The sequence below is a fragment of the Kaistia defluvii genome (assembly GCF_040548815.1).
In the GTDB taxonomy this organism is placed as follows: domain Bacteria; phylum Pseudomonadota; class Alphaproteobacteria; order Rhizobiales; family Kaistiaceae; genus Kaistia; species Kaistia defluvii_A.
Genome location: NZ_JBEPSM010000002.1, coordinates 567478 through 625148, shown reverse-complemented (window position 1 = coordinate 625148; position 57671 = coordinate 567478). Strand labels below are relative to the sequence as shown.

Annotated in this window: 52 protein-coding genes (2 of these 52 only partly in view); 29 read left to right on the top strand and 23 right to left on the bottom strand. The window is 64.8% G+C overall.

The genetic code is table 11. From position 1 onward, the window contains the following. From ABIE08_RS15930 to ABIE08_RS15870, 13 genes are all read left to right on the top strand, one after another. On the top strand, nt 1-692 hold the 3' portion of the coding sequence (locus ABIE08_RS15930; protein WP_354552514.1) for an amidohydrolase family protein. Its footprint begins 169 nt before the window's first position; 692 of the gene's 861 nt are visible here — the last part of the coding sequence; its start codon lies off the left edge, out of view; the stop codon is at nt 690-692. A gap of 49 nt (nt 693-741) precedes the next feature. Then, entirely contained in the window at nt 742-2475 is a 1734-nt protein-coding gene (locus tag ABIE08_RS15925; RefSeq protein ID WP_354552513.1) for an IlvD/Edd family dehydratase, read from the top strand. 280 nt (nt 2476-2755) lie between these two features. Further along, nucleotides 2756-4477 carry an IlvD/Edd family dehydratase gene (locus ABIE08_RS15920; RefSeq protein WP_354552512.1) on the top strand — a complete coding sequence of 574 codons (1722 nt, stop codon included), beginning with the start codon at nt 2756-2758 and terminating at the stop codon, nt 4475-4477. 23 nt (nt 4478-4500) lie between these two features. After that, complete coding sequence (locus ABIE08_RS15915) at nt 4501-5163, top strand: RraA family protein (RefSeq protein ID WP_354552511.1); 663 nt, start codon at nt 4501-4503, stop codon at nt 5161-5163. Between the two features lie 75 nt (nt 5164-5238). After that, on the top strand, nt 5239-6279 hold the full coding sequence (locus ABIE08_RS15910) for an ABC transporter permease (RefSeq protein ID WP_354552510.1): 1041 nt from the start codon (nt 5239-5241) through the stop codon (nt 6277-6279). Between the two features lie 64 nt (nt 6280-6343). Beyond that, nucleotides 6344-7324, top strand: coding sequence for a substrate-binding domain-containing protein (locus tag ABIE08_RS15905; RefSeq protein WP_354552509.1), 981 nt, complete (start codon nt 6344-6346; stop codon nt 7322-7324). A gap of 39 nt (nt 7325-7363) precedes the next feature. Continuing rightward, entirely contained in the window at nt 7364-8137 is a 774-nt protein-coding gene (locus ABIE08_RS15900) for an ATP-binding cassette domain-containing protein (RefSeq protein ID WP_354552507.1), read from the top strand. Between the two features lie 192 nt (nt 8138-8329). After that, complete coding sequence (locus ABIE08_RS15895) at nt 8330-9598, top strand: ABC transporter substrate-binding protein (RefSeq protein ID WP_354552506.1); 1269 nt, start codon at nt 8330-8332, stop codon at nt 9596-9598. A gap of 73 nt (nt 9599-9671) precedes the next feature. Then, on the top strand, nt 9672-10604 hold the full coding sequence (locus ABIE08_RS15890; RefSeq protein WP_354552505.1) for a carbohydrate ABC transporter permease: 933 nt from the start codon (nt 9672-9674) through the stop codon (nt 10602-10604). Beyond that, a complete protein-coding gene (locus ABIE08_RS15885) occupies nt 10597-11475 on the top strand; it encodes a carbohydrate ABC transporter permease (RefSeq protein WP_354552503.1) in 879 nt (292 codons plus the stop codon). The genes ABIE08_RS15890 and ABIE08_RS15885 overlap by 8 nt, the downstream gene beginning before the upstream one ends. Before the next feature lie 12 nt (nt 11476-11487). Beyond that, on the top strand, nt 11488-12591 hold the full coding sequence (locus ABIE08_RS15880; protein WP_354552502.1) for an ABC transporter ATP-binding protein: 1104 nt from the start codon (nt 11488-11490) through the stop codon (nt 12589-12591). Nucleotides 12592-12627: 36 nt separating this feature from the next. Beyond that, on the top strand, nt 12628-13608 hold the full coding sequence (locus ABIE08_RS15875) for an NAD-dependent epimerase/dehydratase family protein (RefSeq protein ID WP_354552501.1): 981 nt from the start codon (nt 12628-12630) through the stop codon (nt 13606-13608). A 66-nt stretch (nt 13609-13674) separates the two neighbouring features. Next, nucleotides 13675-14463, top strand: coding sequence for an SDR family NAD(P)-dependent oxidoreductase (locus ABIE08_RS15870; protein ID WP_354552499.1), 789 nt, complete (start codon nt 13675-13677; stop codon nt 14461-14463). Nucleotides 14464-14562: 99 nt separating this feature from the next. Here ABIE08_RS15870 and ABIE08_RS15865 read toward each other — a convergent pair whose 3' ends face one another. From ABIE08_RS15865 to ABIE08_RS15850, 4 genes are all read right to left on the bottom strand, one after another. Further along, nucleotides 14563-15600 (bottom strand): aldo/keto reductase, encoded by a 1038-nt coding sequence (locus ABIE08_RS15865; RefSeq protein ID WP_354552825.1) that lies wholly within the window; start codon nt 15598-15600, stop codon nt 14563-14565. Nucleotides 15601-15885: 285 nt separating this feature from the next. Further along, on the bottom strand, nt 15886-16530 hold the full coding sequence (locus ABIE08_RS15860; RefSeq protein ID WP_354552498.1) for a ThuA domain-containing protein: 645 nt from the start codon (nt 16528-16530) through the stop codon (nt 15886-15888). Between the two features lie 29 nt (nt 16531-16559). Next, the gene (locus ABIE08_RS15855) at nt 16560-17660 is read right to left on the bottom strand and encodes a Gfo/Idh/MocA family protein (RefSeq protein WP_354552497.1); all 1101 of its coding nucleotides are present in this window, start codon (nt 17658-17660) and stop codon (nt 16560-16562) included. A gap of 41 nt (nt 17661-17701) precedes the next feature. Further along, nucleotides 17702-18919 carry an ROK family transcriptional regulator gene (locus ABIE08_RS15850; protein WP_354552495.1) on the bottom strand — a complete coding sequence of 406 codons (1218 nt, stop codon included), beginning with the start codon at nt 18917-18919 and terminating at the stop codon, nt 17702-17704. 201 nt (nt 18920-19120) lie between these two features. On the opposite strand from ABIE08_RS15850, the gene ABIE08_RS15845 reads away from it, so the two are divergent. The 3 genes from ABIE08_RS15845 (at nt 19121) to ABIE08_RS15835 (ending at nt 22287) form a co-directional block, all read left to right on the top strand. Then, nucleotides 19121-20389 carry an extracellular solute-binding protein gene (locus ABIE08_RS15845; protein ID WP_436409561.1) on the top strand — a complete coding sequence of 423 codons (1269 nt, stop codon included), beginning with the start codon at nt 19121-19123 and terminating at the stop codon, nt 20387-20389. A gap of 76 nt (nt 20390-20465) precedes the next feature. Beyond that, nucleotides 20466-21380 carry a carbohydrate ABC transporter permease gene (locus ABIE08_RS15840; RefSeq protein ID WP_436409560.1) on the top strand — a complete coding sequence of 305 codons (915 nt, stop codon included), beginning with the start codon at nt 20466-20468 and terminating at the stop codon, nt 21378-21380. Between the two features lie 85 nt (nt 21381-21465). Further along, on the top strand, nt 21466-22287 hold the full coding sequence (locus tag ABIE08_RS15835; RefSeq protein WP_354552819.1) for a carbohydrate ABC transporter permease: 822 nt from the start codon (nt 21466-21468) through the stop codon (nt 22285-22287). A 57-nt stretch (nt 22288-22344) separates the two neighbouring features. Here the strand turns inward: ABIE08_RS15835 and ABIE08_RS15830 are convergent, their stop codons facing one another. Both ABIE08_RS15830 and ABIE08_RS15825 read right to left on the bottom strand, forming a co-directional pair. After that, nucleotides 22345-23427, bottom strand: a complete 1083-nt coding sequence (locus tag ABIE08_RS15830; RefSeq protein WP_354552494.1) for a glycoside hydrolase family 130 protein — start codon at nt 23425-23427, stop codon at nt 22345-22347. Further along, entirely contained in the window at nt 23424-24182 is a 759-nt protein-coding gene (locus ABIE08_RS15825; protein WP_354552493.1) for an HAD-IIB family hydrolase, read from the bottom strand. Before ABIE08_RS15825 ends, ABIE08_RS15830 begins: the two co-directional genes overlap by 4 nt. A 368-nt stretch (nt 24183-24550) precedes the next feature. Between ABIE08_RS15825 and gnd the strand changes: the two genes are divergently transcribed. Next, the gene (gene gnd / locus ABIE08_RS15820) at nt 24551-25582 is read left to right on the top strand and encodes a phosphogluconate dehydrogenase (NAD(+)-dependent, decarboxylating) (RefSeq protein ID WP_354552491.1); all 1032 of its coding nucleotides are present in this window, start codon (nt 24551-24553) and stop codon (nt 25580-25582) included. Between the two features lie 3 nt (nt 25583-25585). Continuing rightward, complete coding sequence (locus ABIE08_RS15815) at nt 25586-26209, top strand: HAD family hydrolase (RefSeq protein ID WP_354552490.1); 624 nt, start codon at nt 25586-25588, stop codon at nt 26207-26209. Between the two features lie 101 nt (nt 26210-26310). Here the strand turns inward: ABIE08_RS15815 and ABIE08_RS15810 are convergent, their stop codons facing one another. The 6 genes from ABIE08_RS15810 to ABIE08_RS15785 all read right to left on the bottom strand — a co-directional run bounded on the left by ABIE08_RS15810 (nt 26311) and on the right by ABIE08_RS15785 (nt 33346). Beyond that, entirely contained in the window at nt 26311-27075 is a 765-nt protein-coding gene (locus tag ABIE08_RS15810; RefSeq protein WP_354552489.1) for an SDR family NAD(P)-dependent oxidoreductase, read from the bottom strand. Between the two features lie 165 nt (nt 27076-27240). Then, entirely contained in the window at nt 27241-28494 is a 1254-nt protein-coding gene (locus tag ABIE08_RS15805; RefSeq protein WP_354552488.1) for a sugar ABC transporter permease, read from the bottom strand. Further along, nucleotides 28491-29333, bottom strand: a complete 843-nt coding sequence (locus ABIE08_RS15800; protein ID WP_354552486.1) for an ATP-binding cassette domain-containing protein — start codon at nt 29331-29333, stop codon at nt 28491-28493. The genes ABIE08_RS15805 and ABIE08_RS15800 overlap by 4 nt, the downstream gene beginning before the upstream one ends. Before the next feature lie 73 nt (nt 29334-29406). Beyond that, complete coding sequence (locus ABIE08_RS15795; RefSeq protein WP_354552485.1) at nt 29407-30477, bottom strand: ABC transporter substrate-binding protein; 1071 nt, start codon at nt 30475-30477, stop codon at nt 29407-29409. Nucleotides 30478-30719: 242 nt separating this feature from the next. Continuing rightward, nucleotides 30720-31604 carry an AraC family transcriptional regulator gene (locus ABIE08_RS15790; protein WP_354552484.1) on the bottom strand — a complete coding sequence of 295 codons (885 nt, stop codon included), beginning with the start codon at nt 31602-31604 and terminating at the stop codon, nt 30720-30722. Between the two features lie 221 nt (nt 31605-31825). After that, nucleotides 31826-33346 carry an MFS transporter gene (locus ABIE08_RS15785; protein ID WP_354552482.1) on the bottom strand — a complete coding sequence of 507 codons (1521 nt, stop codon included), beginning with the start codon at nt 33344-33346 and terminating at the stop codon, nt 31826-31828. Nucleotides 33347-33434: 88 nt separating this feature from the next. On the opposite strand from ABIE08_RS15785, the gene ABIE08_RS15780 reads away from it, so the two are divergent. Further along, nucleotides 33435-34037, top strand: coding sequence for a TetR/AcrR family transcriptional regulator (locus ABIE08_RS15780; RefSeq protein ID WP_354552481.1), 603 nt, complete (start codon nt 33435-33437; stop codon nt 34035-34037). Between the two features lie 16 nt (nt 34038-34053). On the opposite strand, the gene ABIE08_RS15775 is transcribed toward ABIE08_RS15780, so the two are convergent. The 5 genes from ABIE08_RS15775 to ABIE08_RS15755 form a co-directional block, all read right to left on the bottom strand. After that, nucleotides 34054-35733 (bottom strand): GH32 C-terminal domain-containing protein, encoded by a 1680-nt coding sequence (locus tag ABIE08_RS15775; RefSeq protein ID WP_354552480.1) that lies wholly within the window; start codon nt 35731-35733, stop codon nt 34054-34056. A gap of 40 nt (nt 35734-35773) precedes the next feature. Beyond that, the gene (locus ABIE08_RS15770) at nt 35774-36667 is read right to left on the bottom strand and encodes a carbohydrate ABC transporter permease (RefSeq protein ID WP_354552478.1); all 894 of its coding nucleotides are present in this window, start codon (nt 36665-36667) and stop codon (nt 35774-35776) included. Beyond that, entirely contained in the window at nt 36664-37560 is an 897-nt protein-coding gene (locus ABIE08_RS15765; protein ID WP_354552817.1) for a carbohydrate ABC transporter permease, read from the bottom strand. The genes ABIE08_RS15770 and ABIE08_RS15765 overlap by 4 nt, the downstream gene beginning before the upstream one ends. 168 nt (nt 37561-37728) lie before the next feature. Further along, nucleotides 37729-39042 carry an extracellular solute-binding protein gene (locus tag ABIE08_RS15760; RefSeq protein ID WP_354552477.1) on the bottom strand — a complete coding sequence of 438 codons (1314 nt, stop codon included), beginning with the start codon at nt 39040-39042 and terminating at the stop codon, nt 37729-37731. Between the two features lie 52 nt (nt 39043-39094). Next, nucleotides 39095-40105 carry a LacI family DNA-binding transcriptional regulator gene (locus ABIE08_RS15755; RefSeq protein ID WP_354552476.1) on the bottom strand — a complete coding sequence of 337 codons (1011 nt, stop codon included), beginning with the start codon at nt 40103-40105 and terminating at the stop codon, nt 39095-39097. 235 nt (nt 40106-40340) lie between these two features. Between ABIE08_RS15755 and ABIE08_RS15750 the strand changes: the two genes are divergently transcribed. Further along, nucleotides 40341-41489, top strand: coding sequence for an alpha-D-ribose 1-methylphosphonate 5-triphosphate diphosphatase (locus tag ABIE08_RS15750; protein WP_436409571.1), 1149 nt, complete (start codon nt 40341-40343; stop codon nt 41487-41489). Further along, nucleotides 41486-42151, top strand: coding sequence for a DapH/DapD/GlmU-related protein (locus tag ABIE08_RS15745; protein ID WP_354552473.1), 666 nt, complete (start codon nt 41486-41488; stop codon nt 42149-42151). The genes ABIE08_RS15750 and ABIE08_RS15745 overlap by 4 nt, the downstream gene beginning before the upstream one ends. Before the next feature lie 83 nt (nt 42152-42234). Here ABIE08_RS15745 and ABIE08_RS15740 read toward each other — a convergent pair whose 3' ends face one another. The 6 genes from ABIE08_RS15740 to ABIE08_RS15715 all read right to left on the bottom strand — a co-directional run bounded on the left by ABIE08_RS15740 (nt 42235) and on the right by ABIE08_RS15715 (nt 47939). Continuing rightward, entirely contained in the window at nt 42235-43221 is a 987-nt protein-coding gene (locus ABIE08_RS15740) for an aldo/keto reductase (RefSeq protein ID WP_354552472.1), read from the bottom strand. Nucleotides 43222-43504: 283 nt separating this feature from the next. Then, entirely contained in the window at nt 43505-44359 is an 855-nt protein-coding gene (locus ABIE08_RS15735) for a substrate-binding periplasmic protein (RefSeq protein ID WP_266331067.1), read from the bottom strand. 39 nt (nt 44360-44398) lie between these two features. Beyond that, a complete protein-coding gene (locus ABIE08_RS15730) occupies nt 44399-45187 on the bottom strand; it encodes an amino acid ABC transporter ATP-binding protein (protein ID WP_354552470.1) in 789 nt (262 codons plus the stop codon). Further along, a complete protein-coding gene (locus tag ABIE08_RS15725) occupies nt 45184-45930 on the bottom strand; it encodes an amino acid ABC transporter permease (protein WP_354552469.1) in 747 nt (248 codons plus the stop codon). The genes ABIE08_RS15730 and ABIE08_RS15725 overlap by 4 nt, the downstream gene beginning before the upstream one ends. Nucleotides 45931-46230: 300 nt before the next feature. Further along, nucleotides 46231-47118 carry an aldose 1-epimerase gene (locus ABIE08_RS15720; protein WP_354552468.1) on the bottom strand — a complete coding sequence of 296 codons (888 nt, stop codon included), beginning with the start codon at nt 47116-47118 and terminating at the stop codon, nt 46231-46233. Further along, on the bottom strand, nt 47115-47939 hold the full coding sequence (locus tag ABIE08_RS15715; RefSeq protein ID WP_354552467.1) for an IclR family transcriptional regulator: 825 nt from the start codon (nt 47937-47939) through the stop codon (nt 47115-47117). Before ABIE08_RS15715 ends, ABIE08_RS15720 begins: the two co-directional genes overlap by 4 nt. Before the next feature lie 328 nt (nt 47940-48267). Here ABIE08_RS15715 and ABIE08_RS15710 point away from each other — a divergent pair, with 328 nt between their 5' ends. The 8 genes from ABIE08_RS15710 to ABIE08_RS15675 all read left to right on the top strand — a co-directional run. Further along, nucleotides 48268-49998 carry an IlvD/Edd family dehydratase gene (locus ABIE08_RS15710; protein WP_354552465.1) on the top strand — a complete coding sequence of 577 codons (1731 nt, stop codon included), beginning with the start codon at nt 48268-48270 and terminating at the stop codon, nt 49996-49998. A gap of 7 nt (nt 49999-50005) precedes the next feature. Further along, the gene (locus tag ABIE08_RS15705; protein WP_354552464.1) at nt 50006-50782 is read left to right on the top strand and encodes an SDR family NAD(P)-dependent oxidoreductase; all 777 of its coding nucleotides are present in this window, start codon (nt 50006-50008) and stop codon (nt 50780-50782) included. Then, nucleotides 50782-51804, top strand: a complete 1023-nt coding sequence (araD1, locus tag ABIE08_RS15700) for an AraD1 family protein (protein ID WP_354552463.1) — start codon at nt 50782-50784, stop codon at nt 51802-51804. Before ABIE08_RS15705 ends, araD1 begins: the two co-directional genes overlap by 1 nt. 104 nt (nt 51805-51908) lie before the next feature. After that, a complete protein-coding gene (locus ABIE08_RS15695) occupies nt 51909-52928 on the top strand; it encodes an ABC transporter substrate-binding protein (protein ID WP_354552461.1) in 1020 nt (339 codons plus the stop codon). A gap of 101 nt (nt 52929-53029) precedes the next feature. After that, on the top strand, nt 53030-54130 hold the full coding sequence (locus ABIE08_RS15690; RefSeq protein ID WP_354552460.1) for an ABC transporter ATP-binding protein: 1101 nt from the start codon (nt 53030-53032) through the stop codon (nt 54128-54130). Further along, nucleotides 54127-54999 carry an ABC transporter permease gene (locus ABIE08_RS15685; protein ID WP_354552459.1) on the top strand — a complete coding sequence of 291 codons (873 nt, stop codon included), beginning with the start codon at nt 54127-54129 and terminating at the stop codon, nt 54997-54999. Before ABIE08_RS15690 ends, ABIE08_RS15685 begins: the two co-directional genes overlap by 4 nt. After that, nucleotides 54999-55808 (top strand): ABC transporter permease, encoded by an 810-nt coding sequence (locus ABIE08_RS15680; RefSeq protein WP_354552815.1) that lies wholly within the window; start codon nt 54999-55001, stop codon nt 55806-55808. Before ABIE08_RS15685 ends, ABIE08_RS15680 begins: the two co-directional genes overlap by 1 nt. Before the next feature lie 815 nt (nt 55809-56623). Beyond that, on the top strand, nt 56624-57671 hold the 5' portion of the coding sequence (locus tag ABIE08_RS15675; protein WP_354552457.1) for an ABC transporter substrate-binding protein. Its footprint extends 494 nt past the window's final position; the window shows 1048 of its 1542 coding nt (coding positions 1-1048); it begins with the start codon at nt 56624-56626; its stop codon lies off the right edge, out of view.

The window sequence follows — 57671 nt, the reverse complement described above, 5'->3', positions numbered from 1 at the left end:
ACAAGGACTCGATCGGCGTCGACGGCAATGACGAGGTCACTGCTGCCGCTGTCGCCAAATATCCCGACAAGTTCGTCGGCTTCGCCGCCGTCGATCCCCGTATGCCCAACTGCATGGATCTCCTGGTTCACGCGATCGAGGATCTGAAGCTCAAGGGCGTCAAGTTCGGCCCGATCTACAATGGCGTGTCGCTGCTCGATCCCCGCCTTGAGCCGGTCTACGAGTATCTGCAGAAGAACAACCTGCCGCTCACCATGCATATGGGCACGACCTATGGCCGCAACGCGCCGGTCAACTATGGTCGCCCGCTCGACGTCGACACGATCGCGCTGCGCTATCCGGATTTGAAGATGATCATGGCCCATATGGGCCACCCCTGGTACGAGGAGTGCATCATCGTCGCGCGCAAGCAGCCGAACGTCTATTGCGAGGTGTCGGCGCTGCACTATCGCCCCTGGCAGTTCTACAACATCCTGGTCTGCGCCCAGGAATACACCATCACCGACCGCAACAAGATCTTCTGGGGCACGGACTTTCCGTTCGCCCGCGTCGCGGAATCGGTCGAGGGGCTGAAGAACATCAACAGCCAGGTCGAGGGCACGCCGCTGCCGCGCGTCGCCGATACGACGATCGATTACATCCTGAATTCGAACCCGTTCGAGCATTGGTGGCACGGCGGCCTCGCCGTCTGAGCGAGCCTCCCCTCGCCTGAACTGACCTCCAGCAGCCGATGGATTCGAGATGGCAGACGACAGCAGGGACAAGAAGGGTTTCCGCAGCCGGGAGTGGTTCGGCCGGCAGGATTCCTACGGCTTCATCTATCGAAGCTGGCTGCGCAACCAGGGCCATACGGCCGAGATGTTCGATGGCCGCCCGGTCATCGGCATCTGCAATAGCTGGTCCGACCTCAATCCCTGCAACGGCCATCTGCGCGAACTGGCCGAGCATGTGAAGCGCGGCGTCTATGCCGCCGGCGGCTTTCCGCTGGAGTTTCCGGTCACATCGCTCGGCGAAGCGCTGATGCGCCCGACCGCCATGCTGTTCCGCAATCTCGCCAGCATGGATGTCGAGGCCTCGATCCGCGCCAACCCGATCGACGGCGTCGTGCTGCTGGTCGGCTGCGACAAGACCACGCCGGCCGCGCTGATGGGCGCGGCCAGCGTCGACATCCCGACGATCGTCGTCTCCGGTGGGCCGATGCTTTCGGGCTCCTGGGAGGGCCGCCGCATCGGCTCGGGCACCGACGTCATTCGCTTCAAGGAAGCTGTGCGTGCCGGCACCATGTCGCTGCAGGAATTCATGGCGGCGGAAACCGCGATGTCGCCCAGCACCGGCTCCTGCATGACGATGGGCACCGCCTCGACCATGGCGAGCCTCTGCGAAGGGCTGGGCGTCGCCCTCCCCGGCAATGGCGCCATTCCGGCCGTCGACGCGCGTCGCCATGCGATTTCCTTCGAGGCCGGCAAGCGCATCGTCGCCATGACGCATGAAGGCCTGCGCCTCTCCAAGATACTGACGCGCGAAGCCTTCGAGAACGCCGTCGTCCTCAACGCGGCGCTCGGCGGCTCGACCAATGCCGTGGTGCATCTGCTCGCGATCGCCGGCCGCCTCGGCGTCCCCTTCTCGCTCGACGATTGGGACAGGCTTGGCAGCCACGTCCCCTGCCTGCTCAACCTGATGCCATCCGGCGAATATCTGATGGAAGACTTCTTCCGCGCCGGCGGCGTGCCGGCCGTGCTGAACGAGATCGCGTCGCTGCTGAACGGCAACGCGCTGACCGTCACCGGCCGGACCCAGGCGGAGAACAATGCCGGCGCCGTGCGCCATGACGAGCGGGTCATCCTGCCCCTCGACAAGCCGTTCCGGGCCAAGGCCGGCATCGCCGTGCTGCGCGGCAACCTCGCCCCGTCCGGCGCGGTGATCAAACCATCGGCGGCGACGCCGGAACTCCTGGTTCATCGCGGTCGCGCCGTCGTGTTCACCTCGGCGGACGATCTGAAGGCGCGCATCGACGATCCCGACCTGCCGGTCGACAAGGACAGCATGCTGGTGCTGCAGAACTGCGGCCCGCGCGGCTATCCCGGCATGGCGGAGATCGGCAACATGCCGATCCCGGCCAAGCTGCTGCGCGAGGGCATCACCGACATGGTGCGCATCTCGGATGCGCGCATGAGCGGTACCGCCTTCGGCACGGTCGTGCTGCATGTGGCGCCCGAAGCAGCAGCCGGCGGCCCCCTCGCCCTGGTCCGCGACGGCGACATGATCGCGCTCGATGTGCCGGGCCGCTCGATCCATCTGGAAGTCGACGACGCCGAACTGGAGCGTCGTCGCGCCGAGCTCAAGCCATTCGTATCGCCCTATGGGCGCGGCTATGAGCGGCTCTACGTCGATCACGTTATGCAGGCCGATTCCGGCGTCGATTTCGACTTCCTGGTTGGCGGCAGCGGCGACTACGTTCCGCGGGAGTCGCATTAACGCCCGCGGGACGACAGGTGTTCCGAGCCTGCCGACCCGCCCGCCTCACGCGGGCAGGAACCGCTATGGCATGACCTTTATCGTCATATGAAACGCCAAGCCAACCTCTTCGGAAGCGCCGTCAGAAAAGCGGAATTTGCATCATTTTCTAAATTGACTCTCAGGCTCTCCGCCGCTTAGCATTCACTTTAACGATACATATAAATGTGTCGACATGGTTCAAAAATTGAACCAACCAGGGAAACCGGGCCGCAGGGTTCGGGCAGAGGAGAATGATCCGATGAGCGAGCGCAAGCCGCTTCGGAGCGCGCGGTGGTTTGGCCGCCCCGACAAATACGGCTTCTATGCCCGCAGCTGGATGCGCAACCAGGGCATCCCGTCGGAGATGTTCGACGGCCGCCCGGTCATCGGTATCTGCAACACCTGGTCGGAACTCACCCCCTGCAACGCGCATCTGCGGCAGCTGGCCGAGCATGTGAAGCGCGGCATCCTGGTTGCCGGCGGCCTGCCGCTCGAATTCCCCGTCATGAGCCTCGGCGAGACGCTCGTCCGCCCGACGGCGATGCTCTACCGCAATCAGGTCAGCATCGACGTCGAGGAGACGCTGCGTGCCAATCCGATCGACGGCGTCGTGCTCCTCGCGGGCTGCGACAAGACCACGCCGGCGCTGCTGATGGGCGCGGCCAGCGTCGACCTGCCGACCATCCTCGTCTCCGGCGGCCCGATGCTGAATGGCCGCGTGCGCGGCAAGCCGGTCGGTTCCGGCACGGACGTCATCCGCTTCGCCGAAGCCGTGCAGATCGGCACGATGAGCCAGGAAGAATTCTACGAGGCCGAGGCCAGCATGAGCCGCTCGCCGGGCTCCTGCATGACCATGGGCACGGCCTCGACCATGGCGAGCCTCGCCGAAGCGATGGGCATCGCCCTCCCCTATAATGCGACCTGGCCGGCAGTCGACAGCCGCCGCGCGGTGCTAGCCGAAAAATCCGGCCACCACATCGTCGACCTCGTCCGCAATGACGTGCCGATGTCGAAGATCGTGACGCGCGAGGCGCTGGAAAACGCCATCGTCGTCAATGGCGGCATTGGCGGCTCGACCAATGCGGTCGTGCATCTGATCGCGCTCGCAGGACGCCTCGGCCTCGAGCTGACCCTCGACGACTGGGATCGCCTCGGCCGCATCGTCCCCTGCCTGCTCGACCTGATGCCGTCCGGGCAATTCCTGATGGAAGAATTCTGCTACGCGGGCGGCTTGCCGGCCTTGATGAAGGAATTGAAGCCGCTGCTGCATGGCGGCTGCATCACGGTCGAAGGCGCCACCATCGCCGACCGGCTGGAGGAAGCCGAGTGCTTCGACCGCACCGTCATCCGGACGCTGGAAGAACCCTTCAAGCCGCTGGGCGGCATCGCGGTGTTGCGCGGCAACCTCGCGCCCTCCGGCGCCGTGATCAAGCCGTCGGCGGCCTCGCCCGAACTGATGAAGCATCGCGGCCGCGCCGTCGTGTTCGAGAACATGCCGGACTTCAAGAAGCGGGTCGATGATCCCGATCTCGACGTCGATGCCGACAGCATCCTCGTGCTGAAGCATGGCGGCCCGATCGGCTATCCCGGCATGCCCGAGATCGGCAACATGCCGCTGCCGAAGAAGCTCCGCGCCGCCGGCGTGCTCGACATGGTGCGCATCTCCGATGCGCGCATGAGCGGTACCGCCTTCGGCACCGTCGTGCTGCATGTCGCGCCGGAAGCCGCGATCGGCGGTCCGCTCGCCTTGGTGCGAAACGGCGACTTCATCGAACTCGATGTCGAGGCGCGCAGCCTGCATCTCGACGTTTCCGAGGCCGAACTCGCCCAGCGCCGGGCCGAGTGGACGCCTCCCCCTCCCCATTATGACCGCGGCTACGGCCGGATGTTCCTCGACAACGTCCAGCAGGCCGACCGCGGCGTCGACTTTGGTTTTCTCGTTGGCGGCAGCGGCCATCCCGTGCCGGCCGAATCCGCCTGATCGCTCTAGTTACAGGATCTTTCATGACGTCCACTGCCCCCCTGCCCGAAGGCTGGAACAAGCTCTACGCCGCCGTTCTGTCGGATGCGCTCGATGCCGTCGGCGTCACGACGCAGGCGATGCCGTCCACGATCCGGCCGCTCGACGAGGACCTCATCCTCTGCGGCCGCGCCCGCACTGGCATCTACATGGAAACCGCCCATGTCGACCCCGACGTCAATCCGTATGAGCTGGAGATCAAGCTCATCGACGACCTGAAGCCGGACGAAGTGGCCATCCTCGCCTGCGGCGGCTCCGGACGCATCGCGCCCTGGGGCAGCCTGCTTTCGACCGCCGCCGTCGGCCGCAAGGCGGCCGGCTGCATCACGGACGGCTTCGTGCGCGACATCAAGACGATCCGCGAGCTGAAGCTGCCCGTCTTCCATGCCGGCATCGCGCCGCTCGATTCCAAGGGACGCGGCCAGATCGCGGCAATCGACGTTCCCGTCATCTGCGCCGGCGTGCGCGTCTGCACCGGCGATCTGGTGTTCGGCGATGCCGACGGCGTCGTGGTGATCCCGCAGGCGGTCGAGGCCGAAGTGCTGAAGATCGCCTTCGACAAGATCGCCAGCGAGGACAGCTCGATGGACGACCTTCGCAACGGCGCATACCTGCGCGACGTCTACGAACGCCACGGCGTCCTCTAGCTCGTCGAGGGTCGCGTTTTCTTCACGCGAGCCGGTAACCACGTCGCTCGAAAACGCTCCAAGCGGAAAAAGACCATGGCCATGCAAGCTTCGCACGATCCATCCGCCGCCAGCCTGCGGCTTTCCCTCAGCCGGCGTATCTTTGCCGTCGAGGGCATGGCCATCCTCGCGGTCTTCGCGCTGCTGATCGCGATCTTCATGGTCACGGCGCCGCAGACCTTCCTCGGCTACCGCATCTACATGACGTTCCTCGCGAACGTGCCGCCGCCGATGATCCTGGCGCTCGGCCTCACCTTCGTCGTCGTGGCGGGAGAGATGGATCTCTCCTTCCCCTCGATCGTCGCCTTCTCGAGCTATGTCTTCGCCATCCTGTTCAAGAATTATGAATTGACCTGGCTGGCCTTCGCGGCGGCGCTGATGGTCGGCGTCATCCTCGGCTTCGTGAACGGGCTGATCGTCACGCAGCTTGGTATCCCGTCGATGATCACCACGCTCGCCACGCTGTTCCTCTATGGCGGCCTCGTCGTGATCGTCTCGAACGGCCTGACCGTCGCCGTGCCGTCCGTGACCGACACCGTCATCCATTCGGTGTTCGCCGGCCGGATCGGGGTGCTGCCAGTGCAGGCGCTCTGGGCGCTCGCCGTCGCGGTGGCCCTCTGGTTCATCCTGAACCGCCACCGCTTCGGCGAGAACGTGCTGTTCATCGGCGACAATGCCCGCGTCGCGCATGTCGTCGGCATCCGGGTCGACCGCGAGAAGCTCAAGATCTTCACGCTGATGGGCCTGCTCTCCGCCTTTGCCGGCATCCTGCTGACGCTGGAAACGACCACCTACTTCTCCTCGCAGGGCATGGGCTACCTGCTGATCGTCGTGGCCAGCGTGTTCATCGGCGGCACGTCGATCTTCGGCGGCGCCGGCACCATTGTCGGCACCGTCGTCGGCGCGCTGATCGTCGCCATCATCGAGGCCGGCTTGGTCGCCAGCGGCGTGCAGGGCTTCTGGACCCGCTTCCTGATCGGCGTCGTCTTCCTGGTTTCCGTCACGCTCAACATGGCGCTCGAAGATCCCGACCGTGTTCCGCTCTTCAAGAAGATCCGGATGCGGCTGCGACGTTGAGGCAAAAGACCTCGACGCGTTTCAATAAAGAAAACAAGCACCTAACAGACAAAGGGACCACAACATGATCACAAGGCGTTTCCTTCTCGGCGCGGCCTGCGCCCTCGGCATGACCGGCATGCTCTCCGGCACGGCGCTCGCCGCCGAGCCCATGCTGACTGGCGAGGGCATGACCATCTATTTCCAGATGGGTGGCAATTCCGGCGACCCGACCACGCTGGCCCGCGAACTCGGCGCCAAGGCGGCAGCCGACATGCTCAAGGTCAAGCTGATCAACCAGTATGCCGGCTGGGACCAGCAGAAGATGCTGGAGCAGGCCAATCAGGCGCTGGCATCCCAGCCCGACGCCATCGTGGTCATGGGCCATTCCGGCACCGACTCGATGAAGCGTTTCCTGAACGATGCCAAAGAAGCCGGGATCGTCGTCGTTACCAACAACACCCGCCTGCCGGGCACCGACCTCAGCTATTTCGGCCTCGACAACTACGAGGCTGGCCGCGTGCTGGGCGAGAAGATGGTCGCCGCCGGCCTGAAGAAGGGCGACAAGGCGGTGATCTACGGCACGTTCGAGCAGACGGCGCATGCCGACATCTCGCGCGGCACGATCGAGGAATTCGACAAGGCCGGCGTGACCTATGACAAGCTGCAGTGGTCGAACGAGGCCGTGCAGGATCCCTCGCTCGCCGTGCCGGTGCTTGCCTCCTACCTCGAGAGCCATCCGGACGTGAAGGCGATCGCGGTTCCCGGCCATGGCGGCATCACTGCCATCCTCGCCAAGGTTCTGGACGCAGCCGGCAAGGCGCCGGGCTCCGTCATCACCGGCGGCTACGACATCTCGCCCGCTTCGATCGATGGCCTGAAGAAGGGCTATGTCACCGTCGTCGTCGACCAGCAGCCCTACCTGCAGGGCTTCATGCCCGTGGTCGCCGCGGTGCTGCAGAAGCGCTATGGCCTCGCCGGCCTGATGCTCAACACCGGCGGCGGCGTCGTCACCAAGGACAATGTCGACGCCATCGCGCCGCTGGTCGAGGAAGGCGTTCGCTGAGTTTCAGCGAACCCCGCCCCTGTTGAGGAGATGACGAGCATGCAGGCCGAAAACAGCGCGACCGATCTGGTGCGGATGGTCAACATCCAGAAGCACTACGGCAAGGTTGAGAGTCTCAAGAACGTTAACCTGACGATCGGGCGCAACGAGATCGTCGGCCTGATCGGCGACAACGGCGCCGGCAAATCGACGCTCATCAAGGTGATGACGGGCGTCGAGGCGCCGACCGCCGGCCAGCTCTTCATCAAGGGCAAGGAAGTCGAAGCCGGCGGCCATTCGGTCCGCAAGGCCCAGGACTTCCGGATCGAGACCGTCTACCAGGACAAGTCGCTCGGCGAGAAGCAGCCGCTCTGGCGCAACTTCTTCGTCGGGCGGCCGATCACCAACCGCTTCGGCTTCATCGACGTGAAGGCGGAAAAGCGGATCGCCGAGCAGATCATGAAATCGACGATCGGCTTCCGCTCGCGCGGCATCAGCGTCGACTCGACCGTCGGCAAGCTGTCCGGCGGCGAGCGGCAGGGCGTCGCCATCGGCCGCGCCATGCATTTCGACAGCGACCTGATCATCCTCGACGAACCGACCGTCGCGCTTGCCATCAAGGAAGTGCGGCGGGTGCTGGACTTCATCCAATCGATCAAGGCCGGCGGACGCTCCTGCATCTATATCGAGCACACGCTCGCCAATGTGCATGAAGTCGCCGACCGGCTGATCGTGCTCGATCGCGGCGAGATCGCGCTCGACACGCCCAAGAGCGCCTTGAGCCTCAGCGAACTGACGGAATTCCTGCTGTCGCTGCATCGCGTCCGCCATTGACGACAGGCGGCGGCCTCGGCCGCCGCTGACGCAAACCCGGCCAACGGACGACCGCCCTGCCCACCGGCAGGGCGACAGACAGTCCATGCCTGAAACGATCGAGGCCACGACCTCCAAAAGCAAGAAGCCAGAGAACTGGTCCCGATTGAACGCGACGTTCCAGAACTGCGATCAGAGGGAAAGGGAAGTTCCATGAAAATCTTGTCCGGTATCCGCAAGGGGATACTCGCCGGGGCGGCCGCCGCCCTGTTGGCATCGGTACCGATGACCGCTTTCGCCGAGCAGATCACGCTGCGCGTGCCGAGCTGGTGGTTCGGAGAACCCGGCAACAAAGTCTGGATGGAGAAGGTCGTAAAGGCCTTCATGGACGAGAATCCGGACATCAAGGTGGAAGGCTACAACGTCGCCTATGGCGCCTATGCCGACCAGATGCTGCTGGAAATGGGCTCCGGATCGCCGCCAGACGTCATCCACCTGTTGAACATGAACATCGGCGATTTTCTGCGCAACGACCTGCTGCTGCCGCTCGACGGCTATGTCGCCAAGAGCGACATCAGCAAGGAAACCTACAGCCCCGCGCAGTTTGAATCGCCGCTGATGGTGGATGGCCATACCTATGGCGTCATCCAGATGGTCGCGAACTACGTGCCCTTCTACAACGAGACGATCCTGAAGGCGGCCGGCTACGACAAGTTCCCGGACAATCCCAAGGATTTCCTCGAACTCGCCAAGAAGACGACCAAGGCGCCGAACCAGTTTGGGTACGCCGCGATGGTCAAGCCTGGCAGCTACATCCAGACCTATATGGACGTGGCGCAGTGGGTGATCGCCAATGGCGGCCATTTCGCCATCGACGGCAAGCCGACGGTCGACGATCCCCGCAACATCGAAGCGATCTCCATGTTCAAGGAGCTGTTCGATGCCGGCGTGATGCCACGCGATGTCGACAAGTCGACCTACCGGCAGATGTGGTGGCAGGGCAAGGTCGGCACGCTGTTCGACGGCTCCTGGATGATGGGCTTCGCAAAGGCCGGCAATCCCGAGATCGTCAAGGACCTGCGCACGGCGCCGATGCCGTGGCCGGGCCATCGCACGGCGGCGGCGTTCCAGCTCTGGGCGATCCCGAAGGATGCGCCGCATCCGGACGAAGCCTTCAAGCTGATCGAATTCATGCAGAGCGCCAAGTGGCAGAAGGAGATGGTCGCCATCACCAATGCCGTGTCGCCGCGCCTGAACAGCATCCCGGACGGCTATCTCGAGGCCAATCCGTGGTTCGCCACCTTCCAGGAAGCTTCCGACAAATATGCCGTCTCGATCATGCCGGCCGGCCTGGAGCTCTATGGCAACGAGGTCCTGAAGATCATCGCCGATAAGGTCGAGGAGATCCTCTACAAGAACCGCCCCGTCGCCGAGGCCATGGCCGAAGCGCAGGCGCAGGTCGTCGCCCTCGTCAAGAACTGACGCAGCGCCATCCGGGCGGCGGCGCGAAAGCCTCGTCGCCCGGTTCCTTCTCCTCTCCAGACGAGCGTGGTCCATGGCCCTCACCCAGACATCCGCCCGCGTCGCGGGCGTGAGGACCGTTCACTATGCCGACAGCCAGGATCGCTGGCTGCCTGCCGTGATGGTTCTTCCGTTTCTCCTCGCCATAACGGCGTTGGTGATCATTCCCCTGCTCTGGGGAATTCGCATCAGCTTCACCAACAGCCGCATCATCGGCCGAGCCTTCACAGAGGCCTTCACGCTCGCCAACTACCAGTCGATCCTGACCGATCCCGACACCTGGCATTCGCTCTATGTCACAGCGGTCTTCTCGCTCGGCACGGTGATCGGAAGCATCGCCCTCGGCCTTGTCACCGCGCTGGTGCTGACCCGCGCCTTTCCCGGCCGTGGCATCGTCCGCACGCTGATCATCCTGCCCTGGGCCGTGCCGCATGTCGTCGCCGCGCTGATCTGGCAGTGGATGTACAATCCAAACTACGGCGTCGTGAACTACGCCATCGGCTGGATCCCGTTCGTGACCAGCCAGCCGAACTGGCTGAGCGATCCGAACCTGGCGCTTCCCGCGATCATCATCCTGAACATCTGGAAGACCTATCCATTCGCGACGCTCGTCCTGCTCGCGGGCCTGCAGTCGATCCCCGACGAACTCTACGAGGCGTCCGAGATCGACGGCGCCGGACCCGTGCGCCGCTTCCTCGACATCACCCTGCCCGGCCTCAAGCATGTGCTCGCCATCGTCGTGCTGCTGTTGACGATCTGGAGCTTCGGCAATTTCGTCTTCATCTTCCTGATGACCCAGGGCGGCCCCGCCGGCGCCACCAACACATTGGTCGTGAAGGTCTATTTCGAGGCGTTCCGCTTCTTCCGCGCCGGCCCTGCCTTCGCAATGGGATCGCTGCTGCTGCTCGTCGCGGTGCTGCTGACGCTGGCCTACGCCTTCATCGTGCGGAGAGGTAATGATGCGTAACGCCCCCAGCGCCCGCCACGGCGAAGCCTTCCTGCCGAACCTCTCGCGGATCGCTGGAAGGCTGGCCCTCGCCGCCCTCATCCTGATCCTCTGCGCGATCGCGGTCTTTCCGTTCTACTGGATGTTCGTGACCTCGATCCGGCCCTCGGGTCAGTTGTTCGCCTATCCGCCGGAGATATTGCCGAGCGCCAATTCGGTGTTCTCGACCTATGTGACGATCTTCCAGGATACGGCGCTCGGAACCTGGCTCTGGAACAGCATCCGCGTCGCGCTCGGCACCGCGATCCTCGCCTCCTTCATTGGCGCGATGATGGCCTATTCCCTGTCGCGCTTCCGCTTCCAGGGGCGCGGCTTCACGGAATATCTGTTGCTCGCAACCCAGATGTTCCCGGGCATCCTGCTCGCCATGCCGATGTATGTGCTGTTCAGCAAGATCGGCCTGCTCAACAGCCTGCCCGGCCTGACCGTCGCTTACCTGGCCCTGCTGGTCCCGGTCGCGACCTCGCTGCTGAAGACCTTCTTCGACGGCATCCCGGTCGCGCTGGAAGAGGCCTCGCTGATCGATGGCGCGTCGCGGATCGGCACCTTCTTCCGCATCACGCTGCCGCTGTCGCTGCCGGGCCTCGCCTCGACCTTCCTGTTCTGCTTCATCATCGCCTGGGACGAATATCTCTTCGCCCAGATGTTCGTGCGCCAGCCGGGAAACTGGACGGTTTCCGTCGGCCTCGCCTCGTTCAGCGGCGAATACGTCACCCCCTGGGATCAGGTCATGACCGCGGCGACCATCGTCACGCTGCCGGCGGCCATCGTGTTCCTTTTCCTGCAGCGATACCTCGTCCACGGCCTCACGGCCGGCGGCGTAAAAGGTTGATCGGAGACCCTCATGAGCACCGCCCGCCTGGAACAACTCTCCAAGCAATATGACGGCCACCTCGCTGTCGACCGCATCAATCTCGACATCGCCGATGGCGAGTTCGTCGTCTTCGTCGGCCCGTCCGGCTGCGGCAAGTCCACGACGCTGCGCATGATCGCCGGGCTGGAACGCGCCACCGGCGGCGAGATCTGGATCGACGGCAAGCCCGCCAACCATGTTTCGCCGCGAGATCGCGACATCGCCATGGTGTTCCAGAACTACGCGCTCTATCCGCACATGACCGTGGCGCAAAACCTTTCCTACGCGCTGCGCCTGCGCAATTGGGCCCGCGCCGACATCGACCGCCGTGTCGGCGAGGTCGCGCAGTCGCTGGATCTGACTCCCCTGCTCCACCGCAAGCCGTCGCAGCTTTCCGGCGGCCAGCGCCAGCGCGTCGCGCTGGGCCGCGCCATCATCCGCGAGCCAAAGCTCTTCCTGATGGACGAGCCGCTCTCCAATCTCGACGCCAAGCTGCGCGTGCAGACCCGCGCCGAGATCACACGCCTGCAGCGCTCGCTCGGCATCACCACGATCTACGTCACGCACGACCAGACCGAAGCGATGACGATGGGCAACAAGATTGTCGTCATGAATGGCGGCCGCATCCAGCAGGCCGACACGCCGCAGCAACTCTACCAACACCCGGCCAATACCTTCGTGGCGCAGTTCATCGGCACGCCGCCGATGAACCTGCTGCGCTGCCGGCTCGAGCCGGAGGGTGGCGCGATCGTCGCGCGCGGCGCGGGCGTTAACATCCCGATCCGCCTGGAGAGCCTGACCGCGCTGCGTCCGAAAGTGCGGGACGGCGAATTCCTGATCGGCTTCCGCCCCGAGGACATCGTCATGGATCCGGGCACCGCGGGCAATGGCGTCACGGGCTCAGCCGACGTCATCGAGGGGCTCGGCCATGAGTCCCTTGTGAGCGTGAAGGAAGGCGAGAACGCCTTCATCGCCCGCATGTCGCCGGAGAACGCCGCGCCGATCCGGCTCGGCGACCGGCTGTCCTTCTCCGTCAATCCGGACCGGCTCCGCTACTTCTCCGCCGAAAGCGGCGAGGCGATCCGCGTCCCGTAGTCCCTGCAGTTTGACCGCTCAAAGAGGAATGAGACCATGAAGACGTTGATCACGGGGGCCTCCGGACGGGTGGGCCGACAGATGGTGGCGAGCCGCCAAGCGCTGGGCGACAGCGTGCGCGCGCTGGTGCTGCCGGGCGATCCGGGCCTCGAGGGCCTGAAGGATGCCGGCGTCGAGGTGATTGTCGGATCGCTGACCGACAAGGAAGCCGTCGAGCAGGCGGTCGCCGGCGTCGATATCATCGTGCATCTCGCCGCCGCCATGCTCTGGGAACAGGGCGCCGACCGCGAATTGTTCCAGCAGAACATCGCTGGCACCTTCAACCTGTTCGACGCGGTCGTGTCGCAGAAGGTCAAGCTACAGCGCTTCTTCATCGCGTCCAGCGACGAGGTCTACCCGTCGCTGAAGGCGCTCTATTCGCCGATCGACGAGCGTCATCCGCAGCAGCCCTACAGCTTCTACGGCCTGACCAAGGAGATCGACGAGCGACTGGCGCTCTATTACCATCGCTCGCATGGCGTTCCGGTCACCATCGCCCGCTTCGCGCTGATCGCGCGTTCCGAGGAAATCCGGCGGCCGAGCGGCTGGTCGGGTCGCTTCCTGTTCGTCGAGCCGATGCGCAACCTGTTCACCGCGCTCGGACGGCCGGATGCGGTCGCAGCACTCGACGCGGCCAAGACCGGCCCGGAAGACACGCTGCTGCTGGCGCTCGACGAGGACGGCATCCCCTACGAGTTCCACTTCTGCGACGTGATCGACCTGGTTGGCGGCATCAATCTGATGCTGAGCGATGTCTCGGCGGTTGGCGAGATCTTCAATCTGAGCGGCCCCAGCCCCTTCTCCTACAAGGTCGCGGTCGAGGCGCTGCACAAGACCTTCGGCTTCCCCTATGTCGAGGTCCGCATTCCGGGACCGGCCATCCGCGCCAGCCACGAGATCGCCAAGGCGAAATCGATCCTCGGCTACAAGCCGGTCTACGACATCCAGAAGATCATCGAGGAAGCCGCCAAGGCCTGATCCCATGCGACAAGCCGGTCGCCTCCGGCGGCCGGCCCAACGCCTGATCCCCATCGAGACGATGCCATGACAGATGACCACGCGCCCCGGCCTTCCGGCATCGCCACCTATCCGAGCCTGAAAGGCCGCGTCGCGCTGATCACGGGCGGCGGCAGCGGCATCGGCGCGACCATCGTCCGCCGCTTTGCCGAACAGGGCTGCCGCGTCGCCTTCTTCGACATCGCCGAGGAGACCTCGCGGGCGCTCGTCGCCGCGCTGGCAAAGGACGACCTCACCGGGCATTTCGAGAAGGTCGACATCACCAAGGTTGACGAGATCCAGGCGGCGATCGCCCGGGTGCGCGCGGCGCTGGGACCGATCACCATCCTCGTCAACAACGCCGCCAATGATGACCGCCACAAGCTCGACGACGTGACCTCGGAATATTGGGACTGGGCCCTCAGCGTGAATTTGAAGCACCAGTTCTTCTGCGCCCAGGCGGTCCACAAGGACATGGCGGCAGCCGGCGGCGGCGCCATCATCAATATGAGCTCGATTTCCTACCTCATGGGCGCCACGGACAACGACGCCTATCTGAGCGCCAAATCCGCCGTGATCGGCCTGACGCGCGGGCTGGCTCGCGAGCTTGGTCCGGACAATATACGTGTCAATTCCGTGCTGCCCGGCTGGATCATCACCGAACGGCAGCGCCGCCTGTGGCTCAACGCCGATGGCGAGAAGCGCATCCTGGAGCGGCAGTGTCTACGGCGGCAGCTCGACGCCGACGACATCGCGCGGCCTGTGCTGTTCCTCGCCTCCGACGAGGCCGGCGCCTGCACCAACCAGAGCTTCATCGTCGACGGCGGCTGGGTCTGACGCGCACACGCCCTTCTCGAAACAAAAAACGGACCCGATCGGGTCCGTTCTTCTTTTGAGTATCGCTCCCGGAACGGAGGGATCCGAGCCGGCTCCGGCCTATGGCAGCGCCGGGATGAGGCCTTCGGACTCGAGTGTCGTCCAGAGTTCCGCGGGAATGTCGCGCTCGAACCATTCGACATTGCCCTTCACCTGCGCCGCCGTCTTGGCGCCGATGGCGACGACCGTCGCGGCCGGATGGCGCAGCGGATACTGGATCGCGGCCGCGGGCAGCGGCACGTCGAAGCGGCTGCACACCGCCTCCAGCTTCTCCACCCTGGCCAGAACCTCGGCCGGGGCGTCGACATAGTTGAACTTCTTGCGACCCGAGGTCGATGCCAGAATGCCGGAGTTGAACACGCCGCCGATGACAAGATCGACCTCGTGCTTCAGCGCCAGCGGCAGGAAGGTCTCGGCCGCATCGTCGTCGAGCAGCGTGTAGCGGCCGGCGAGCAGGCAGACGTCGAGATCGGCCTCCTGCATGGCATCGCGGATCACCTGCCATTCGTTGACGCCGAGGCCAAAGCCCGCGATCAGGCCGGCGGCCTTCAGCTCGGCCAGCGCCTTGAAGCCGCCGCCCTTGGTCAGCGCGCCCCAATGATGATCGTGCAACTCGCCATGCGTGACTCGGCCGATATCGTGCACGAACAGGATGTCGAGACGGCCAAGACCGGTGCGCTGACGGCTGTCGTCATAGGAGCGCAGGATGGCATCATAGGAATAATCGAACACTTCGCGGAACGGCAGGCCGTTGTTCCAGCCGGAATCGAACTCGTTCTTTGGCGGTTCGGGCGGCAGCACACGGCCAGGGCGGTCGAAGCTCATCAGCCGGCCGACCTTGGTGCTGACGCGGAACGACTCCGGATCCTGCTCGCGCAGGAAGTGGCCCGCCAGATGCTCGGCGCGGCCGAGCCCATACATGGGCGCGGTGTCGAAGTAGCGAAGGCCCGCGTCCCACGCCGCCTGCATCGCGCCTTCGGCATCGGCAAGCGGGACGGCGGCGTAGAGGCCGCCGAACGGCGCCGTGCCAAGTCCGAGCAGGGTCAGGTCGATATTGGAGCGCTTGAGGTGCTTCTTGTCGGAGGCTTTCATCGGTATCGTCCTAGGTCAGAGATGGGCACGAATGTTGGCGCAATTCGTGCCGCCGCTTCTTCGGCAGCCTCGGGTCCACATGGATGTCTGGGAGATCCCGGCGACCGTCCTGAAATCCGGCGCGTGCGAATCAGCAGGCTGGCGCAGCGTCACCCGTCATGGGACGCGAGAATGGACATGCCGACAAGAGCCACAAAGCGACCTCGCCTGATATTTTAGATATCTATCAATGTAAGCCCATGGAGATCTCTCCCGCCGCGACCAGCCCGGTCGCGGCGGGAGAGGGTGTCGTCAGCGCGCCGCCCAGAGCAGGCCGCGACGCATGATCGTGTTCATTTCCGGCACGTCGAACTCGCTGGCGACATGGCCGAGCGAGGAATAGAACACCCGCCCCTTGCCATGCTTGCGCTTCCAGACGACCGGCATGACGACGCCATCGATCCAATAGGCATGGTCGCCGGTGAAGGTCGTCGTCGCCAGAACCTCGTTCGAGGGGTCGACATGCATGTAGTAGTGCTCGGAGCGATAGGGGAAGCGGGTCGGAATGCCTTCCATGATCGGGTCGTCCGGCTTGGTCACATCGACATGGTAGTCGATGATATTGCCCGGATGGGCGACCCACTGGCCGCCGACCATGAACTGGTATTCGACCGCCTCGCGGAACGCATCGCCCATGCCGCCATGATAGCCGGCAAGGCCGACGCCGCCCTCGACCGCCTTGGTCAGGTTGAGAAGCTCCTCCTTCTCGATCTTCGACATGGTGTAGATCGGCACGATCAGGCTCATGTCGGCGATGGCCGGATCGGCGAACGCCTCGGTCGAATTCTCGAGATAGACCTTGAAGCCTTCCTCCTCGAGCATCCCCGCGATGATGTTGGCGCCCTGCTCCGGCTCGTGGCCGCTCCAGCCGCCCCAGACAATCAATGCCTCGCGCATGGTCTCACTCCCTCTTGAATTGGTTTGTTTCAGCCGATCGCGCCGATGGCGACGCCAACCGGCAGCGCGGCCGGGCGTTCCGGGCGGCTCTCGATCGTGATGTGCTCGCCCGTGTCGGACGAGCGCTGGAATGCCTCCATCACCTCCAGCGCATGGAAGGCGAGATCGCCATTGGCGCGGTGCGGCCGGCCGGTGCGGATCGCCTCCGCCATGTCGGCGACGCCGATGACGCGGAAATTGCCGTCGGCATAGCCATGCTGGGTCGGGACGGTGTGCCAGTCCTCCGAGGCCGTCGCGAGCTTGATGTCGCCGCCAAAATGGTTGGGATCCGGCACGAGGATGGAGCCTGCCGAGCCATAGAGCTCGATCGGGCTGTGCTGGTGGCGCGGCACGTCGAAACTCATGGCGATGGTGACGACCGCGCCGGAGACGAACTGCATCGTGCCGGCGACATGGGTCGCGACCTCGACCGGGATCTTTGTACCGTTCAGCGGCTCGCTGGTGACGAGGCGCTCGTCGCGCAGCTTGGTGGCGACGCCGGCCACGCGGGCGACGGGACCGAGCAAATTGACCAGGTCGGTGACGTAGTACGGCCCCATGTCGAGCATCGGTCCGCCGCCATCGAGGTAATAGAAGCCGGGATTGGGGTGCCAGCGCTCATGGCCGGGGCACATGAAGAAAGCGGTGCCGGCGATCGGCGTGCCGATGGCGCCCTCGTCGATCAGCTTGCGGCTGGTCTGATGGGCGCCGCCGAAGAAGGTGTCCGGCGCGCTGCCGAGGCGGACGCCCCTTGCCTTGGCCGCCTCGACGAGCTTTCGCGCCTCGCCCGTGGAAATGCCGAGCGGCTTTTCCGAGTGCACATGCTTGCCGGCCGCCACGACCTGCAGGCCGACATCGACATGCGCCTTCGGGATCGTCAGATTGACGATGATCTCGATCGACGGATCAGCCAGCATGGCGTCGATCGACATGGCCGTGAGGCCGAATTCCGTCGCCCGCGCCTGCGCCGCGTCGGCATTCAGATCGGCGACGCCGCGAATGTCGAGGATCGGGAATCCCGCCGCCGCCTTCAGATAGGCCGCGCTGATATTGCCGCAGCCGATGAATCCAATTCCTACCCGTTCAGCCATCTCGCGCTCTCTCCCAGATGCGATTTCTGTGTCGGCGGTCGTCAGCGATGGACGACCGGTCCCGTGGTGTTCCAGGGCGCGCCATAGAGGTCGCGAAGCGTCATCGCGGCCGCGCCGCGCGCCCAGATGTCGTCCTGCCAGTGGTGGACGACGATGTCGGAAACGTCGGCGAGGCTCGGCGGCAGCAGGTCCGCCACCGTGCGACGGATCGGCCCGACCAGTGCGTCGCCCGCCTCCAGCGCCGCCCCCGCCATGATGACCTTGGGCGGCGCGAACAGCGTGATCAGGTTGGCGATAGCGAAGCCGAGCGCGCCGCCGGCCCGCTCCAGCAAAGCCAGGATTCGCGGCTCCCCCTTCTCCGCAAGTTCCAGGATCTTCTCGAGGCCGCGACCGAGCCGGAAGGCGTGCTCATGCTCTTCGCCGGCCAGGATCTCGCGCGCCTCGGCGACGATGCTCGCCTCCGAGGCGGCGCTGGCCAGCCGGGTCGAGCCATTGCCGGTCGGCGGACGCACCATCAGGTCGCCGAGGTCCGGGCTCAGGCCATTGGCGCCGCGAAACAGTTCGCCATTGTGCATGATGCCGAGACCGAGGCCGAGCTCGACGGAGATGACAAGAAAATCATCGAGGCCACGCGCCTGGCCGAACCAGTGCTCGGCCAGTGTGACGAGATTGACGTCGCTGTCGATCGTCGCCACGACGCCGCCGAGCCGGTCGGTCATTTCCGCGGCAAACGGAACGTCGCGCTCGCCGAAGATCGGGCTGGCGCGACACACGCCGGCGATCCGCTCGACGACGCCAGGCAGCCCGACGCAGACGCCGGAAATCTGCTCCATGGCCAGGCCGGCATCGGCGACGCATCGGCGGATACCATCCTCGACCAGATCGGCGATGACCGATACCGACTGACGCTGCAGGCGGATCGGCAGCACCAGGCTCGACAGCACGTCGGCGCGGAAATTGGTGGTCGCGACGGTGATCTGGTCGAGCGCCAGCTTGACGCCGACCACGTGCGCGGCAGCCGGGTTCAATTCCAGCATGACGCGCGGCCGGCCCCGCGCCGCGTCGCGTATGCCGCCCAGTTGCTGTGTGATGATCAGGCCGTCATCGAGCAGCGCCGCGGTGATCGCCGAGACGGTCGTCGCCGACAATTGCGTGCGGTCGGAGATCTCGACTCGCGAGATCGGGCCGAACCGCCGGATCGCGTCCATCACGTGGAAGCGATTGATGGCGCGCATCAATTCGGGATCAGCTGTCTTCATTTCCAGGGAGCCATTTATTCCGGGTCAGGCAGTTATTCACACTGCGGAGGGAGGCTGTCAACGCAAGATTCCGCGCTGCAGCGCAACAAATAAGAGCTTCTCTTGACAGGCGCCCCCGAACGAGAACAGATTTAATCCGCATTGTTTATTAAACGAGCGCCGGTGGGAGGAAACAGCCGGGGCCGTCTGGGAGGACAATCGATGAAGTTCAGAACGCTCTTCGGCGCGGCGATCGGCCTTGCGCTTTCCGCCAGCACCGCCATGGCCGACGTTACGGTCAAATGGCTGCATCTGGAAACAGATCCTGTCACGCTGACGGCTTGGGATGAGATCATCAAGCAGTTTGAGGCGGCGCATCCGGGCGTGAAGGTGCAGACCCAGTTCCTCGAGAACGAGGCCTTCAAGGCCAAGCTGCCGACGCTGCTGCAGTCGAAGGACGCGCCGCACATCTTCTTCTCCTGGGCGGGCGGCGTGCTGAAGGCACAGGCCGAGACCGGTGCGATCAAGGACCTGACGGCCGAAATGCAGGCCGATGGCGGCAAGTGGGAAAAGAGCTACAACCCGGCCTCGGTCGCCGGCCTGACCTTCGAAGACAAGGTCTGGGCCGTTCCCTACAAGATGGGCACGGTGTCGTTCTTCTATAACAAGGAACTGTTCAAGAAGGCCGGCATCGACGCCGACAAGATCCAGACCTGGGACGATTTCCTGGCCGCGGTGAAGACGCTGAAGGACGCCGGCATCGTGCCGATCGCCGGCGGCGGCGGCGAGAAATGGCCGCTCCATTTCTACTGGAGCTATCTCGCCATGCGCAATGGCGGCAAGGAAGCCTTCGATACCGCCAAGGCCAATGGCGGCGACGGCTTCAAGGCCGAGCCGTTCGTCAAGGCGGGCGAGCAGCTCAAGGCGCTGGGTGCGCTGGAGCCGTTCCAGCCCGGCTATCTCGGCACCAAATGGCCGCAGGCGCTCGGCGCCTTCGCCGACGGAAAGGCCGCGATGATCCTCGGCTTCGAGGCGACAGAGAAGAACCAGGCCAACCAGGCTGCCGACGGCAAGGGCCTTGCCAGCGACAATCTCGGCCGTTTCGCCTTCCCGATCGTGGCCGGCGGCGCCGGCAAGGTCACCGACACGCTGGGCGGCCTCAATGCCTGGGTCATCAGCAAGGACGCGCCAAAGGAGGCCGTCGAATTCGCCGCCTTCCTGACCAATGTCGAGAATGAGCGGCTGCAGGCCGAAAGAGGCATCATGATCCCGGTCACCATCGGTGCCGAGGATGGCGTGAAGGATCCTCTGGTGGCGGAATCCGCCAAGCAGCTGGCCGCCTCCACCTGGCACCAGAACTTCCTCGACCAGGATCTGGGCCCCGCCGTCGGTCGCGTCGTCAACGACGTTTCCGTCGAGATCGTGTCGGGCCAGATGTCGCCCGAGGACGCCGCCCAACAGATCCAGGACGCATGGGAACTCGAACAGTAGTTCCCAAGCTGTCCGTCGCCGCCGCGGGTCCCTCACCGCGGCGGCGGATCCTTTTCCCGCCGGAGAGTCCGGGCCGATGAGCCAAACGATGATCGCCGCGCCCGCACAAGGCGGCGCTGGCAGACCCAGGACCAAGGGCACCTTGCCCGTCCTGATCCTGTTCCTGCCGCCTGCCCTGCTGGTCTTCACCCTCTTCGTCATCCTGCCGATGGGAGAGGCAGCCTGGTACAGCCTCTATGACTGGAACGGCTATGGCCTGCCGGAGAAGTTCATCGGCCTGAAGAATTTCGAGCTGCTCTTTCGCAATGGCGCGTTCCGCCAGGCGCTGATGAACAACGGGCTGATCATGCTCGTTTCGATCGCGATCCAGATCCCGCTGGCGCTCTGGCTGGCGACGATGGTGTCGCACCGCATTCCGGGCGCCGTGTCGTTCCGCCTGATCTTCTTCATGCCCTATGTGCTGGCGGACGTGGCGGCCGGCCTGATCTGGCGCTTCGTCTATGACGGCGACTATGGCCTGTTCGCGGCCATCGCCTCGTTCTTCAACGTCGCCTCGCCCTATGTGCTGGCCGACAAGAACCTCGCCATCTACGCCGTGCTCGGCGTCATCGTCTGGAAGTATTTCGGCTTCCACATGATGCTGTTCATCGCCGGGCTGCAATCGATCGACAAGAGCTATTACGAGGCGGCCGAGATGGACGGCGCGACGCGCTGGCAGCGCTTCCGCAACATCACGCTGCCACTGCTGGCGCCGACGATCCGGCTCTCCGTCTTCTTCTCGGTGATCGGCTCGCTGCAACTCTTCGACATGATCATGCCGCTGACCGGCGGCGGGCCTTCGAACAGCACCCAGACCATGGTCACCTTCCTCTACTCCTACGGCATCACCCGGATGAAGGTCGGCTTCGGCAGCGCCATCGGCGTCGTCCTGTTCGTCATCTGCATCACGCTGGCCTTCGGCTACAAACGGATCTTTATGCGCAATGACTGATCAGACATTCATCGCCGGAAAGCCCGTGGCCGCGAAGCCGGCCGTCGTCACGCGTCCGCGCCGGGACGTATTCTCGAAGCACCGGATGAGCTTCGTCACCTGGCTCTATCTCTATGCGAGCCTGTTCATCGTGGCGGCGATCGTGCTGTTGCCGTTGCTCACCACCGCGATCGGCGGGTTCAAGGCGCTGGGCGACCTGCGCGTCAACCCGTTCGGCCTGCCGTCGCAATGGATCTGGTCCAACTACCTCGATATCCTGGGCAGCGGCCGCTACTGGCAGATGCTGGGCAACTCCATGATCATCGCGGTGCTGACGGTGGTCCTGACCCTCGCCGTCGCGTCCATGGCCGCCTTCACCTTCGCGCATGTCACGTTCTTCGGCTCGGGCTTCCTGCTCAACTACTTCCTGATCGGACTGATGTTTCCAGTCGCGACCGCCATCCTGCCGCTGTTCATCCGCATCCGCGACCTTGGGCTGCTCGATACCTATTGGGGCGTCGTCCTGCCCCAGGTCGCCTTTGGCCTCGGCATGAGCATCATGTTGTTCCGCAAGTTCTTCCAGAATGTGCCGCATGAGCTGTTCGACGCGGCGCAGGTCGATGGCTGCGGCTACATCGCCTATTTCTGGCACGTCACGCTGCCGCTCTCGCGGCCGATCCTGGCGACCGTCGGCATCGTCGCCTTCGTGAATTCCTGGAACAACTACATCATGCCGCTGATCCTGCTGAACACGGATGCGAAATATCCGTGGCCGCTCGGCATCATGGTCTATCAGGGCGAATATTCGACCGAATGGCAGCTGGTGCTCGCCTTCATCACGCTCACCATCCTGCCGACGATCATCGTCTTCTTCGCCGCCCAGAAGCATATCGTCGCCGGCCTCACGGCAGGCGCGGTCAAGGGATAAGCGTTGGCGCAGGGCGTCGGCATGGGACCGGCGCCCTCTCGGACAAACGGCTGCCGCTCATGGCGACGAGGGCGGCAGCACCTCCGGCACGTCGAGCCGCGCCACGCCGATCCGGTCGTCGGCCATGCCGTAATAGACATCGAAACGATCGGGCTGTCCGAGATCGTCGCGGCGATCGATTCCAGTCGGAAAGACGACGGCATCGACGGCCCCCTCCAGTTCCAGCGGACTGTCGGGGACCAGGATGGGCTCCGGCGAACGATATAGAATCCGGTTGGGATGCCCCTGCGAAAGTATCATCGCGCCCGCCGAATAGCGCATTTTCCGGCCTGAAGGGCTCGGACAGGCCATGTCGCCGACGCCGTGATAGATCATCAGCCAGCCATGATGGCAAAGAATGGGCGGAGCGCCGCCGCCAATCTTCAGGCGCTCCCAGATGGCCTCCGGGCACGTCAGCTTGTGATGCTCGACGAACTCGCCAAGCTGCGGCTTGTCGCCTCCATTGCCGAGCCGGCAATAGGAGATCCAGATGCACTCGCGATCGGTGTCCAACGGTTTTGATGCCGGCTGATGGATCGTCTCTTCCGGGCGGGTGCCGGGAAAGAGCGGACGGTGAATCAGCCCCAGCGTCGGCCGCCCCATCGGGTCCGGGACCAGCGCGCTGAAGAGGCTCGCATCCTTGTCGTCGATACCCTCGAAATCGATGCCGTGATAGGGACGGAAGGTGGCGAGACCCAAGCGCTTCCAGTGAAACAGATCATCGGAAACAGCAATCGCGATGCGCGGACCGCGCGGCGACAGCGCGGTATAGGTCATCACGTATTGATCCAGCGCCTCGACATAGCTGATGCGCGGATCCTCACAGCCCCCGCCCCCATCGGCGCGAAGCTCGTAATCCGCCTCCGGCTCGAGCGCGACGCCCATGCGCTCCACATCCCGCGGGTCGCCCTGGGCATCGAACAGTACGCGAGCGATGCCGATGCGGGAATAATTGCCCTTCGCGACGAGGCGGGGAAACAGATAGAGCTCCCCGTCCTTGCCGCGGATGGCGGCCGGGTTGAGAACGCCCTCCGCCTCGTTGGCCTCCCCCTTAAGCGGCTGCATGATCATGCCGAGCCGCTTCATCTCGAACGGGATCACGACGGGCTCCCGCTCTCCATGCAGGCAAGGAAGGCTTCGATGACGCGCTTCGTCTCTTCGGGATCGCGGACGCGAATCGAGAAAACGCCGGCCTGCTTGGGCGGGTAATCATTGCCGCCCGGGAAGATCGCATCGCCGACGAAGACCATGTCCGGGATCGCGATGCGCAGGATTTCGCGCAGTTTGTGGATGCCATAGGCCTTGTCGATGCCGGGCATCGTCACGTCGATCGAGGTGGCGCCACCGAGATTGACCGAGAAGCGCGGGATCATCGGCTGCAGCACTTCCTTCAGCCGGTTGCGCTTGCTGAAATCGGGATCCCAGCTCTTCTTTTCTTCCAGCGGCGCCTGCTGGCCCAGCGCGGAAAGCGTGATCTGGCTGCCGCGATCCTCGATCAGATCGCCCCAGTGCTTCGCCGGGCGCAGGCCCGTTTCATCCAGCGCGCGATCGAGCGCCCCGATGATCTGCTGCTTGTCCGCGTCCGAGAAATCCTCGGCATAGAGCTTCGTCCAGCCGCCGTCATAGCGATAGAACTGCGTTCCGCAGGTGGGCAGCAGGGAAAGGTCCCTGAGCCTGTCATCCTGGGGGAAATTGCGCAGGAACTGGCTTTCGAACTGCGGCCAGGCGCCGCCGGAAATCACCGCGACCTTGGCAACGGCCAGAAGGCGGACAAGCAGCTCCGCCATTTCGGGATCGAGCGAGGATTTGCTTTCGGCGAGAGTGCCGTCGAGATCGAAGACTACGAGTTTTTTCATGGTGGTTCCGGATGGTCCTTTCGACACGCGCTGCCGCTCTGGACTACGCACGACAATGCCGGGCAGGAACCCTGCCCGGTCCGACATCAACGAGCCGAGGAAGGCGCCCGTTCCACGCCGGCGGAAATTCCGCCACCGACGTGCTTGCTATCCCTAAGGAAATTCAAGCCAACAGACCAGCGCCTCGGCGAACGTCGTAAAGGCTTGCGCATGACTTGATAGGATGGCCAGCCTACACTGCGGCGACGCCGGCTCTATGTCACCCGGTGTCGTCTCCCCCGGGCAGAGAGTCGACCAACCGGATCTTCCATAGATTTCTCCCTCCCTGCCAAAGCTTGCCCGCCAACATTCTCGCGAGGACCATTGAAATGCAGATTGGTGTGATCGGACTGGGCCGCATGGGCGGAAACATCGCGCGCCGCCTGATGCGAGCCGGACATCGTTGCGTCGTCTACGACCGCAATCCGACGGCCGGCGAAGCCCTGGCGATCGAAGGGGCGATCGTCGTCCGGTCGCTGGAGGAGATGGTGTCGTCGCTGACGGAGCGGCCGCGCGCCATCTGGCTGATGCTGCCCGCCGGCAAGATCACCGAGGATACGATCCAGGAACTGGAAGGCCTGGTGCAGGCAGAGGACATCCTGATCGACGGCGGCAACGCCTTCTACAAGGACGATATCCGCCGCGCACGCCACCTCGCCGAAAAAGGCATCCGCTATGTAGATTGCGGCACCTCGGGCGGCGTCTGGGGGCTCGATCGCGGCTATTGCATGATGATCGGCGGCACCAAGGAAGCGGTCGAGCATCTAGACCCGATCTTTGCGACGCTCGCCCCGGGCCTTGGCGACATCCCCCGCACGCCGGGCCTCGGCGAAGCGGTCTCGCGCGCCGAGCGCGGCTACATCCACACCGGGCCCGCCGGCTCCGGCCATTTCGTCAAGATGGTGCATAACGGCATCGAATACGGGCTGATGCAGGCCTATGCCGAGGGCTTCGACATCCTGCGCAACAAGGATTCGACCGAGTTGCCGGAGGACGAGCGCTTCACGCTCAACATTGCCGAGATCGCCGAAGTCTGGCGGCGCGGCAGCGTCATCACCTCGTGGCTGCTCGATCTCGGCGCCGCCGCGCTGGCGCGCGATCCGCAATTGCAGGAATTTTCTGGCTTCGTGCAGGATTCCGGCGAAGGACGCTGGACCGTACAGGCGGCGATCGAGGAATCGGTTCCCGCAGACGTCCTGACCGCGTCGCTATTTGCCCGCTTCCGCACCCGGATGGAGCTGCATTTCGGCGACAAGATGCTCTCGGCGATGCGGTTCGGCTTTGGCGGACATCTGGAGGCCAAGCCGCCGATCGTTCCATTGGCGCCGACCCGCACGGTCACGTCCGACGCGGGGGAGTGATCCATGCCGGAAGTCGCGGGGATCACCACCCTCTTCCTCGACATTGGCGGCGTGCTGCTGACCAATGGCTGGGACCATCTTTCACGCCATCGCGCCGCCGAAACCTTCGGGCTTGACTGGGACGCGATAGAGGCCCTGCATCAGGCGCATGTCGACGCCTATGAGAAGGGCCGCCTCAGCCTCGACGATTATCTCACCCAGGTGATCTTCAACGAGCCGCGCCCTTTCGGCCGGGAGGCGTTCTGGGAGTTCATGTGCGGGCAGTCGCAGCCCGATCCCGGTATGCTGGCGCTGTTTCCCAGGCTCAAGCAGCGCTATGGCCTGAAGCTGGTCGCGGTCAGCAACGAGGCGAAGGAACTCAACGCCTACAGAATCGAGACCTTCGGCCTCGATCGCCTGTTCGATATCTTCATCTCGTCGAGTTTCGTCCATGTCCGCAAGCCGGACACCGATATCTTCCAGATCGCGCTCGAGGTCTCGATGACCCGGCCGGAGCAGGTGTTCTACATCGACAACACCGGCGAATATGTCGACCTCGCCGCCGGCCTCGGCATTCGCGGCCGGACGCATACCGACCTCGCTTCGACCGAGAAAGCCCTGGCAGAGGTCGGGCTCGTGGCGGGGTAGCGGCGGGACAGCGTCAACCGGCGAACAAGCAAGTTCCTCACCCCACCTTCTCCCGCGAGCGAGAAAGGCCTGGGTGAGGGGCATCCCCCGACAGCAAGCCCTTAGTGGAAGATGATGCCGCCGCAGACGTTCAGCGCCTGGCCGGTGATGAACGACGCGTCATCCGAGGCGAAGAAGGCGACGGCGCCGACCACATCGTCGGGATAGCCGAGCCGGCCCATGGCCGTCTTGTCCTTCACCGCCTGCAAAGCCTTCTCGTCGCGGTAGTTGTTGCGGCCCATCTCGGTATCGATGATCCCCGGGCAGACGGCGTTCACCGTGATGCCATCCTTGGCGACTTCTTGCGCCAGGATATGGGTGAAGCTGATGACAGCCGCCTTGGACGAGCAATAATGCGCCTGCAACGGGGCGCCGCGCTTGCCGCCGATCGAGGCGATGTTGACGATGCGGCCTTTGCCCGCCTCGCGGAACTGCGCGAGCAGCGCCTTGCAGACCAGGAACGTGCCCTTGGTGTTGACGTCATACATGCGGTCCCATTCGTCGGGCTCGATGTCGTCCACCAGCGCCAGCGACAGGACGCCGGCATTGTTGACGAGCACGTCGATATGGCCGGCGATCGCCTTGGCCTCGGCGACGAAGGTCTTGACCGATTCCGGGTCGCTGACGTCGCCGAAGACGAGGTCGCAGCGGCCGCCGGCATCGCGGATCAGCGCCTGGGCTTCCTTCAGCTCGGCCTCCTGTCGGGGCATGTCCATCGCGACCACGTGGTAGCCCTCGGCCGCGAAGCGCAGCGCGATGGCGCGGCCGATGCCGCGCGACGAACCGGTGACGAGAACGGACTGGCCTTCGCCTCTCCTGGGGATCACGATCGTCTTCCTTCTTCAGCAAGGGGGGATAAAGGGCGCCACCCCGATGGTGACGCTGGAACTGCGGGACAAGCCATCCCGCCCGGGCAGAAGAGCTGTCTGCCCGACATCGGCAAGGATGGAGACCGGCGCGGCCCGGAGGGGGCGCCGGTCAGGTTTTCCGGATCAGGCGCGGCCGTGGCTGGCGCGCGAACGACGGGCGAGCGAGTCGACGATGACAGCGATGGCGAGCACGCCGCCGGTGATCATGTAGCGAAGCGACGACGACAGATCGAGCAAGGTCAGGCCGCTCGAGATCGACTGGATCACAATGATGCCGAGTAGCGCGGAATAGGCGCTGCCGCGGCCGCCGAACAGGCTGGTGCCACCGATGACCGCCGCCGCGATCGCGTTCAGGTTGACGTCGCCGGTGCCTGCCTGTTGGCTGGAGGATGCCAGCCTTGAGGCCGCCATCACGCCGCCAAAAGCCGCCAGCGTCGAACAGAGAACGAAGGCGCTGGTGTAGATGGCGCGAACATTGATGCCGGCGCGCCGGGCCGCCTCGCGATTGCCGCCGACCGCGAACATCGACCGCCCCCAGCGCGTGCGGGTCAACGCATATTGCATCGCCAGCACGAGACCGACGAACAGGCCGAACATCCACGGCACGCCGCGGCCCTGGTTGAGGTAGAGCACGACCAGTTCGGCCACGATCGTCACCGCGGCGGCGCGGGCGATGATCCCGCCCGACGATTGCGACGACAGGCCGGCGGCGCGGCGGCGGGCGGCCGTGCGATAGCCCGTATAGAGCATCACCGCGCCGGGAACGGCGGCCAGGATGACAGACACGATCGCCGGCATCACCATCAGCTGGCCGAACCGCACCAGCGGCGAGCCATAGGGCAGATTGATCGAGCCTGTCGTGCCGAGAAGGTAGAGTTGCAGGCCGAGGAAGGTGAGCAGGCCGGCCAGCGTCGCAACGAAACTCGGCATGCCGAAGCGGTTGAACAGCTGGGCATAGACATAGCCGATCGCCGCCCCCGAAAGCACTGCCGCCAGGATGGCAAGACCGGCCGGGACGCCCTGGTTGACCCAGAGCACGCCGAGGATTGCCGAGGCGACGCCGCTGACCGACCCGACCGAAAGATCGATCTCGCCGACCATCAGCATGCAGACGATGCCGAGCGAGATGATGCCGACCGTCGAGGAATCGAACAGCAGATTGACCAGATTGTTCGGGCTCAGGAATACCGGATTGAGGATAGAGAAGACTGTCCAGATGATGACCAGGCCGACGATGACCGGCAGCATGCCGAGATCGCCGGAACGGACCCGGTCGAGAAAGGCGCGGATGGTGTCGCCAATGCCGGCCGCATGGGTGACGCGCTCGTCGCGGCGGTCGAGCATCGGCGCGGCGCCGGTTTTGCTCTTGTCGGTCATAGGCCCGCCTCCGGATGGGGGCTGGCAGCCTGCGCCTGCCGTCGGCCGGCGCGCCGGGAAACCGAATTGTTGGAAGCGCCCGTAATGGCACTCACCAGCTCTTCGTTCGATGCGTCGGGGGTGAACTCGCCATTGTTGCGGCCGAGGCGCAGAACGACGACGCGATCCGCTACGGCGCGAACGTCCTCCATATTGTGGCTGATCATCACCACGGCGAGGCCGCGGTCGCGTACCCGCTCGATCAGGTCCAGCACTTCCGCCGTCTGCGCGACGCCCAGCGCTGCGGTCGGCTCATCGAGCAGGATCAGCTTCGGGTTGAGCAACAGCGATCGCGCGATCGCCACCGTCTGGCGCTGTCCGCCCGAGAGCGAGGCGACGGCGACACGGACGCTGGGAATTCGGGCCGAAAGCTCGTTCAGCAGGGTCCAGGAACGCGTCTCCATCGAGACCTCGTCCATCCGCAGAGGATTGAGTTCCTTGCCCAGGAAGATGTTGGCGACGACGTCGAGGTTTTCGCAGAGCGCGAGGTCCTGGAACACGGTCGCGATGCCCAGCGACAGCGCCGCGCTCGGGTCATCGAGCGTTACGGTCTCACCCTGGAAGCGGATGGTGCCGGAACTCGGCTGGTGCACGCCGGAAAGGATCTTCACCAGCGTCGACTTGCCGGCGCCATTGTCGCCGACCAGCGCCACGACTTCGCCGGCGCGGACGTCGAGGTCGATATCGGTCAGGGCCGAGACGGCGCCGAAATGCTTGGAAATGCCCCGGAGGCTGAGGACCGGATCCCCGGCCGGAGGAGCGCCTTGAAGCGGGGGAGCGCCTTGCTCTGTATTGGTCATGCTTGGCAAGCCTCTGCAGGAATGTTCGCGGAAAGGTGTCCGCCCGGCCCCGGATGAGGCCGGGCGGCGCCGCCTACTTGAGGATGCCCAGCGCCTTGCAACCCTCGACATAACGATCGACGCACAGCGTTTCGGCCGGCGTGATGTTCTTGTCGATGATCTCGGCCTTCAGGTTCTTGGCCGTGACGACAGCCGGGGTGAAGAGCTGCGACGGGGTGTTGTAGAGCTCCATCTCCGCCTTCGGCGTCTCGCCCTTCAACAGTTGCATCACGACATTGGCCGCGGCCGCCGCCACGATCTCGCTCGGCTTGGAGATGGTGTTGAACTGGTCGCCGGCGATGATCAGCTGCAGCGCCGCGATCGTCGCGTCATTGCCCGTCACTGGCGGGACCGGATCGACGCCGGCTGCCTTGAGGGCCGCGATGGCGCCGCCGCCCGTGCCGTCATTGGCGGCGACGATGCCGACAATCTTGTTGCCGAAGCGCGTGACCTGGCCGCTCGCCCATTCCTGCGCCTTGGCCGGCGTCCAGTCCGGCGTATCGTATTCGGCCAGGATCTTGTAGCCGCTATTGTCGAGGCCGGCATGGATGCCCTTCTTGATCAGGCCGGCGGCCGCATCGGTCGGCGAGCCGTTGATCTGCAGCACGCCGCCGGCATCCGGCGAGACGTTGCGGGCCTTGAGCTCCTCGACCAGCGAATCCGCGATCGCCTTGCCGATGCCCTCATTGTTGAAGGAGACGTAGAAGTCGGCCTTGGCGTCCGGGATCGGACGGTCATAGGCCACGACCTTGATATCCTGGCTCTGGGCGAGCTGGACTAGGGAGGCGGCGGCGGCGGAGTCGACGGGATCAAGCACGATCGCCTTGGCGCCCTGCGAGATGACCGAATTGAACTGCTGCTGCTGCCGCGTCGCATCGGCGCCCGCATTGAGATAGATCACCTTGCAGCCCGGGCAGAGCTTGGCCATCTCGGCCTTGAAGCCGGGGTAGTCATGCTCCTCGTACCGGGTCGAGCCCTGGTCGGGCATCAGGAACGCCACGGTGGCGTCCGTGACTTCCGCCGCGTGCGCCGCTGCGGCGAGGCCGCCCAGCATCGATGTAGCGAGCGCCAGCGCGGCAACGCGCTTCCAAGCAAATTGGGTCATTCCGTCTTCTCCCTGTGACAATATTATGCTTATGAGAAGCTGTCGGCCCGACAGTCCACGGCAAGTCTCGGACATCCCGATATTTGCCAGTTCGGCTCGGATCCCTAGGGATCGTCGCGTCGAGACTGTCTTGCCCTGCCTTCTTCTTGGAATTTCGGAAAAGCATTCCCCTTGGCGAAACGGGCAAGCGCTTCACCTTGGGCTTCGACCGAGATCGACGTCCTCCTGCTCCTCCGCGGCTCTCAGGCGGCTTTGGCCACCCTTGAATTCTCCGCCAGCAACGTCCGGAACCGCGAGGGCGGCATGCCCTTCTGCGTCAGGAACTGGCGGTTGAAGTTGGAAAGATTGTTGAAGCCGACCGCGTAGCAGATCTCGGTGATCGGCTGCGCGCTGTCGCTCATCAGCAGCTGGCAGGCCAGGTTGATGCGCAGGCGATTGACGAACTGCACCAGCGCCATGCCGGTGTGGCGGCGGAAACTGCGGGAAAACGCGCTGGCGCTCTGGCCGGCGATCTGGGCGAGATCGGTCTCGCTGAAGGGTTCGGTCAGATGCTCGCCGATATAGGCTAGCGCCTTGTTGATGCCGACCGACATGTAGCCGGAGGGATCGGGCAGATAATGGGAGCTGGCCAGCGGACGCATGTCGCTGGACCGGCTCAGTATGCCCATCAGATTGATGAACAGCTCGATGCGGCGGATGCCCTGCGCCTCGATCATTTCCTTCATCAGCGGGGCCGCTTCGGCCGCCGTCGTCGGCTGGAACAGGGCGCCGCGACGGCTCTGCTCCAGGACCCGGTCGAAGGCCGCCAATTCCGGCGCCACGCTCATCAGATTGCCGATGAATTCCTGCGAGAACAGCACCATACGGCAGCGCAGCGGCACGGTCGCGCCTTCCGGCAGGTCGCTGATCCAGTTGTGCGGCAGGTTCGGACCTGTCAGCACCAGATTGTCGGGCTCGAACTCGCCGATGAAGTCGCCGACGAAATAGCGCCCGCGCGTCGCGACGACATGATGCAGTTCGTATTCGGGATGAAAGTGCCAGCGCACCGTGCGGAACGGGTAGCCATGCTCCCAAGCCTTGTAGGATTCACCGCGGCGAATATCCACGACTTCCAGATCTGGCGTCACGGCGGACCTCCCCACCCATTCGATGCCCTTCCCAAGGCATCCAACTCCCGCAGGCCGACTTACGCGGTCTCTGCATAACGCGACCTTAGGAGGCCCCGCGGAGGGGCGCTACCAAACGCCCATCGTCCCGCTGATACTTTTTTGATGCAAGACTTGCGTCGTTGGCACGCTGCGCGGGACCTTCAGCCCGGCACCAGGCCGGGCTGAAGGCGAGCCCCTGGTCAAGGGTGCACCGTGGCGCCGGGGCCTGAGGGGACGTTCTCGTGGCGCAGGGCCACGAACACCACCACCGTCAGGACCGCTATGAGGGCGGCCGTCACCATCAGCACGGAACCATGCGCGCTGGCGAAGGCCGTGCGGGCCGCCGCTGCGATCGCCTCGCCTTCCGTCCCGCCGACCTGCCGGGCGATCACCATGGCCTCGCCGATCGAGCCGGACGCCGCTTCGCGATCCGGCCCGAGACCCGCCATGCTGTTGAAATGGCTGCGATAGATGGTGCTGAGCAGGACGCCGAAGAAGGTAATGCCAAGGCCGGCGCCGAGTTCGTAGCCGGTCGCCTCCAACGAACCCGCGGCGCCCGCCTTCTCGACCGGCGCAGCTCCCATGATGGCGGCGGACGAGGCCAGCAGGCCGACGCCGAGCGAGAAGCCGAGCACCGCCATCAGGCAACCGATGACAATGCCGTCACCGCCAATGTTCGACTGGCTGATGCCCAACAATGCCGCCGCCGCCGCGGCGAGGCCGGCCGAGCCGAGCCAGCGCAGGCCGAAGCGGCCGGCGAGCTTGCCGGCAATCGGGCCGGCAATCGCCGAGGCGACGACGAGCGGCATCATGAACAGTCCGGCCTGAAGCGGCGTGCGGCCATAGACATATTGCAGTTCCTGCGCCAGCAGCAGTTCGAAGCCGGCGAGCGAACCGGACGCAACGAAGGCCATCAACATGCCGACCGAGATCGCCGGCTTGCGGAACAGCGACAGGTCCAGCAGCGGCTCGGAACCGACGATCTGCAACCGAGCGAACCAGGCCATCAGGGCGAGACCCATCACCAGGACGCCAAAGACCCAGACGGACGGCCCCGCCTTGAAGCCGGTCTTCACCGCATAGACGGTGGAGATCAGGCCGGCGATCAGCAGCAGGGCATGACCGATCTTCCAACTGCCCTGAGCCGCAAGCGGCCGGTTGGGAATGAACAGATACACCACCGGCAGCACGACCAGCATGATCGGTACGTTGATGAGGAATACCGATCCCCACCAGAAATGCTCCAGCAGGAAGCCGCCGGCCAGCGGGCCGATCGCTGCGCCGGCGGAAGCCACCGTGCTCCAGACGCCGAGCGCCAGCGCCCTCTCCTTCGGGTCCTCGAAGGTCTGGCGAATGATGGCCAGCACGCTCGGGATGATCATAGAGGAGCCAATGGCCAGCAGGACACGCGCCAGGATCAGCATCAACGCCGTCTGCGAAAATGCGGCGCAGACAGACGCCAGCGCGAAGATCGTCAGGCCCGTCAACATCAGCCGGCGATGACCGACCCTGTCGCCCAGCGTGCCCATCGGCACGAGAAGCCCCGCCATGATCAGCGGATAGATGTCGATGATCCAGAGGATTTCCGTGCCCGACGCGCGGAGGGCGACGGTCAGCGACGGGACAGCGATATGCAGGATCGTCATGTCGACGACCACGGGCAGGAACGCCAGGATCACGGCGGTGAGCACCAGCCAGCGATTGCGCGGCGCAACGATCATTCTCTTCTCCATTCCCGCGCAACAGGGATTGCCGGCGTCGGGGAGCGGACATATATATCCGTCCAGACGGTATTAAAAGAGAAAAGACATGGGCAGACGACCGACGATTGATCGCGAGGGTTTGCTGGACGCGGCCGATCGCGTGATCGCGAAGGGTGGCGTCACCAGCCTGACGATCGACGCCGTCGCGCGCGAGGCCGGCGTCAGCAAGGGCGGCGTCCTCTATTCCTTCGGCACCAAGGATGCGCTGATCGAAGCTATGCTCGAGCGTGCCGGAAAGTCCTATGAACGCCTGGTGGCCGACTATTTGGCGACGCATGGGGATGAGCCCCACTCCACCGCAGCGGCCCATGTCGACGCCAGCCATCGCGAAGACGAGCTCTCTGCCATTCGCGCCAGCGCCCTGCTCGCGAGCCTGGTGCAGACTCCCGACTACCGGAGCGAGATCCAGGGCTATTACCGGGAACTGCTCGACAAGCTCGACACGAAGTCGCCGGGCGGACGGCGTGCCTTGACGGCCGTGCTGGCCGCCGAGGGGGCGTTCCTGCTGCGGGGCCTTGGCCTCGCGCAGTTCGGCGACGAGGCTTGGGAATCCATCTTCGCCGACATCCGGGCGCTGGTGCCGGACGGCCGCGCCACAGATACGAAAAAGGGGCCGGAACAGGCCGGCCCCAATCCAGAAGGCGAATAATCTACCGGTGCGCCGCTCAGGCGGCCGCACCAAGCCTCGGGCGCAGGTTCCAGAGCCGTGCGGTCCGGACCGCTGCCGGATCGACATGGAGTTCAATCGCGCTGATCGGTTGGTCGCTGTCGATGCGCTTGGTGGCGCATTGCAGGCCGTCATCGGCATAGATCTCGATCAGGCCGACATCGACGAAAATGCGGACGGTCTTCAGCGTCGTCGTCGGCGTCAGATAGCGCGGCACGACGCGGTTACCCGGCGGATCGAACACCAGCTCCAGCGCCGCGCCGTCATAGACCAGCGCGATGCCATGATCGGGATGGGCGAAGTCGAGCCGGAACGGCGCGCCCGGTGTCGCAAGCTCGATCTCAATCTCGCCAAGGCCGCGAGCGAGCGGCACCGAGCCGGCGCCGACGAGAGCCTCGGTGGCGACACCGGTCCGCAATGCCTTGACGCCCTCGACCGGCGGCATGCGCAGCTGGCCGTCCTGCCAGATGAAGCGGCGCGGGAAGGTCATGGCGGAAGCAAAGTCGCGATCCTTGAAGACATCGGTCCAGTTCGCGGCCCAGGCGATGCCGACCGGGCCGTCCGCATGCTGGAATGCCTGGATCGCATAGCAGTCGGTGCCGAAATCGACCTCGCGGCGCGCGATGGGCTCGAAGGTGCGACCGTCGAAGCGGCCAACGATGGCGTAACTCAGATTGCGGCGGCGGGTCGCCTCGTCGCGATAGCCGATGATGCCGAAGATGAGGGCGTAGAGCCCCTCCCCCTCGCCATCGAGCGCCACGAGGCCCGGGCATTCTGCCGGGATGCTGCGCGAGAGCGGTTCGCGATGCAGGATGCCGACAAAGGTCCAGCCGTCGGCCGCCTCGGGATCCCGCGTTTCATAGAGCAGCACCAGTCCGCCGCGATCATCGGCGCCGGCCACGACCATCTTCCAGAGCCCATCGGGTCCCTTGAAGACATAGGGATCGCGAATGTCCTTGCCGAAATTGGGGATGGACGGCCGGTCGGTGATGATGGGCGTCGAAGGTCCGGCCGACAGCATGTCCGGCGACATAGTCGTGATCTGCCATTCCTGGCTCGGCTCGCGGTCATCCTCGCGGTCGGTATAGAAGACGCGGACGCCGCCCCCGGCATGCGGAATGGCCGAGCCCGAGAAGGCGCCGCCCGTCAGCCCGTTATCGGCCAGTAGCTCGGCGCGCGGCTCGAGGAAGATCGGCTGGTCGATCCAGTCGACGAGATTTTCAGAGACCGCATGGCCCCAGTGCATCGTGTTCCAGCGCAGGCTGTGCGGATAATGCTGGTAGAACAGGTGGCTGGCGCCATCGATCTGGCAGAGGCCGTTCGGATCGTTCATCCAGCCCCAGGGCGCCTGGAAATGCAGCTTGTAGCGAGCCTCGCTGGCGCGGTTCTTCGCGGTGGTGTGAAGCAGGCGCACGCCTTCGTCGGCCAGGCGCGACGGCGCAAAGCTATACGCCAGCGACACGGCCGTTCCCGGCTCCTGCCAGCCGAAACGGTAGGTTCCCGCCATGGGCGCCTCGAAGACCGAACGCGTGAAATCGTCGGAATGCGCGCCCGCCCGGCGCACCGGCTCGCTGCCGCCCCCGGTGACGACGACTTCGGAAAGCGACGTCCGCGACGGCGCCTTCTGCCAGAGATGGACGATATCGCCCGCGTCCAGGTCGGCTTCGAACTCGGTCATTGCAAGGTCTTCCATTGTCTCAAGAATATCCATGGTGGTGTCAGCCCTTGACGGCCGAGCTGATGAAGGAACTGACGAACCATTTCTGGAAGGCGAGATAGAAGATCAGCACTGGCACCATCATCATCACCGACGCGGCCATGGCGCTGTTCCAGTAGACGCTGTCATGGCCGAAGAAGCTGGCGATGCCGACCGAGATCGGGCGCGCATAATCGGTCTGGGTGACCATCAGCGGCCAGAGATACTGGTTCCAGGTCTCGATGCCGAGCAGGATGGCGACGGTGGCGAGCACCGGCAGGCTCAAGGGCAGGAACACCGACCAGTAGATGCGGAACGGCGAGGCGCCGTCGACCGTGGCGGCGTCATAGATGTCGCGCGGCACCTGGATGAAGAACTGGTAGATCAGGAAGATATAGAGCGGGCTCGCCATCCAGGGCAGGATCTGCGCCGCGAAGCTGTCGCCGAGGCCGACCTTGTTGACCAGGCTGAGCAGCGGCAGGACGATCGATTCCTGCGGCACGATGTAGAGCCCGATCAGCGCGGTAAGCACCACGGCACGGCCCGGCAACCGGCCCCAGGCCAGCACGAAGGCGGCCATCGAATTCAGGAACACGCCGCCCAGCACCGTGCAGAACAGGATGATCAGCGAGTTGACCAAATAGCGGCCGAAGGGCAACGCGCCACTGAAGGTCGCGATATCGGTGAAGTTCTGCAGCGACGGTTCGGACACCCAGAAGGCGCGGAAGCTGCCCATATCGGCGAGGATCTGGAAGCGGTCCGGCTTCAGGCTGGCGACGAAAAGCAGGAACAGGGGCGAGATCACCACCAGCGCGATGATCAGCACGGCGACGAACTTGACGATCGCGCCGATATCCGGCTTGGCCGAGACCTTGGCGACCGGCGACGGAGTGGAGGCGGAAACCACGGTGCTCATCGACGATCCCTCACGACGAAGCGCTGAACGAGCGAGACGACCAGCACGATCAGGAACAGGAGAATGGCGACGGCCGAGGCGAGGCCCAGCCGCTGGTCGACGAAGCCGGCCGTGAACATGTAGTGGACCAGGGTGTCGGTGGTGCCGCGCGGACCGCCCTGGGTCAGGATGTTCACCTGGGTGAACAGCTTGAAGGCCTGGATGGTGGTGATGATCAGCACGAAGATATGCGTCTGGCGCAGGCTCGGCATGGTGACGTTCCAGAAGCGCTGCCAGGCATTGGCGCCATCGAGTTCGGCCGCCTCATAGAGCGTCTCGGGAATGTTCTGCAGGCCGGCCAGATAGACGATCATCTGGAAGCCATAGGCCTGCCAGGCCGAGAGCAGCACGATCGACGGCATCGCCCAGGTCGGATCGCCGAGCCAGTCGATCGGGCTCACCAGCCCGAAGGAGAGGAAGCCGACGATCTGGTTGAACGGGCCGGTCGGATACTGGAACAACGTCGACCAGATCACGCAGACCACCACCATCGAGGTGATCGCCGGCAGGAAGAACAGGCCGCGGAAGAAATTGCGGAAGGGCAGCTTCTGGTTCAAGAGCAGCGCGATCGCCAGCGCGAAGCCGCACTGGATCGGCAGCACCATCACCGTGAAGCGCGTGACGTTCCAAAGAGCCGTCCAGAAGGCGGAATCGGTCAGGATCTGCTGGAAATTGCCGAGTCCGACGAAGCGCACCGGCACCGGGCGCGGGATCAGGCGCTGATTGGTCAGCGCGATCTCGAAGGACGACAGGAAGGGCAGCAGCAGGAACAGTGCAATCAGGATGCAGGCTGGCAGCAGCATGCCCAGTTCCTGCAGACGGCCGCCCCAGATCGGCGGCTTGCGACGCGGCATGGCGGCGCGGATGGGCCCCGGCGATGCCGAACCCGGCATGGGGGACGCTTGGCTCGACATAATGATGCCTCCCGGAACTTGTTTCCCGGTCGCGCGTCGGGGCGCGGCCGGGTCTTTCTTGAAGGAGATCCTTGGCCGCGTATCAGGGCGCGGCCGGACCCTGCGTGACTACTCGGCCTTGCCGAACGGCTGGTAGCCGTCATTGTCCAGGATATCGTCGTCGATCTTCTTGGCGGCCTTGCTGAGCTCGGCCTGCGGATCGGCGCCGTCGAAGATGTTGGTCATCGCGTTCTGGAAGGCGAGCGTGATGGTCGGGTACGCCGGATGCGGCGGACGCGCGACGGCGGTCTTGCCGGCCTGCTCGAAGGCGACGGCCATCGCGCCCTTGTCGGCGTAGAGCGGCGAGGCGGCGGCGAAGGACTTCAGGCCGGGGAAGCCGGCATGCGCCTTGTACGCGTCGCGATAGGCCGGGTCCTGCAGCATGAAGCTCAGGAACTTGCCGGCGGCGGCCGGATCGGAAGCGGTCTTGGCGACCGACCAGATCCAGGTGCCGTTCGGGCTAACGCCCTTCTCGCCGAACTTCGGCAGCGGCATGACGACGACGTCGTCGCCCATCTTGGCATTGGCCTCAGCGTAGAACCAGTGACCGCCCCAGGCAAGCGCTGCCGGACGACCTTCGGCGTAGAACTGGTTCTGTCCTGCCGATTGCGGCACGACCCAGCCCTGCTTTACCCAGTTCTGCATCTCCGTCGCCGCGTCGACGCAGGCCTTGCCGTCGAGCGTGCCGGTTGCCTTCCAGCTGGTACGGTCAATCACGTCGCAGCCCATCGAGACCAGGATCGGCTCATAGGCATAGGTGATCCACTCGGTCTTGCTGCCATAGGAGCGGAACAGGTCGAGCGGCCACTTGACGCCCGGCGCGGTCGACAGCGTCTTCAGCGCCGCCTCGAACTCGTCGCGCGTCCAGGCATCCTCGACCGAGGTCGGGATGCGGATCTTCAGTTCCTCGAGCTGCTTGCGGCTGCCATAGAGCGCGACCGTGCTGTCGGTCAGGCCGATGGCATAGAGCGCCTTGTCGATCGGATAGGTGCCCTGGGCGACGTTCGACGCCGTCATGTCGTCGACCAGCGCCTTGTCGAGCAGGTTGCCGACCGGCTGCAGGAAGCCGGACCAGACATAATTGGCCAGGAAGGGTGCATCGAGCTGCAGGATGTCGGGCAGCGAACCGGCCGAGACAGCCGCGCCGATCTTCTCGTTATAGGCGTCGTGCGGCGTGTTGATCAGCTGCACCGTGGTGCCGGGATTGGCCGCCTCGAAGCGCTTGGCGACATCGGTGATGATGGTGATTTCATAGGGGTCACCCTGGAACATCACCTTGAGCTCGGCCGCCTGGGCGCCCGAAAGCCCCGCACCGACCGCGATGCTCAGCGCCGACGCGGCGCCGAGGCTCTTCAGTAAACGATTACCCAAAGTAGCAGACATTGCAAACTCCTCCCAATCTAGCTGTTTTGCTCAATTCAACCGTTTCGTCACCTCAGACCGAGGCACGCTCCACGAGGCGAAACGGAATTTCGTCGACCTTCTGCAACGGCTTTCTGTGGCCGGACAGGATTTCGCCCGCGCGGCGACCGATGGCGCGGTGCGGCAGTTCCATGGTCGTCAGCGGCGGGTCGAGCCTTGCCGCGATCTCGACCTGGTTGTCGAAGCTGGCGATCGACACGTCCTCGGGAATATCGAGGCCCTGGCGCCGCAGCGCGCCATAGACCTCCATGGCGACACGGTCATTGCCGCACAGGATTGCATCCGGCCGCGCAGGCCCGGAAAACAGCGCCGCGACGTGCTCGTGTACCAGGCTGCGGGCGCGATCGACATAGAGCGGACCGCGCGTGGCCGGCAGCATCCACGCTTCCTGGACCTCGATGCCGCGTGCGGCGTGAGCGGCGCGAAAGCCGTCCTCGCGCATCCGGGCGGCGATCAGGCCCGGCAGGTTCAGGAAGGCGATCTTCCGCCGATCATGCGCGAAAAGATGCTCGACGATGGTCTCGGCTGCATCCTGCTCCGCCGGCACCAGCGACGGGATGAGACCGGCCTCGTCGCGGCAATTGATCATCAGCGAGATCACGCCCCGCAGCGATTCCGGGATAGCGACGACCTGATGATACATGCTCGCATAGGCGATCGTGCGCGGCATCAACCGCTGCAGTTCCGCGACGCTCGCCTCGACCGTGCGGCCGCCAATATTGGTCACCACGACCGAAAGCCCATCGGCCCGCGCGGCGTTGTCGAAGGAGCGCATGATCTCGGTGGCGAAGGGCTGAGTGATCAGGCCGTCAGCGACGATGCCGAGGATCGGCAGGAAGCCCTGGCGCATGCCGCGCGCCACCAGATTGGGGACATAGCCCAGTTCATCCGCCAGCGCCTTGATCTTCTGGCGCGTCTCGTCCGACATGCGGATGGAGCCACCATGCAGCGCGCCCGAAACGGTTTTCACCGAGACGCCCAGCCGGCCGGCAATATCCTGCATTGAGACTTTGGCGTCGGCCATTGGCGTTTGGCTCTGAGTTATCGTTTACCCAAATTGCATGGAGGGACGGTTTCTGTCAATCGGCCCCGGCGCCGCGATAAACTTTGCCACAAGGGCTGCCTCGGTCCCCGTACCGCGGCTGGCTGAGCTTCTCCCCTTCCCGGCCAGCCAGCCCGTCACGAAACCGCAACAAAGCAGGCTTAGGTGCAGCCGATCGGGCGCGACGAGCAGCCCCCTCACCTGTCATGTCTCCCGGATCGCCATGTACACCGTCCTGAACAATTTCCAGATCGTCCTCCCGAACGAGGTCGTCCGTGGCAGCGTCACGATCGAGGATGGGCGGATCCAGGCGATCGACACCGATCTCAGCGCCGACGCGGGCGCGATCGACGGGGACGGCGATTTCCTGCTTCCCGGGCTGATCGACGTCCACACCGATAATCTCGAGCGCCATTTCGCGCCGCGTCCGGCCGTCGCCTGGCCCTCGGCCATCGGCGCGGTGCTGGCGCATGACCGCGACATGTTCGGCGCCGGCATCACCACCGTCTACGACGCCATTTCGCTGGGGGACTACGACACCGGCGGCGAGCGTCGCGCCATGATCAGCAAGAGCATCGAGAACCTCGATGCGGCGCGCGCCCATGGCCTGCTCAAGGCCGACCACTTCCTGCATTTCCGCTGCGAGGTTTCCGACGCCGGCGCGCTCGATATCTTCGGCCGCTATGCCGACCATCCGCGTCTCGGCCTGGTCAGCCTGATGGATCACACGCCCGGCCAAGGCCAGTGGAGCGACCTCGCCATCTATCGCGCCTTCCGCCGCAAGAAGAGTGGCCGCGTCTGGACCGATGCGGAGTTCGACGCCTATATCGCGCAGCGGCGCGCCGACCGCGAAACCTATTCGGCACCGCAGCGGGCCGAGATCCGCAGACAGGCAGCGGCGCGCGGCATTCCCCTCGCCAGCCATGACGACACCACGTCGGACGAGGTCGATCGTGCCCGGCAGGAGGGCGTCGCGATCTCCGAATTCCCAACGACGCTAGAGGCGGCCGAGCAGGCGCGCGCACGCGGCATGAAGATCGTCATGGGCGGCCCGAACGTCGTGCTGGGGCGCTCGCATTCCGGCAATGTCAGCGCCGCGGAACTGGCCGCGAACGGCCTGCTCGACGCCCTCTCCTCCGACTATGTGCCGACCAGCCTGCTCGAGGCCGCCTTCGTGCTGGCGGCCAACGGCATGTCCCTGCCCCAGGCCGTCGCGACGGTCAGCGCGACGCCGGCCGACATGGTCGGGCTGTCGGATCGCGGCCGGATCGAACCGGGGCGGCGGGCCGACCTGCTGCGCGTCCGGCTGGTCGATGGCCACCCCGTCATCCGCTCGATCTGGCGCGCCGACGAGGCCCGGTCGTGACTGGCTCGACGGACACTGCGAAAGCGGCGAGCCCCGAAGACGGTAACGTCCTCGGCTTCGACACCCATATCCACGCGACCGCCGTGGTGACCCGTTCCACGCTTGGCAGCTATGTCGACATTGGCGAGCGCGTGCTGCTCGACGAGGTCGAGATGGGCGATTTCAGCTATTTCGACCGCGACGCAATGGTCAATTATGCGACGATCGGCAAGTTCTGCTCGATCGCGGCATCGACGCGGATCAATCCCGGCAACCATCCGATGTGGCGGGCGACGCAGCATCATTTCACCTATCGCGCCCGCCGCTATGGCATGGCCGAAGATGACGACAGCGCATTCTTCCAGTGGCGCCGCGATCATCACGTCACCATCGGGCATGACGTCTGGATCGGCCACGGCGCAGTCGTGCTCGCCGGCGTCAGCGTCGGCACCGGCGCCATCATCGCGGCCGGCGCCGTGGTATCGAAACCGGTCGAGCCCTACACGATCGTCGCCGGCGTGCCCGCCAAGCCGATCAAGCGGCGCTTCCCCGAAGCGATCGCCGACAGGCTGATGGCGCTCGCCTGGTGGGACTGGCCGCATGCCCGGCTGCGCGAGGCGCTGCTCGATTTCAGAAGCCTCGACATCGTGGCCTTCCTCGACAAGCACGAGCCCTCTGCCTGACGGACAAGAAAAAAGCCCGGCCCGTCGCGAGACAGGCCGGGCTTCGGTTTCATGGCGATGGCCGGACCATGCCGGCCCAACGCCTACCAGCGATGGTGGACGTGCGGTTTGACCAGCCGGTCGTAGATTTCGACGATCCGGGCGCGGCTTTCCGGCGAGATGCCGGGCGCGTCGCTGGCCGCCGCATTGGAACGGGCCTGCGCTTCGTTGCGGGCGCCGGGAATCACCACCGACACGGCCTGCTGCAGCAGGATCCAACGCAGCGCAAAGGTCGACATCGCGACATCGGCCGGCAGCAACGGACGCAATTCCTCGACAGCCTGGAGCGCGACCTCGAACGGCACGCCGGCAAAGGTCTCGCCCACGTCGAACGCCTCGCCATTCCGGTTGAAGTTGCGGTGGTCGTCCGCCCGGAAGGCGGTGTCGCGGGTGATCTTGCCCGAGAGCAGCCCGGATGCCAGCGGAACCCGGACGATGACGCCGATATTCTTCTCGCTCGCTTCCGCGAAGAAGAGATCCTGCGGGCGCTGGCGGAAGATGTTGTAGATGATCTGGACGGTGGCGACGTTGGGATATTCGATCGCCTTCAGCGCTTCCTCGACCCGCTCGACCGAGACGCCGTAATTGCGGATCTTGCCCTTGGCGACCAGGTCGTCGAGCTCGCCGAAAAAGTCGGGGCGATAATAGACGTCGGTCGGCGGGCAGTGCAGTTGCACGAGATCCAGCGTCTCGACCTGCAAATTCTTGAGGCTGCGATCGATGAACGCTTCGATATTGGCGCCGGTATAGCCCTCGGCGACATGCGGGTTGAGGCGGCGGCCCGCCTTGGTGGCGACGAAGGGACGGTCGCCGCCGCGCGCCTTCAGCACTTCGGCGATGATCTTTTCCGAACGGCCGTCGCCATAGACGTCGGCGGTGTCGATGAAGGTGACGCCGGCGTCGAGAGCCGCGTTCAGCGCCTTCTTGCCGTCTTCCTCGCTGACGTCGCCCCAGGATCCGCCGATCTGCCAGGCGCCGAAGCCGATTTCCGAGATCTGAGCGCCCGTGCGCCCAAGCTGCCGCTTCTTCATGTCATGTTCTTTCGTTTCCACCGGCCGGACGGCCGTGTCGCGCTTGATGCGCGTGCTCCCAATTGGTTCGTCAGGGACCCGGCCGGGGATCGTCCGCGGTTCCCGGCAACGCGGGTCGCTCGGGCTGCGGCGCGACGGCGGGTCGACGCACCCTACCCTTGCGCGACTTGGCGCGGGAAGCAAATGCAATGCGGACTATCCCAACGAAAACAGGCCGGCGTGAGCCGGCCTGTCAGCGAGTCGATCAGAGCCTCGGCCGATCTCGCGACCGGCGAGGAAGGGATTACTTGTCGACCGGGAAGAACCAGAGATTGCGGTCGGTATAGCCGAATTCCTTGATGATGGCGGACATGGTGCCATCAGCGCGGATTTCGGCCAGAGCGCGCGAGATGGCGCTGTTCAGGTCGACGTCTTCCTTGCGCAGCGCGTAGCGGGCATAGCCATATTCCTCGGGAAGCGGCTTGTAGTCGGAAACCAGCTCCATGGCGGCGTCCGGGTGCTTCTTCAGGAACTGGCCGACCTTGATGTCGTCTTCCATGCCGACGTCGAGACGGCCGGCGATGATGTCGGAGAACTCGGCCTCGTTGCTCGTGTAGAGCTTGAGTTCCTTCAGGTCGGTGCGCTTCTCGAGCAGGCCGTGATTGACCGAGCCGCGCAGCGTTCCCACCGTCTTGCCGGCGAAGTCGTCCCAGCTATGGATGTTGAGCGGATTGCCCTTGGCGACCGTGACGCCCGAGCCATACCAGTAGGACGGGCCGGTGAAGGCCAGCACCTTCAGGCGCTTCTCGTTCTCATGCAGATTGTCGACGATCACATCGCCACGCTTGGAAAGCAGCGTCGGCACCATCGCGTCGAAGGGGATAAGCTGCCAGGTCACCTTCTCGATGCCGAGGCGCTTGGTGATCTCGCGGAAGATGCGGACGTCGGTGCCGTCATATTCCTTGGTCTTCTCGTCCTGGAAGGTGTTCGGCGGATCAGCAGCGATCAGCAGCGTGATGCCTTCGTCGCGGGCGCGCTTGTAGGAGCCGTCGCCGCCATCATAGGTGGCGTTGCCGACGCCGATATCGCCGGCCCACGCGACCGATGCCGACATCACGCCGGCCACGACCGAAGCAAGAACAAAACTGGTCAGTTTCACTGGATAGTCCCCTCGTTGTTTTTGTTGAAGGCAAACGCTTTATTGACTGGCCGCGGCGCCCATTTCCCGGTTGCGCTCAAGGACAGATCGCAGAAAGTCCCGCGTCCGCTCCTTTTGCGGCGCGGAGAAAAGCTCGTGCGGCTTGCCGCTCTCGACGATCTTGCCGTCGGCCATGAACACGACGCGGTCGGACACGTCGCGGGCAAAGCCCATCTCATGCGTGACGACGACCATGGTCATGCCCTCGTCGGCGAGCGCCCGCATGACGCGCAGCACTTCGCCGACCAGTTCCGGATCGAGCGCGGAGGTGACCTCGTCGAACAGGATCGCCTTCGGCCGCATGGCCAAGGCGCGAGCAATCGCCACGCGCTGCTGCTGGCCGCCGGAAAGCTCGTGCGGATAGGCCTGCGCCTTCATGGCGAGGCCAACCTTTTCCAGGAGGCCGAGCGCGATATCCGTCGCCTCGCCGCGCGACCGGCCCAGCACATGGATCGGCGCGACCGTGATGTTCTCCGTCACGGTCAGATGCGGGAACAGGTTGAAGGACTGGAACACCATGCCGACCTTGGCGCGGATCGCTTCCACCTGCTTCTCGCTATCGATGACGAGCTTGCCGTCCTTCTCGTAGCGATAGACGGGCTGGCCATCGATGGTGATCGTGCCGCTGCCGATCTCTTCCATGTTGTTGATGCAGCGAAGCATCGTCGACTTGCCCGAGCCGGACGGGCCGATGACGCAGACGACTTCCGCCTTGTCGACGGTCAGCGAGACGTCCTTCAGCACGTGATGGGCGCCGAAATGCTTGTTGATGCGATCGAGGCGGATCATGACTTGGTGGTCCCTTCGACAGCGTCGACGGCAATCGGGGCGACGTCGGTCGGCACCACGACCGGGCGGCGTGCGCCGATCGCCATGCGCTTCTCCAGGTAGCGGACGAAAAGCGCCGCCGGATAGGAGAAGAACAGGTAGATCGCGCCGATGATCGTGAAGACGGTGAAGTACTGAAAATTCGTCGACGAGATGATCTGTCCGGTGAAGATCAGTTCCCGCACCGTTACGATGGAGACCAGCGACGTATCCTTGAACAGCGAGATGCAATAGTTGCCGAGCGGCGGAACGACGACGCGGATCGCCTGCGGCAGGATGATCAGGCGCAGCATCTTGCGGCGCGACATGCCGAGCGCCTTGGCGGCTTCGACCTGGCCATGCGGGATGGCGACGATGCCGGCGCGATACACCTCGGCGAGATAGGCCGAGTAGTTGATCGACAGGCCGATGACACCGGCCATGAAGGGATCAAAGCGGATGCCGAAGGCCGGCAGCACGAAGTAAATATAGAAGAGCTGCAGCAGGCAGGGCGTGCCGCGCACGACCTCGATGTAGAACGAGGCCATGATTCGCAGAATTCGCGAGCGCCCGATCTTGGCCAACGCCAGCAACAGCCCCAGAGGCAGGGCGATAAGCATGACGCAGAAGGTAAGCTGCAGGCTGATGGCGGCGCCGCGCATCAGATCCGGGAAATAGTCCCCGATCCCTTCGAAATTGAACAGGTTGATGAATGTCGTCAGCACAGGACGCCTTCCGTATCAGTCATAGATGCACGGTCGTTTTTCAAGCGAACCAGCTTCGATGAGGCCCCCCGGGAACCTGTGTCGAGCTTATCCGTTTTGTTCGGTTATGCAGAACATCGTTCTGTAATTAGATGCTATGTTTGCTCAAGCCGAATGTCAACGCACGTTTTCCCTCACGGAAGGCCTGCGAACATTAGTTTTCGGGTCGATCTATTCTGGGTCGGCTTGACCGAAAACTAGTCAAACCGCTTTGAAATGAAGCATTCGCGCGGAATTGACCGCGGGATTTGCCGTTCTGGATTAAGACAGCGCGAAGGGCGTCAGCGTGATCGACGAGATCAGTGCTGCGCCGGGCGGCAGCACCGTGATTCCCGTGTCGTCCCGCTCCGCGGCGAGGTTGAACGCATCGGTGCAGTGACTGACTGGCTCGGCGCAGAAATGGCCCGCGCCGGGCGGGGTGTAGACCACGAGATGGCGCAGCGGCGCGCTGGCTACCATGCTCAATCCCGCGCCATGTTCGGGCCAGCGGATCGTCGCTTCGCCGTCCCAGCCGGCAAAGGCGGTGTCGAGCGCCGTGCTCGCAACCGCCAGCCGCGGCTCGCTCCCCCAGAGTTCGACGGCCGGGCCGAGACTCGTCGGCATCACCTCGTCGTCGACATGCCAGACCGATTCGACCCGCGCCTCGAGCGTCGTCCCGGGCGTCGCCGGGAAGAAGGGATGCTGGCCAAAGCCATAGGGCATCGGCTCCTCGCCGCGATTGAGCGCGGCAAGCTCGATGCGCAGCCGGTCGGGCAGAAGTTCGATGGTCTGCGTCACGCCGTAGGGAAACGGCCATTCGTCGCCGGCATGCTCATAGGCGAGCACGATGCGACCCGGCCCGCGCGCGGCGATCGTCCAGGGTCGCTGCCAACCATGGCCATGCTCGACATGCGGGCCCGGCGTGTTGCGCGGCATGGCAATCTCGCGACCGCCAAAGGTGAAGCGCCCATGGCGCAGGCGATTGGAAAAGGGCGTGAGCGGAAAGCAGCCGGCTTCCTCGTCGCCGTCATAGGGGAGCGACATCGGCCGGATCAGGTCGAGCCAGCGCCCGTCCGGGTGGCGCCACTGGCAGGCGGCGATACGCCCACCCAGTTCCGGCAACAGCGAAAGACGAAACCGTTCCGTCTCCAGCCCGACGGGCGCCGTCACAGCCGCGCATCCGTCATCGGCCGCAACGCCCAGGCTTCCTGCGCCGAGGGACCGCCGAGCGCGCGCGAGATGAGGTCGGCATGCCGGACCAGCGGCTCGGCGATCGAGGCGACCGATTCCAGCGGCAGCAACTGCTTCAGCGTCGTGACGCTGATGGCGCCGAGCGTCTGGCCGCCGCGGCCGAACACCGCCGCCGCGACGCAGATGATGCCCTCATGGTCTTCCTCGTCGTCGATCGCATAATGGCGGCCGGCGATCCGGTCGAGATCGTCGCTGAGCGCCGCGATCGAGGTGAGCGATTTCGGTGTCCGCGCCGGATAGCCGACCCGCTCCAGCAGTTGCAGCGCATTGGAGCGCGGCATGGCGGCGAGCAGCACCTTGCCGACGCCGGAGCAATGCGGCTGCTCTCGCCGGCCCAGCGCCGCGTCGAAGCGGATCGCGCCGGGCGCATCAACGCGACCGATCACGACCGCGAAGCCGTCATCCATCATGGCGACACGCGAGGTCATGCCGATTTCGTGGGTCAGATCGCGAAGCACCGGCAGCGCGATGTCGGCGAGGCCGGTATTGGCGACGGCGAGATCGCCCAGGCGCAGCAGCGACAGGCCGAGCCGGTAGCGCCGCGTCATGCCCTCGCCGATATCCGTGACGACGCCGCGGGCCCGCAGCGTCGCGAGGATGGCGTAGGCCGCCGGTTTCGACAGGCCGATGTCGCGGGCCAGGTCCGTCAGCCGCGCGCCCGCCTGCCCGCTATCGGCAATTCGCTCCAGCAGGTCGAGGGCGCGCCCGAGGCTCTGCACCCTGTATCGCTCGTCGGTCATGGTCGGCTCGCCCTTGGTTGGATCGACGCGCAGCTAAGCAGCAACGTCGGCGACAATCGAGTCGCAATAGGAAACATTCTTCTTCAATACAAAACTTCGTGTCGTGACAAAAACCGTCTCGGCTTTCTCCACTCGCGTCCCGGCAAACCCGCAGGCCGCCAAGATTTCGCCTTTCAGGCCCCTGCCCGTCGACCGGCAGGCGCGCGATTTGTCGCTTGGTTTCGCCCCCAGGGAGTCGCGCCATCCTTGTTGACTCGGATCAGGAAAGGAATAGCATCCTGTAATACAAAATAGTGTTCTTCAATAAAAAACAATTCCCGAGGCACTCATGGCCGATGAGCCGCGCAAATATCGCTCCACCTCCTGGTTCGGCGGAGCGGGCAAAAACGCCTTCATGCATCGCAGCTGGATGAAGAATGAGGGGCATCCGCCGGATGTGTTCGACGGCCGGCCCGTGATCGGCATCTGCAACACCTGGTCGGAACTGACGCCCTGCAACGCCCACCTGCGGACGATCGCCGAGCATGTGAAGCGCGGCGTCTACGAGGCCGGCGGCTTTCCGCTCGAATTCCCGGTGATGTCGCTCGGCGAAAGCAACATGCGTCCGACGGCCATGCTGTTCCGCAACTTGGCCTCGATGGATGTCGAGGAATCGATCCGCTCCAATCCGATCGACGGCGTGATCCTTCTGGTCGGTTGCGACAAGACCACGCCGGCTTTGCTCATGGGCGCGGCCAGCTGCGACCTGCCGACCATCGCCGTCTCCGGCGGCCCGATGCTGAACGGCAATTTCCGCGGCAAGGCGATCGGCTCCGGCACGCATGTCTGGAAGTTCTATGAGGACGTGAAGGCCGGCCGCATGTCGGTCGACGACTTCCTCGCCGCCGAACAGGGCCAGAGCCGTTCGGCCGGCAGCTGCATGACCATGGGCACGGCCTCGACGATGGCCTCGATGGTCGAGGCGCTCGGCATCGGCATGCCCGACAACGCGGCAATCCCCGCCGTCGATTCCCGCCGCGCCATCCTGGCGCAGGAATCCGGCCGCCGCATCGTCCAGCTGGTGCGCGACGACGTGAAGATGTCGAAGATCCTCGTACGCGAAGCGTTCGAGAACGCCATCCGCGTCAATGGCGCCATCGGCGGCTCGACCAACGCGGTCATCCACCTGATCGCGGTCGCGCGCCGCCTCGGCATCGACCTGTCGCTCGACGACTGGGACAAGTTCGGCCGCGACGTGCCGACCATCGTCGATCTGATGCCGTCCGGCCGCTACCTGATGGAAGACTTCTACTATGCCGGCGGCCTGCGCGCCGTGATGCGCGTGCTCGATGAGCACGGCCTGCTGCATGGCAACGCGCCGAGCGTCGCCGGCCCCACCATCGGCGAGATCGTCGTCGATGCGCCCAACTATAATGGTGAAGTCATCCGCTCCTTCGAGGAGCCGCTGACGCCGCAGGGCGGCATCGCCGTGCTGCGCGGCAATCTCGCCCCCGGCGGGGCCGTCATCAAGCCGTCGGCGGCGACCGAAGCGCTGATGCAGCATCGCGGCCGCGCCGTCGTGTTCGAGACCATCGAGCACTATTACAAGCGCATCGACGATCCCGATCTCGACATCGACGCCAGCTGCATCATGGTGCTGAAGAACTGCGGCCCCAAGGGCTATCCCGGCATGGCCGAGGTCGGCAACATGCCGCTTCCCGCCAAGCTGCTGCAGCAGGGCGTCACCGACATGGTGCGCATCTCCGATGCGCGCATGAGCGGCACCGCCTATGGCACCGTCGTGCTGCACACGGCCCCGGAAGCCGCCGCCGGCGGCCCGCTGGCGCTGGTTCGCGATGGCGACATGATCGAGTTGGATGTTGCCGGCCGGCGCCTGCATCTCGACGTCTCGGACGCCGAGCTGGAAGCGCGCCGCGCCGAGTGGGTGCCGCCGACGCATGACGGCATCAACGGCTACCAGAAGCTCTTCGTCGATCACGTGCTGCAGGCCGACGAGGGCTGCGATTTCGACTTCCTGCTTGGCAAACGCGAAGCGGGCATCCCCCGCCATTCTCACTGAGGCGCTGATGGAACACGATTTTCCCTTCGCGGTATATCCGAGCCTGGACGGCCGCGTCGTCTTCATTACGGGCGGCGGCAGCGGCATCGGCGAAAGCCTGGTCCGGCATTTCTGCGCGCAGGGCGCGAACGTCACCTTCGTCGATCTGGCGGAGGAGCCTTCGCGCGCCCTGGTCGAGAGCATCAAGGCCGACGGCCACCGCGCGCCCGACTTCATCCCCTGCGACCTGCGCGACATCGACAAGCTGCAGGCCGCAATCCGGGCCACGCAGGAGAAGCATGGCGCTATCCGCGTCCTGCTCAACAATGCCGGCAACGATGATCGCCACCGCACCGAGGATGTGACCGTCGCCTATTGGGACGACCGCATGGCGGTCAACCAGCGCCACCAGTTCTTCGCGGCGCAGGCCGTGCGGCCGATGATGCGGGACGCCGGCGGCGGCTCGATCATCAATTTCGGCTCGATCACCTGGATGGTCGGCGATGGCGACTGCCCCGCCTATGTGACGGCCAAGGCCGCCATCACCGGCCTGACCCGCGCGCTGGCGCGCGAGTTCGGCCCCGAGCGCATCCGCGTCAACTGCATGATCCCGGGCTGGGTCATGACGGAACGCCAGATGCGCCTCTGGCTCACGCCCGAGGGCGAGCGCCAGATCGCAGACCGCCAATGCCTGCAGGACCGGGTCCAACCGTCCGATATCGCACGCATGGCGCTATTTCTCGCTGCCGACGACAGCCGCATGTGCACGTCGCAGAATTTCATCGTGGACGGGGGTTGGGTTTGATGCACGGCGTAGAAACAGGCCGCACGCGGCTGGTTCAGTTCAAGACCGAGGCGGGCGAGCGCAAGGTCGCGGTCGTCGGCGCCGATGGCGAGACGCTGCTGCCGATCCAGGGCTTTTCGACCGTGCACGAGCTGGCCCTGCGCAGCATGGAGACAGGCACCGCGCTAGAAGCGCTGGTCGCCAGCCTGCCGCGCGAGGCGGCGATCGATTATGACACGGTGCTGATCGCCGGCCGCGTGCTCCCGCCGCTCGACCACCCCGAGCCGGCCCGCTTCCTGATCACCGGCACCGGCCTAACGCATACCGGCAGCGCCACCGCGCGCAACCGGATGCACACGGACACGCATGGCCCGGACGCGATCGAGTCCGACTCGATGAAGATCTACCGGATGGGTCTCGACGGCGGCAAGCCGGCCGAAGGCGCGATCGGCATCCAGCCGGAATGGTTCTTCAAGGGCGTCGGCACCTGCGTCGTACCGACCGGCGCGCCGCTCGACCTTCCGGGCTTCGCGCTTGCCGGCGCCGAGGAAGCCGAGATCGTCGGCCTCTACATCGTCGACGAGGCGGGCCAGCCCCGCCGCATCGGCTTCACCCTCGGCAACGACTTCTCCGACCACATCACCGAGGGCAAGAACTACCTCTATCTCGCCCATTCGAAGCTGCGCGAATGCTCGCTCGGCCCGGAACTGCTGCTCGGCGAACTGCCGCAGGAAGTCTCCGGCAACGTCCGCATCATCCGCGACGGCGAAGTGGTGTGGGACGAGCCGTTCCTGTCCGGCGAAAGCCACATGTCGCATTCGATCGGCAATCTCGAGCACTACCACTTCCGCTATCCGATGTTCCGCCGACCGGGCGACCTGCACGCATACTTCTTCGGCGCGGATGCGATGAGCTACGCCTCGAACGTCAAGACCGAGGTGAATGACGAGTTCGAAATCGTGTCGCCGACCTTCGGCAAGCCGCTGCGCAACCGCATGGTAGCCGGACCCGAGGAAACGCTGTTCACCGTCACCCCGCTCTGAGCGGAACGGACCTGAAAACAACAAAGCCTGAGAGAGCGCCAGCCGAGCCACGGTGAAGGCGCTCCTCCAACACCACCAGAACACTCATCCAGAGGAGAAGTGTCATGAAGAGTTTGAAAGCTGTGCTGGGAGCCGCCGCGCTTGCGGCCGGCCTTTGGGTTTCCGCCGCCTCGGCCGAGACGCTGCGCGTCCTCGCCTGGGAAGGCTATGCCGACCCGGACTGGGTCAAGGACTTCACCAAGGAAACCGGCATCGACGTCGACGTCGTGTTCGTCGGCAGCGATGACGAGATCTGGGCCAAGATCAAGGGCAGCGAAGGCAAGGACTTCGACGTCATGGCCGTCAACACGGCCCAGCTGCAGCGCTATATCGACGCCGACCTGGTCAAGCCCTGGGACCTTTCCAAGATCCCGAACCAGAAGCAGGTGCTGCCGCGCTTCCAGGACCTCTCCAAGATCAGCGGCGTCACCCGCGACGGCAAGGCCTATGGCATCCCGTTCTGCTTCGATTCGATCGGCCTGATCTACGACACCGACAAGGTGAAGCCGGCGCCGACCTCGATGTCGGTGCTGTGGGATCCGCAATACGCCGGCAAGGTGCTGGCCTATGACAATGGCGAGCACAATTTCTCGTTCACCGCGCTGACGCTCGGCATCGCCAACCCGTTCCAGCTGTCGGCGGACCAGTTCGCGACGGTCAAGGCCAAGCTGCTCGAGCTGAAGCCGAACGTCTTGAGCTTCTATACGACGGCTGACGAAGCGCTGCAGATCTACCAGAACAACGACGTCGCGTTGATCTGGGCCAACTATGGCCAACAGCAGCTGAAGGCGATGCAGAAGGCCGGCGCCCATGTCGCCTATATCGCGCCGACCGAGGGCTCGCTTTCCTGGCTCGACAACTGGGCGCTCACCAGCGGCGCCAAGGATCCCGATGCCGCCGCGAAGTGGGTGAACTTCCTGCTCGACAAGAAGATCGGCGCCCAGCTTTCCGAGCGGACCGGCTTCGGCAACACCGCCGCCGCCAGCTCGAACGCCAATGACAACGACAAGCTCGTCTGGCTCGAAAGCGTCGAAGACCCGCTGAAGCGTTCGGATCTCTGGAACGAGATCAAGGCTTCCCAGTAAGCCCGTCGTCGAAGACCGGGTGGAGCCACGGCTCCATCCCTCTCCTGTCTCCTCCTCTCCGCCTTGCGGACGGGACCCTTTGTCGATGGTTCGGGGTAGCAATGGCCGAAGCCGGTATCCTCTTGAAACTGCGGTCGGTTTCGAAAAGCTATGGCGCGACCGCCATCCTGCACTCGATCGACCTCGATGTGCATGACGGCGAGTTCATCACCATTCTGGGGCCTTCCGGCTCCGGCAAGACGACGATCCTGCGCCTGATCGGCGGCTTCACGCAGCCCTCCGGCGGCCAGATCCTGCTCGACGGCAGCGACATCGCCGCCATGCCGATCAACCGCCGCCCGTTCAACACCGTGTTCCAGGACTACGCACTGTTCCCGCACCTGACGGTGGAGGCGAATGTCGGCTATGGCCTGGCCGTGCGCGGCACGCCGCGCGCCGAGATAACCAAACGCGTCGCCGATGCGCTCGAACTGGTGCAGCTCGGACCGCTTGGCAAGCGCTTTCCCGCCCAGCTTTCCGGCGGCCAGCGCCAGCGCGTGGCGCTCGCCCGCGCCATCATCTGCCGGCCGCGCCTGATCCTGCTCGACGAACCGCTCGCCGCACTCGACGTGGAGTTGCGCCGCCACATGCAGACCTTCCTGAAATCGATCCAGACCGAGATCCGCACCACCTTCCTGTTCGTCACCCATGACCAGGAAGAGGCGATCGCCATGGCCGACCGGATCTGCGTGATGAGCGCCGGCCGCATCGAGCAGATCGGCTCGCCGCACGAAGTCTATTACCGACCGGGCACGGAATTCGTCGCCAAGTTCTTCGGAGAGAACAATCTGGTCCCGGGCACACTGGGCCCGGTCGAAGGCACGGCGCGCTCGATCGACACGGCCGTCGGTCGCCTTGTCTGCTCGATCGATGGCCAGCCGAAAATCGCGGCCCTGCCGGCCGGGAGCCCCGCTTTGGCCGTGTTCCGTCCCGAGGCGGTCGGCATCGGCGACGCGGCAGAGGGCGAAAACCGGATCGCCGCCCGCATTGATCAAGTCGCCTTTGGTGGCGCCTCGACCATGGTCAACACGGCTGCCGTCTATCAGCCGCAGCAGATCCTGAAGGCCCGACTGCAAAGCCGCCCGGACGGCACGCCCTTGTCCGCAGGCGAGACCATACCGCTGGTGGTTCCGAGCAGCGCCTGCCGGCTGGTGGCGGCATGAGCGAGCGCGCCGCCCCCGCCGGACCGGGCGCGCTGGCGCCTTGGTTGGCGACGATCGCCGCCTATGTCGTGCCGCTCGGCTTCGTGCTGACGCCGATGGCGCTCTTCCTCGTCTATTCCTTCTTCAGCGTCGACCATGGCAGCATCGTCTTCTCGCCGACGATCGCCAACTATGTCCGCTTCTTCACCGATCCGGTGTTCCTGCCGATCTTCTGGCGCACCTGCCTGCTCTGCTTCACCGTCGCGCTGCTTTGCGTGCTGTTCGCCTTCCCGGTCGCCTATTTTCTGACGACCCTGCGCGGGCGCAGCCGCTACATGCTGCTGGTGCTGCTGCTCGTGCCGCTCCTGATGAGCTACGTCATCAAGATCTACGCCGTGCGCAGCATTCTGGGCGGCAATGGCATGCTGAACCGCGCCCTGCTCGCTACCGGCCTGATCGACAAGCCCTCCATGCTGTTCGTGTTCAATTTGAACGCCGTGCTGCTGACCTTGACTGTGCTGCTGATTCCCTTCGCCGTGCTGCCGATCTTCCTGTCGCTGGAGCGCATCCCCAAGGCCCTCCGCCATGCCTCGGCCGATCTCGGCGCCACCAACGCCCAGACGTTCTGGCGGGTGACGGTGCCATTGAGCCTGCCCGGAACGCTCTCCGCGATGAGCTTCGTCTTCGTGCTGGCGATAGGCGACTTCCTGACCCCGCAATTGGTCGGCGGCCAGTCGGGCTTCACCTTTGGCCGCATCATATACAGCCAGTTCGGCACCGCCTTTAACTGGCCCTTCGGCGCGGCGCTGTCCGTCATCCTCGCGGCGGTCGTGATCCTGGCGATCCGCCTCGGCGGACGGCTCGAAAGCAAGCATGGAGGGGCCAAGTGATGCGGTTCGCCGACAGGGCAGCCCCGGCGCTGCTGATCACCCTCACCCTCTTCGTCTTCGTGCTGCTCTACGGCCCGCTGATGGTGCCGATCGTCTCGTCCTTCTTCACCGTCAGCCACGGCGCCGTCGACTGGTCGCAGCCGACCACCTCGGCCTATGTGGCGCTGACCCAAAACGACAGCGTGCTGTCGGCGCTCTGGACGACGCTGATCGTCGGCGCCGGCGCGGTCGTGTTGTCGGTGGCGCTCGGCACGGGGCTGGCGCTCTATTACGCCTCGCCCAATGCCAAGGGCCGCAATTTCCTGCAGTTCATCATCTTCCTGCCTTTCCTGATGCCGCCGATCATCACCGGCCTGGCGCTGTTGATTTTCTTTCGCCAGGTCGAGTTTGAGCGCTCGCTGCTGACCATCATCATCGGTCACACCGTCTTCGTGCTGGCGCTGGTCTACCGCACCATCCTGACGCGGCTGCAATCCTTGAGCGGCAGTCTCGTCGAGGCGTCCTACGACCTCGGCGCCAGCAGCTGGCAGACGTTCCGGCTGGTGCTCCTGCCCAATCTCTCCAGCGCCATGGTCGGCGCGGCGATCCTCGCCTTCGCGCTCTCCTTCGACGAGACCATGATCACGCTGCTGGTGACCGGCACGCAGAGCACCCTGCCCGTCCGGCTCTGGGCGATGATGCGGCTCGGCTTCACGCCCGACATCAACGCGCTGGTGGCCCTCGTGCTGCTGTTCACGACCGTGCTCTGCCTCGTCGCGGTCCGCTACCTGATGCCAGCCTCCGCCGTCGCGGGCTCGGACGACAACTAGAGCCGCATTCACGACGAGGCGGGAGCCATTCTCCCGTCTCGCCGCCGCTCTCTTTGCGCAGCATTGCACTGGCGAAGGCCGGCATCCGTCCGCACGGCCAGTGTGAAGGCTTGGGCACGACTTCCTGGGCCGGCGCTCGCGCCCCCAGCCTCTCCCCCCCCCATCGACCGGGCCTTCCACGCCGTTGCCACGCCCCGGCGACGACGCGCGCAGCCCTGCCGCTCCAAAAACCCATCATTGAAAGCGACCCGCTTCGCTGTCCTGCGGGCCCTTTCGGGCTGTCTGCGGTACGACAGGCGCGTGCCGACCCTTCGACGCCATGCCGCCATCCTACATCGTAGAATAGCCACATGCCGGAATCAGGGAAAAACTGGACTTGCTCCAGGCTGCAACCGCAAGCCACTTGCATTGCCGCCGCATCCTCGACAAACTGAGGACAACAGAGGCAAATACTTATTCCACATAATGGAACAAACTCTTTGAGCCGCACGTCAAGTCTGAACGATCGAGGACTTCACCCTGCGCCAGCCCGTCGCGTCCGGCCTGCTGTCGGCCTGTCCGGGCCCATCGCCGCGACGGCGCTCTTGAGCCGTTGGCGCAAGGAGACCGCGATGCGACACGATACGCCCCTGTCCTCCAGACATTTGACCAAGAGCCTGGCCACGCGCGCAACCGTGCAGCGTGCCGGGCCCGGCTGACCATTCCGGCGCCGCGCTAGCACCGCGGCGGCCAAGACCAATGTGGCAAGTGACAGATCAGATCACACCACGACGAGGCGTTTCAGCGTCCGACACTTCCAGAAGGGAACCGAGAACATGCGGGAAAAAATGCATTCGATTACCAGGCGCCTGGGCCTCCTGACGGCGGCAGCCGCACTGTTTGCCGGCACGCTTGGCGGCGCGGCGACGCTCGCCGAGGCGGCTTCGCCGCGCGCGGCAGAGAACAAGATGGTTCTCGTCGCCCGGCAGGACCCCGGCACGCTCGACTTCGTTAAGAGCAACCTAACGGCGATGCGGCTCTGGATCCCGGCCAATGTCGTGGAGCCGCTGGTCTATTTCAACAAGGACGGCAGCGTGTCGCCCGGCGTCGCCGAGAGCTGGACGATCAGCGACGACAAGAAGACCTACACCTTCAAGATCCGCGACACGAAGTTCTCGAACGGCGCGCCGGTGACGGCCGAGGACGTCATCTATTCGCTCAACACCATGAAGAACAGCCCGGTGGTCGACTACGCCGCCGCCTATGAGGCGGTGACGGCGATCGACAAGGTCGACGACCACACCGTCAAGGTGACGCTTTCGCGTCCGAGCCAGAACTTCTGGCAGGGCATGGGCGCCATTTCCGGCCTGATCCAGCCGGAAGCCTCGGCCGGCACCATCGCCACCAACCCGATCGGCACCGGCCCCTACAAGCTGGCGCGCTACACGACCAACAGCGCCTTCGAATTCGAAGCCAACCCGACCTATTGGGGCGAGGCACCGCCGGTCAAGAACGTCACCGTCCGCATCATCACCGACGGCACCGCCGGCCTCAACGCGCTCGAAGCCGGCGAAGTCGACGCGCTGCCGGTGATCACGATCGACCTGTGGGAGCAGCTCTCCAAGCGTGAGCTCGACAAGAAGTATTCGCTCGTCACCTATCCGCAGGTCGGCGAGCCGACCTATGCCGTGCTGAACCAGAAGCTCGACAAGGACCTGCGCGAGACCATCGCCAAGACGCTCGACCGCCAGTCCTACAACGACGCCTTTGGCGCTGCCTGGGGCGCGGAAAACACCTGCACCTTCGCGCTGCCGAACCAGGTCTGGTATTCGCCGGAAAGCCCCGAGACCTGCCCCTTCCCCTATGACATGGAAGGCGCGATGG

Bases quoted from the DNA above. Each gene is read 5' to 3' on its own strand.
- ABIE08_RS15925 (WP_354552513.1), top strand. From the start codon at position 742: ATGGCAGACGACAGCAGGGACAAGAAGGGTTTCCGCAGCCGGGAGTGG.
- ABIE08_RS15920 (WP_354552512.1), top strand. From the start codon at position 2,756: ATGAGCGAGCGCAAGCCGCTTCGGAGCGCGCGGTGGTTTGGCCGCCCC.
- ABIE08_RS15915 (WP_354552511.1), top strand. From the start codon at position 4,501: ATGACGTCCACTGCCCCCCTGCCCGAAGGCTGGAACAAGCTCTACGCC.
- ABIE08_RS15910 (WP_354552510.1), top strand. From the start codon at position 5,239: ATGGCCATGCAAGCTTCGCACGATCCATCCGCCGCCAGCCTGCGGCTT.
- ABIE08_RS15905 (WP_354552509.1), top strand. From the start codon at position 6,344: ATGATCACAAGGCGTTTCCTTCTCGGCGCGGCCTGCGCCCTCGGCATG.
- ABIE08_RS15900 (WP_354552507.1), top strand. From the start codon at position 7,364: ATGCAGGCCGAAAACAGCGCGACCGATCTGGTGCGGATGGTCAACATC.
- ABIE08_RS15895 (WP_354552506.1), top strand. From the start codon at position 8,330: ATGAAAATCTTGTCCGGTATCCGCAAGGGGATACTCGCCGGGGCGGCC.
- ABIE08_RS15890 (WP_354552505.1), top strand. From the start codon at position 9,672: ATGGCCCTCACCCAGACATCCGCCCGCGTCGCGGGCGTGAGGACCGTT.
- ABIE08_RS15885 (WP_354552503.1), top strand. From the start codon at position 10,597: ATGCGTAACGCCCCCAGCGCCCGCCACGGCGAAGCCTTCCTGCCGAAC.
- ABIE08_RS15880 (WP_354552502.1), top strand. From the start codon at position 11,488: ATGAGCACCGCCCGCCTGGAACAACTCTCCAAGCAATATGACGGCCAC.
- ABIE08_RS15875 (WP_354552501.1), top strand. From the start codon at position 12,628: ATGAAGACGTTGATCACGGGGGCCTCCGGACGGGTGGGCCGACAGATG.
- ABIE08_RS15870 (WP_354552499.1), top strand. From the start codon at position 13,675: ATGACAGATGACCACGCGCCCCGGCCTTCCGGCATCGCCACCTATCCG.
- ABIE08_RS15860 (WP_354552498.1), bottom strand. From the start codon at position 16,530: ATGCGCGAGGCATTGATTGTCTGGGGCGGCTGGAGCGGCCACGAGCCG.
- ABIE08_RS15855 (WP_354552497.1), bottom strand. From the start codon at position 17,660: ATGGCTGAACGGGTAGGAATTGGATTCATCGGCTGCGGCAATATCAGC.
- ABIE08_RS15850 (WP_354552495.1), bottom strand. From the start codon at position 18,919: ATGAAGACAGCTGATCCCGAATTGATGCGCGCCATCAATCGCTTCCAC.
- ABIE08_RS15845 (WP_436409561.1), top strand. From the start codon at position 19,121: ATGAAGTTCAGAACGCTCTTCGGCGCGGCGATCGGCCTTGCGCTTTCC.
- ABIE08_RS15840 (WP_436409560.1), top strand. From the start codon at position 20,466: ATGAGCCAAACGATGATCGCCGCGCCCGCACAAGGCGGCGCTGGCAGA.
- ABIE08_RS15835 (WP_354552819.1), top strand. From the start codon at position 21,466: ATGAGCTTCGTCACCTGGCTCTATCTCTATGCGAGCCTGTTCATCGTG.
- ABIE08_RS15825 (WP_354552493.1), bottom strand. From the start codon at position 24,182: ATGAAAAAACTCGTAGTCTTCGATCTCGACGGCACTCTCGCCGAAAGC.
- gnd (WP_354552491.1), top strand. From the start codon at position 24,551: ATGCAGATTGGTGTGATCGGACTGGGCCGCATGGGCGGAAACATCGCG.
- ABIE08_RS15815 (WP_354552490.1), top strand. From the start codon at position 25,586: ATGCCGGAAGTCGCGGGGATCACCACCCTCTTCCTCGACATTGGCGGC.
- ABIE08_RS15805 (WP_354552488.1), bottom strand. From the start codon at position 28,494: ATGACCGACAAGAGCAAAACCGGCGCCGCGCCGATGCTCGACCGCCGC.
- ABIE08_RS15800 (WP_354552486.1), bottom strand. From the start codon at position 29,333: ATGACCAATACAGAGCAAGGCGCTCCCCCGCTTCAAGGCGCTCCTCCG.
- ABIE08_RS15795 (WP_354552485.1), bottom strand. From the start codon at position 30,477: ATGACCCAATTTGCTTGGAAGCGCGTTGCCGCGCTGGCGCTCGCTACA.
- ABIE08_RS15785 (WP_354552482.1), bottom strand. From the start codon at position 33,346: ATGATCGTTGCGCCGCGCAATCGCTGGCTGGTGCTCACCGCCGTGATC.
- ABIE08_RS15780 (WP_354552481.1), top strand. From the start codon at position 33,435: ATGGGCAGACGACCGACGATTGATCGCGAGGGTTTGCTGGACGCGGCC.
- ABIE08_RS15775 (WP_354552480.1), bottom strand. From the start codon at position 35,733: ATGACCGAGTTCGAAGCCGACCTGGACGCGGGCGATATCGTCCATCTC.
- ABIE08_RS15770 (WP_354552478.1), bottom strand. From the start codon at position 36,667: ATGAGCACCGTGGTTTCCGCCTCCACTCCGTCGCCGGTCGCCAAGGTC.
- ABIE08_RS15765 (WP_354552817.1), bottom strand. From the start codon at position 37,560: ATGCCGCGTCGCAAGCCGCCGATCTGGGGCGGCCGTCTGCAGGAACTG.
- ABIE08_RS15760 (WP_354552477.1), bottom strand. From the start codon at position 39,042: ATGTCTGCTACTTTGGGTAATCGTTTACTGAAGAGCCTCGGCGCCGCG.
- ABIE08_RS15755 (WP_354552476.1), bottom strand. From the start codon at position 40,105: ATGGCCGACGCCAAAGTCTCAATGCAGGATATTGCCGGCCGGCTGGGC.
- ABIE08_RS15740 (WP_354552472.1), bottom strand. From the start codon at position 43,221: ATGAAGAAGCGGCAGCTTGGGCGCACGGGCGCTCAGATCTCGGAAATC.
- ABIE08_RS15730 (WP_354552470.1), bottom strand. From the start codon at position 45,187: ATGATCCGCCTCGATCGCATCAACAAGCATTTCGGCGCCCATCACGTG.
- ABIE08_RS15715 (WP_354552467.1), bottom strand. From the start codon at position 47,939: ATGACCGACGAGCGATACAGGGTGCAGAGCCTCGGGCGCGCCCTCGAC.
- ABIE08_RS15710 (WP_354552465.1), top strand. From the start codon at position 48,268: ATGGCCGATGAGCCGCGCAAATATCGCTCCACCTCCTGGTTCGGCGGA.
- ABIE08_RS15705 (WP_354552464.1), top strand. From the start codon at position 50,006: ATGGAACACGATTTTCCCTTCGCGGTATATCCGAGCCTGGACGGCCGC.
- araD1 (WP_354552463.1), top strand. From the start codon at position 50,782: ATGCACGGCGTAGAAACAGGCCGCACGCGGCTGGTTCAGTTCAAGACC.
- ABIE08_RS15695 (WP_354552461.1), top strand. From the start codon at position 51,909: ATGAAGAGTTTGAAAGCTGTGCTGGGAGCCGCCGCGCTTGCGGCCGGC.
- ABIE08_RS15690 (WP_354552460.1), top strand. From the start codon at position 53,030: ATGGCCGAAGCCGGTATCCTCTTGAAACTGCGGTCGGTTTCGAAAAGC.
- ABIE08_RS15685 (WP_354552459.1), top strand. From the start codon at position 54,127: ATGAGCGAGCGCGCCGCCCCCGCCGGACCGGGCGCGCTGGCGCCTTGG.
- ABIE08_RS15680 (WP_354552815.1), top strand. From the start codon at position 54,999: ATGCGGTTCGCCGACAGGGCAGCCCCGGCGCTGCTGATCACCCTCACC.